Origin of the sequence: Actinoplanes sp. NPDC024001 (genome assembly GCF_040638955.1) — a bacterium.
In the GTDB taxonomy this organism is placed as follows: Bacteria; Actinomycetota; Actinomycetes; order Mycobacteriales; family Micromonosporaceae; genus Actinoplanes.
This window is the reverse complement of record NZ_JBEZZB010000024.1, coordinates 1-56,939: the sequence shown is the minus strand read 5'-3', so window position 1 is coordinate 56,939 and position 56,939 is coordinate 1. Positions and strand designations below refer to the sequence as shown.

Here is a 56,939-nt window from a genome sequence, read left to right as displayed (position 1 = left end):
GTCGTCCGGATCACCCAGCTGGCCCGGGCCGCCGGCATCCACCTGGTGCTGGCGACCCAGCGCCCGTCGGTCGACGTGGTCACCGGTCTGATCAAGGCGAACGTGCCGTCCCGCCTGGCCTTCGCCACCTCCTCGCTCGCCGACTCCCGGGTCATCCTGGACCAGCCGGGCGCCGAGAAGCTGCTCGGCCGCGGTGACGGGCTCTTCCTGCCGATGGGCGCGTCGAAGCCGACCCGCATCCAGGGCGCCTGGGTCGACGAGAAGGAGATCGCGGCGGTCGTCAAGTTCTGCAAGGACCAGCGCGAGCCGGAGTTCCGCGAGGGTGTCACCGAGGCGCCGCCCAGCAAGAAGAAGGAGATCGACGAGGAGATCGGCGACGATCTGCAGCTGCTGATCCAGGCCATCGAACTCGTGGTGACCAGCCAGTTCGGCTCGACCTCGATGCTGCAGCGCAAGCTGCGGGTGGGGTTCGCGAAGGCCGGCCGGCTGATGGACCTGATGGAGACCCGTGGCATCGTCGGCCCGTCCGAGGGCTCCAAGGCCCGCGACGTCCTGGTCAAGCCGGACGAGCTGGAGGAGGCGCTGGCCGCGCTCCGCGTCGACGACTGATCGATGAGTAAGGTATCGACTCCACGCGATACCTACTGATCGGACAGTGCATGAGGAAGACCCCATGGAAGATCGGGAGCCTGCTCGCGGTCGCGCTCTGCGTGGCCGCCCAGGGCGCGGTCCCGGCGGCGGCAGCGGCCGGAGACTTCCTGCTTCTCGGCGGTGATCAGAAGAACCACAAGATCTACGTGCTGGATCCGGCCGTCACCGACTGGAACAGCGCGAGCGCGGTGAAATGGGAGTGGGCGCCGACCACCGCCCGTGGCTTCTCGTCGACCGAGGCCTCCGGCTTCGTCGGCGGCAACGATTTCCGGCTGCGCAACACCGACGCCGGGCAGCGCATGGTCATCGTGGACGGCGCTGGGCTGCTCACGGTGATCGGTTACCCGTCCGGCAACCGGGTGTGGGCGCAGAAGAGCCCGGCCGCCGACAACCGGCACTCGGCCGAGCTGCTGCCCGACGGCAACGTCGCGGTGGCCGCCTCCACCGGCGGCTACGTGCGGGTCTACGCGGCCTCGCAGGGCGCCAACGCGACGGCGTACGCCCAGTTCGCTCTGGAGGGTGCGCACGCCACCCTGTGGGACCCGCAGATCAACCGGCTCTGGGTGGCCGGTGAGGACCGGCGCACCGACGCGAACGGCGCCGAGGTCATCTACAGCGTCCTCACCGCGCTGGAGGTCACCGGGCCGCCATCGGCGCCGAGCCTGCGCGAGGACCGTTCCCGCCGTCAGGAGCTGGGCACGCTCTGGGCCCACGACGTGTCGCACTACCACTACGACACGTCCAAGCTGTGGGTCACCACGAACGCCCGGACCTACCTCTACGACAAGAACACCAGGACGTTCGCGGCGGCCGGCGAGGCCTGGGACCGCAGGTTCGTCAAGGCGGTCGGCAACCAGCCGTCCGGCCAGGTCGTCCAGACCATGCCCGATGTGCAGAAGAACCCGCAGGGCGGCTGCTATCTCAACAACACCGCGAACCTGCGGAACTGGTGCACCGACACGGTCGACTTCTTCGGGCCGGACACCAGGCGCACCCGCACGAGCGCGGCCTTCTACAAGGTCCGGGTGATGAACCCGAACTACAGCGCGAACGACCAGAACCTGCGCGGCAAGCTCTGGGAGCGGACCCGGGCCGCCGACGGCACCTGGGCGGGCGCGGCCGCGCTGATCGACGGCAACCAGTCGATCAAACAGGTCGCGGCGACCCCGGCCGCCGACGGCCGGCTGCACGTGGTCACCCTGCTGCCGGACAGCGGCCTGTGGTTCCGGACCCGGGAGGCGAACGGCGACTGGGCCGACTCCGCCGTCAAGATCGACGACAACGGGGACATCGCCGACGTGGCGATCGCCGCCTCCCCGGACGGGACCCTGCACGTCTTCGGCCTCGTGCCGGGCAGCGGTGTCTGGTACCGCACGCGCAGCGCCGCCGGCGTGTGGGCCGGCTCGGCCACCAAGATCGACGAGAACGGGTCGATCTCCGACATCGCGGCGACGGTGAACCCGGCCCAGAAGACCGTGCACTTCCTCGGTCTGGTCCCGGGCAGCGGCATCTGGCACAAGACCCGCAGCGCTGCCGGCGCCTGGACCGGCGCCGAGAAGATCGACACCAACGGCGACCTCGCGGACATCGCGGCGGCCGCGCTGCCGGACGGCACCGTGCACTCGTTCGGCGTCACGGCGTGGGGCGGTGTCTACCACCGCACCCGGACCAGCGCCGGGGCGTGGCAGAGCTCGGTGCAGGTGCCGGCGGACGGCTCGGCCAACCGGGTGATCGACCTGGCCGCGACCGGCTGGCCGGCCACGAAGCTGGACCTGGTCACGGTCCGCGCCGGGTCGGGCCTGTGGGCGCAGACCAACACCGGTTCCGGGTGGCCGGCGGCGACCCGGTTCGAGGCCGATCCCAGCGCGCTGCGCGCCTATGCCGCGCATCTGACGGACGGCACGCTGCACGCCGGGCGGATCGCCGAGATCTCCTAAGCGACGGCGATCGGGGCCGGGAAGCTCTGCCGGAAGGTGAACGCCTCCGGCCCCGGCCCCTCGGCCGCCAGCAGCTCCAGGCGGGCCGCCCCTTCCGCGAAGCCGGGCAGGTGGCCCGCCGGGACCCACCACAGCACCAGCGGCGTCCGGGTGCTGTGCGGCTCGAACCACTCGCGGCGCCGGCGCAGGTAGTCGAGGTGCTCGCTCTGATACGCATACGCCCGCAGGTGCTCGACGGACTCCCAGACGGACAGCGTGTAGATCTCCAGCGGGTCGGCCGGCGCCGCGATGGTGCCGTCGCCGCCGTCACCGACCATCCGCCAGACGAAGCCGGGCGAGCGGTCGGCCAGCGCGTTCATCAGAGCCAGACCCTCGACGAACTCGGCCATCGAGGGGTCGTCCAGCGGGGCGCGGAGGCGGGCGAAGTTGATCTGCGCGAGGTGGAAGCCGGTCATGGCGCTCAGCTCACCAGCCCTCGACTCTAAAGTCAATCGGTTTTGTTTTTAGTAAGCGCTACGCAGCAGCGGCCGGGCGCCGGGTCCATCCGGGCGGTCCAGCCGGAGCCCTCGGTCAGCCCTTCGAGCAGGGCCAGGTTCATCCCGCAGACCAGCGGCGGGAACTGTTCGGCGAGGTGGTGGAACGGGCAGTTCCGCAGCTCGATCCGATCGGGGCCGGCGACCGGCGCGTAACCCCGCTCGGCGAGCATCTCGGCCGGATCCCGGGTCGCGTCGGCAAGGCCCTGCTCCCGGGCCACCTCGAAGAGGACCTGATCGGCGCCGCTGCGCTCGAGCGCCTCGGCCAGCAACTCGGCCGCGGTGCGGTAGGCGCGCGGCGGCACGCTCACCGCGTGCTCCGCCGCGGAGATCCGGTACAGCTTGGCGGGCCGGCCGGCGCCCGGACCGGTCCGGCCCGAGCGGCGGGCGTACGAGACCTCGAGCAGCCCCGAGTCCACCAGCTTGTCGAGGTGGAACGCGGCGAGCGTACGGCCGACGCCGAGCGCCTCGGCCACCTCGTCCCGCCCGACCGGGCCGGCCGTCGCGTCCGCCACCACCCGGTACGCGGCCCGCCGTACCCCGTCGGTCAGGGCGGACACGGTGGCGAGATCGTCCAGGTTGTCGGTCACCCGGCAATCGTATTGCCAACGTGACTTGGTGCTAGATTCCCGGCTGTCCGGAGGACGGCCGTCCCGTGGCCGCCCGGTAACCTGGGCGCGTGTCTGTAACGCCATCCCACCGCCGTGTCGCACTCCTCACTCTGGGCTGCGCCCGTAACGAGGTCGACTCGGAAGAGCTCGCCGCCCGTCTCGACGCCGGGGGCTGGGAGGTCTCCACCGACGCCGAGGGCGCCGACGTCGTCCTCGTGAACACCTGCGGCTTCGTCGAGAAAGCCAAGCAGGACTCGATCGACACCCTGCTCGCCGCCGCCGACACCGGGGCCAAGGTGGTCGCCGCCGGTTGCATGGCCGAGCGCTACGGCAAGGAGCTCGCCGAGAGCCTGCCCGAGGCCAACGCCGTGCTCGGCTTCGACGACTACACCGACATCGCCACCCGCCTCGACGGTGTGCTGGCCGGCGAGAGCTTCGACGCGCACACCCCCCGCGACCGGCGCGAGCTGCTGCCGATCACCCCGGTGCAGCGGCAGACCGCCAAGGTGGTCGTTCCCGGGCACGCGACCGTCGACGAGCACACCCCCGCCCACCTGCGCAAGGTGCTGCGCCGCCGGCTCGACAGCGGCCCGGTCGCCTCGCTGAAACTGGCCAGCGGCTGCGACCGGCGCTGCGCGTTCTGCGCGATCCCGGCCTTCCGCGGCTCGTTCGTCTCCCGCGACCCGCAGGAGCTGCTCGCCGAGGCCGAGTGGCTGGCCAAGTCCGGCGTCCGCGAGCTGGTGCTGGTCAGTGAGAACAGCACGTCCTACGGCAAGGACCTGGGCGACCCCCGCGCGCTGGAGAAACTGCTCCCGCAGCTGGCCGGGATCGACGGCATCGTCCGGGTCCGCGCCAGCTACCTGCAGCCCGCCGAGACGCGGCCCGGCCTGGTCGAGGCGATCGCCACCACGCCCGGCGTGGCGGCCTACTTCGACCTGTCGTTCCAGCACTCCAGCGAGCCGGTGCTGCGCCGGATGCGCCGGTTCGGCTCCACCGAGCGCTTCCTCGAGCTGCTCGACTCGGCCCGCAAGCTGGCCCCGTGGGCCGGGGCCCGGAGCAACTTCATCGTCGGTTTCCCCGGTGAGACGAAGCAGGACGTGGACGAGCTGGTCCGCTTCCTGACCGAGGCCCGGCTCGACGCCATCGGCGTCTTCGACTACAGCGACGAGGACGGCACCGAGGCGGCCGGCCTGACCGGCAAGGTCCGCGAGGACACCATCAAGCGGCGGTACGACCGGGTCGTCGCCCTCGCCGAGGAACTCTGCGCCCAGCGTGCCGAGGACCGGCTCGGCAGCACCGTCGAGGTGCTGGTCGACACGGTCGACGGCGACGAGGTCGAGGGCCGCGCCGAGCACCAGGCCCCCGAGGTGGACGGCTCCACCACGCTGGTCGCCGGCGAGCAGGGCGTCGACGTCTCCGCGCTGCGCCCCGGCGACCTGGTCCGCGCGAAGGTGACCGGTACCGAGGGTGTCGACCTGATCGCCGTACCGGTCGAGATGATCTCGGCCTCCCCGGTTCCGCGATGACCAACGAGCCGGCTCCGGTGCCCGCACCCCGCGTGGTGTCGCTCTACAACGCGGCCAACGCGTTGACCGTGGTCCGGATCGTGCTCATCCCGGTCTTCGTGACCTTCGTCGTCGTCTCCGAGATGACGAACCCGGACTGGCGGATCGCGGCGTGCCTGGCGTTCTGCGTGGCGTCGGCGACCGACTTCGTGGACGGCTGGATCGCCCGCCGGTGGCAGCTGGTCACGTCCTTCGGCAAGGTGGCCGACCCGATCGCCGACAAGGCCCTCACCGGCACGGCGCTGGTGCTGCTCTCGGCCTACGACCAGCTGCCCTGGTGGGTGACGATCGCGATCCTGGTCCGCGAGTGGGGCGTGACCGCACTGAGGTTCTGGGTGATCCGATACGGCATCATCCCGGCCTCCCGGGGTGGCAAGCTGAAGACCGGTCTGCAGACGGCCGCCATCGCCTGGTATTTGTGGCCGGTGCCGGAATCGGCGCAGATCGTCGGGGTATGCCTCATGGGCGCCGCGCTGGTCGTCACGGTCGTCACCGGCGCCGATTACGTGGTGCAGGCCCTCCGGCTGCGGAGGGCGGCGCGCAAGAGCTAGGAGGGGCCTGGGGTGGAGATGTCGGTGGCCGCCGCGGCGGCGGTGCACGTTCTGGTCGAGCGGCACGAGACGCTGGCGACGGCGGAGTCGCTCACCGGTGGTCTGGTCGCCGCGACCATCGTGGAGATCCCGGGAGTCAGCGCGGTGTTCCGGGGCGGACTGGTCGTCTACGCCACCGAGTTGAAGGGCACGCTCGCCGGCGTACCGAAGAAGTTGCTGGACGAACGTGGCCCGGTGGACGGGGATGTCGCGGCCGCGCTCGCGGCCGGCGTCCGGGAGCGCTGCGGCGCGGACTGGGGCGTGGCGACCACCGGTGTCGCGGGCCCGGAGCCGCAGGACGGCAAACCGGTCGGGCTGGTCTATGTGGCGGTTGCCGGCCCGTCCGGGACCGAGGTGCGCGAGTTGCAACTCGCCGGAAACCGGGAGGCCATCCGCACCGAAAGTGTGACGGCCGTCCTGCAATTGCTGACCGACTCTCTGCGCACCGCGGCCGCTCGGGTCTGAGCAGGGAATTCTTCCGGTCCCGCGCCGGTTGTCCGATACGGCCGCCGGCCGGTGAGTTCGGGAATTCGGCGGGGCGGGATGTCGGCGTCGCTCGCGCCAGGTACGGTTGCGGGAAGCCTCCGGCGTATGCCGGCGGCCCCGCCCGCAGGAGGAGGTGCCATGGTCCTGCTACGCCGCGTTATCGGCGACGCACTTCGTGCGCGCCGGCAGGGGCAGCACCGCACGCTGCGCGAGGTGTCGACGGCCGCGAACGTCAGCCTGGGGTATCTGTCCGAGATCGAGCGCGGACAAAAAGAGGCGTCCAGCGAGCTGCTCGCAGCGATCTGCGACGCGCTCGGCGCCCGGCTCTCCGAGTTGCTCAGTGAGGTCAGCAACACACTGGCGCTGGCGGAGAACATGGAGGGCGTGCTCGTCCCGGTCGATGAGTCCGCCACCAAGACGAGAGACGGCGACGTCTCGGTCTCGGTGCGCCAGGATTCGCCGCTGAAGACCACGCTGCGCACCACCCGCAAACAGCAGCGGGACATCGTCTACGCCGCTTGATATGAGCACGCGATCGCAGGGCCGTCCCTTCCGGGGCGGCCCTGCGCGCATGTCGCCGACCGGCTCAGGGGAGCGTAGCCTCGATGCCAGGGGAGACCCTGAGATCCCCCGTAGGTCACGTGACGCGGCTGGCGTCGGGCTGACACGATGGGTTTTCCGCGTCGCCGTCAAGTAACTCGAAACGGTGACGCGTCCGACGGAGCGACTTGAGGGGATACCGCGAGATGGCGAATCCGTTCGTCAAGGGCTGGAATTACATGATGGCGCTCTTCGGCGCGAAGATCGATGAGTACGCCGACCCGAAGGTCCAGATCCAGCAGGCCATCGAGGACGCCCAGCGGCAGCATCAGGCGCTCGTTCAGCAGGCCGCCGCCGTGATCGGCAATCAGCGGCAGCTCGAGATGAAGCTGTCCCGGCAGATGTCCGAGGTCGAGAAGCTGCAGGGGATGGCGCGTCAGGCGCTGGTCCTGGCCGACCGGGCGCGGGCCGGCGGCGACGAGGCCGAGGCCCAGAAATACGAGGCGACCGCGCAGACCCTGGCCACCCAGCTGGTGGCCGGCGAGCAGTCGATGGAGGACCTGAAGACCCTGCACGACCAGGCGCTCGGCGCCGCCGGGCAGGCGCGCAAGGCGGTCGAGAACAACGCGATGGTGCTGCAGCAGCGCATCGCCGAGCGGTCGCGTCTGCTCAGCCAGCTGGAGCAGGCCAAGATGCAGGAGACCGTGGCGAAATCGCTGGAGTCGATGTCGCAGCTGGCGGCGCCGGGCAACACCCCGTCGCTGGACCAGGTGCGCGACAAGATCGAGCAGCGCTACGCGAACGCGATGGGCCGTGCCGAGCTGGCCTCCAACTCGGTCGAGGGCCGCATGCTCGAGGTGCAGAAGTCCAGCCTGGACATGGCCGGCTCGTCCCGGCTCGAGCAGATCCGGGCCAGCATGGCCGGGGAGAAACTGGGCGGCGCCGCCGCGCAGCCCGCGGTCGAGCAGTCGGCGCCGCCGGCCGCCGACCCGGCGAGCGTGGCCCGTCTCGACGAGATCCGGGCCAGCATGAACCAGAAGCGCGGCGACACCACGGCCGCGGGCTGATCAACGCGTGACGAGGGGAGCGACGGTGGACGAGCGAGCCAGGTACTTCCGGCGGCTCAAGCGGCTGCGCGGGGCGGCGCGCCGGTGGAGTGTGCTCGGAGGCGGCCTGACCGCGGCGACCGCCGTCCTCACCCCCTATGCGGGGATCGGCATCGCCGACGCGGCGTGGGCGGCCGGCGCGGGCGCGTCGGCCGTGCTGGCCTGGTGGCGGTTCAGCGACCACCGGCAGCTCGCCGCAACGCCGGCCCCGCCGCCGGCGATCGCCACCCCCGGCCTGGCCGGCGCGCTGGAGAAGTTCCCGGCCGGCCGGACGGTGCTGCACGAGGTGCGCCGCCAGCGCACCCGGTTCGCCCTTCGCGGTTCGGTGATCGCCGACTCGTGGGACCGGCTGGACCGGGCCTCACAGACCATGTCCGGGCTCGCCGGCCGGCTGACCGGCGCCGGCGAGACCGCGGCCCTGGAGGCGGCGACTGCCGAGACCTGGCTGCGCGACCTGGGCCAGCGGGCGGCGAGTGTGGAGCGGGCCATCCCGCTCGGCCAGCCCGGCCAGAAAGACGCGCTGGTCCAGTCGCACGCCGCCCTGGCCGAGCAGTTCGACGAGGGTGTGACCGCCTTCGAGAGTCTGGTCGCCGCGGCCGCCAGCTATGTGGCGGAAGACGGCCACCCGGTCGCCGACACCCGCCACCCGGCCTATTTCAGCCTGATCGAGGCGACCGACCGGCTCCGCGGCATCGCCGAGGGCCTGGCCGAGCTGCGCGACAGCACCAGCCGTTTCCGCGCCGCGAGCTGACGTCACGCCGCCGCCGGCTCGGGCTGGCAGCGCGGGCACCAGTAGGTGATCCGTTCGCCCTGGTCGGCCTTGCGAATCGCGGTCCCGCAGCGGCGGCAGGGCTGGGCCCGGCGGCCGTAGACATAGCTGGTCTCCCCGCGGCGCAGTGACCCGGTGGTGGTCTGCGTCCACCGTCCCCGGTTGGAGGCGACCAGCTTCTGTGCGAGTTCGACGGTGCCGGTCAGGTCGGCCACGTCGGCGACCGGCGTCCACGGCCAGAGCCCGCGCAGGAAGAGCGTCTCCGCCTTGTAGAGGTTGCCCACCCCGGCCAGGTTCCGCTGGTCCAGCAGCGCCTCCGCGATGCTCACCGACGGGTGCGCGGTGATCCGGCGCACCGCCTCGGCCGGATCCCAGTCGGCGCCCAGCAGGTCCGGCCCGAGATGCCCGACGAGCCGGTCCTCCTCGGCGGTCGGCACCAGCATCACCTCGTGCAGGTGATAGCCGACGGCGACCGAGCGCGCGGTGCGCAGCACCACGCGGATCAGGTGCGCCGGCCGGGCGGTCCATCGCTCACCCGGTGCGTACGCCCGCCACGCCCCCTCCATCCGCAGGTGCGAGTGGAGGGTGTGCGGCGCCCGCCCGTCCCGGGTCAGGCGCAGCAGCAGATGCTTGCCGCGGCTGGCCGACTCGGCGACCGTCCAGCCGGTCAGATCGGTGGTGGCCAGGCGCGGCACCCGGAAGTCGGAGCCGGTCAGCACCTCCCCGGTGAGTGCTTTCTCCAGCACCCGGGCGGTGTTCCAGACGGTGTCCCCTTCCGGCATTCCACCATCCTGCCCTCAATCGCCCACCAGGGCGATCATCTCGCTCTCGCCGATCTCCCGGGCCGCCGCCGCGGCGGCTTCCTGATCAACACCCCGCAGGGCTGCCGCCAGCGCGGCAGCGACGGCCGGGTGGGCCGCGTCAGGATCGACCCCATGACGTACGGCGTGCCGCCGCACCGCCGCGACCAGCACCGCCGCCTCCTGCGGGCGCCCGGACAGCGCCAGCGCGTATCCGGCCGTGTGCAGGCAGGCCAGCGCGTTGCCGATGTCGTTCTCGCCGCGGAACAGGTGCAGCGACCGGCGCACCGAGGCGAGCGCCCGCTGCGGGTCGGCCGGGGCGGCGGCGTCACCGCTCAGGTGGGCCCGGGCCATCGCCAGCTCGCCCAGGGCGGCCGCCCACCGGCTGCCCTGCGCCAGCGACGCGGCGATCCCCTCGGCGAGCAGCCGGCGGCCCTCCGCGATCCGGCCCAGCCCGGCCACCGCGTGACCGAGGCAGATCGTCCCGGACGGCACGATCCAGTCCTCGCCGTACTTGCGGGCCGCCTCCATCGACTCCCGGGCCAGCCGCGCCGCGGCCGCGTAGTCGCCGGTCGCCTCGTGGAACAGTGAGTCGTAGTAGAGCGTCTGCGCGTGGACGATCCTTCCCTCCCGGTCGGCCGGGACGCCCAGCGCGGTGTAGGTCTTCTCCAGACAGGCCGCGGCGCCCGCCAGGTCGCCCGCGATGAACCGCAGGGTTCCGGCGGCCGACCAGGCGCGGGCCCGGTCGGCAGCCGGCGCCCCGGGCGCCCCGGTGAGCCCGGCGGTGAGCAGGCGCAGGCCCTCGGCGACGTGCCCGCCCCGGTACCAGAACCAGCCCAGCAGCCCGGCCGTCCGCAGCGCCGCCGGTGGGTCGGCCGCCAGGTCGTGCTCGATTGCGGTGCGCAGGTTGGGCAACTCCCGGTTCAGGGTGCGGATCGCGTGATTGGACCGCTCCCCGCTCAGCTCCGGAACCCAGCGGGCGACCAGCTCCCGCATCCCGGCGGCGTGGGCGGCCCGGCTGCCCGCCGGATCCGGGTCGTGCGTCCGGCAGTAGGCCCGGACCATCTCCAGCAGCCGGTAGCGGGCCGGGGTGACACCGGTGTCCGCGACCACCACCGAGCGGGCCACCAGGCCGGAGAGGGCGGCCAGCTCCGGCCCGGCCGCGGTCAGGGTGAAGCCGCCCTCGTACGGCCACAGCCGCAGCAGCAGCGCCCGGTCGCCGGGCGGCAGCAGGTCCACGCTCCAGGCGACCGCCGCCTCCAGGGTCTGGTGCGGGGTGAGCGCACCGCGCGGCACCGGACCGAGCTCGGGGAACCGGTCGCCCAGCAGCTCGCTCAGCTCGCCGAGGCTGAGCACCCGGGCCCGGGCGGCGGCCAGCTCCAGCGCGAGGGGGATGCCGTCCAGGGCGGTGGCGATCCGCGCCAGATGGCCGGACTCCTCCGGGGTGGGCCGCCACCCCGGGCGCACCGCCGAGATCCGGTCGGCGAGCAGCGCGATCGCGTCGGCGGACGGCAGCGGCGCGACCGGCAGCAGCCGTTCCCCGTCGACGCCGAGGGGTTCCCGGCTGGTGGCCAGGATCCGCACCCCGGGGCAGCGGGCGAGCAGTTGCAGGACCAGGTCGGCCACCGGCTCCACCAGGTGCTCGCAGTTGTCCAGCAGGAGCAGGCCGGACCGGTCGGCCAGCGCCGCGGTCACCGCCTCGGTGGTGGATCCGCGCAGTCCGAGCACCGAGGCGACGGCGAGGACGGGCACCGTGGCGTCGGCCAGGCGCACGAACCAGGCCCGGTCGCCGGCGTGCTCGACGGCCAGCCGGGTCTTGCCGGCCCCGCCCGGGCCGACCAGGGTCACCAGGCGGCTCGTGGACATCAGCTCGTCCAGCGTGCTCAGCTCGGCGGCACGGCCGAGGAAGGCGGTGAGCGGGCGGACGGCGGGCGCCGGCCGCGACGGCAGCAGCAGCCGGGGATCCTGGGCCAGCAGGCGGCTCTCCAGCTCCTGCAGGGCGGGGCCGGGGTCGATGCCGAGCTCGTCGGCGAGCAGGGCGCGGACCCGGCGCAGGGTGGCCAGCGCGTCGGCCTGCCGCCCACTGCGGTACTGGGCGAGGATCAGCAGCTCCCAGCGGCGTTCGCGGTAGGGCTCCGCCCGTACGCCCGCCTCGAGATCACTGACCGCGCCCGGCGCATCGCCGGTGGCGATCCGGGCGGCCGACCGCTCCTCGGCCGCGACCGCGCGCAGCGCGTCGAGCTGTGCCCGGGAGGGCGCGGCGAAATCCGGCAGGTCGGCGAAGGCCTCGCCGCGCCACATCGCCAGGGCCGTGTCGAAGGCGCGCAGCGCCTCGCCGGGCCGCTCGTCCGCGAGCAGATCGCGCCCGCGCTGCACGGCGGCCGCGAAGCGGGCCGCATCGGTCTCGGCCACCCGCAGCCGATAGCCGTCCTCGACCCGTTGCAAGGCGTCGCGCGCCCCGCCGAGGGAGCGCCGCAGGCGCGACACATAAGCCTGCAGGGAGACCGCCGGGCTGGCCGGTGGCGCGCCCGCCCAGAGCGCCTCGGCCAGGGTGTCCTCGCTGACCGGCCGGCCCTCCGCCGCGATCAGCGCGGTCACCAGCCGGCGCGGCAGCGGGCCGCCCAGGTCGACCGGGGAGCCGTCCGTCTCGACCTCGGTCGGCCCGAGCACCCTGCCGATCAGCACCGGCCGATCATAGAAGTGCAGGTGGCTTGCAGGCAGTCTGCAAGCCGACCCGGGCATCGTCGTCGCATGACGACGATCGACACGACCGAGCCGGTCGACACCTGGGAGATGGTGCTGGTGCACCGGGTCTTCCGCCGCGAGTTCCGCCTGCTGCCGGGTCTGGTCCGGGCCGTCGCGCCGGGCGACACCGCCCGTGCCGGGGCGATCGCCGACCACCTGAGCAACCTGGCCGGCGCGCTGCACCACCACCACACCGCCGAGGACGAGCTGCTCTGGCCCCAGCTGCTGAACCGGGCCGGGATGCACGCCGACCTGATCCACCGGATGGAGGCCCAGCACGACCGGCTGCACGAACCGCTGGCCCGCATCGGCGAGCTGAACCCCCGCTGGCGGGCCACGGCCGCGGCGGCCGACCGCGACGAACTGGCCGAGGTGATCGCGCAGGCTTCGGTCGCGCTGGACGAGCACCTCGCCGACGAAGAGGCCGAGATCCTGCCGCTGGTTTCGCGTTATCTGACCCACGCGGAATGGGACGCGCTGGGCAAACGCGGTCAGGAGAGCATTCCGAAGAACAAACTCGCCCTGGTCTTTCTCGGCTCGATCTTCGAAGAGGCCACCCCGGAGGAGAAGAAGCGGTTCCTGGCACAGTTGCCGCCGCCGATTCGGCTGGTGTGGCGGTTGTTCGGTGATCGGGTCTACCGAAAAGCGCGTGACCGGGTGCGCGTCGGCTGACACCCTGCGCGCATGGAACTGGACATCGCTCCGGTCGGTGACCGGTGGGAACTTCTCGACGAACTCGAGGGTCTCTGGCCGGAATTCATGACCAAGGATCCGACCTCGTCGCTCTACTACCTCCACTACGAGAAGTTCTGGCCGGACTTCGTGCTCGTCGCGGTGGATCGAGAGGACGGGCGAGCGGTGGCGGTGGCGCACTCGGTGCCGATCTCCTTCGCCGGGAGCATCGCCGACGGAATGCCCGAGACCGGCTGGGACTGGGTCGTTCGCACGGCCGTTCACGACCGGTTCTCCGGCACCTCGCCGACCATCGTGTCGGCCCTGGAGATCTCGATCCGCCGCGATCGGCGCGGCGGCGGCATCTCCGCGCGGATGCTCGCCGCGATGCGCGACAACGCGGCCCGGCACGGCTTCACCGATCTGGTGGCGCCGGTCCGGCCCAGTGCCAAGACAGCTCAGATCACCAAACCCATTGATGCGTACGCGTACGAGACGCGCGCTGACGGGCTGCCGGTCGATCCGTGGCTGCGGGTGCACGTCCGCGCTGGTGGGCGGATCGTCAACGTGGCGCACCAGAGCATGGTCATCACCGGGACGCTGGAGCAGTGGCGTTCCTGGACCGGCCTGCCGTTCACCGAGAACGGCCCGGTCGAGGTGCCGGGCGCCCTGACCCCGGTGCAGTGCGACGTCGCCCAGAACTCAGCCGTCTACGTCGAGCCAAATGTGTGGGTTCATCACCGTATCTGAATGCGCGAAGAAGCCTCCCGCCGAGGTGGTGGGAGGCTTCTTGCTGCCGGACTTCTACTACCTGACCCGGCTTTGCCGGGCCTTGCCGGGCTCGGTTTCGCCGGTGTGGCGGGCTCGGCATTGCCGGTTGCCGTGCTCCGCTTTGCCGGCCTCGCCGGGCTCGGCCTTGCCTGTCATTGCCGGGCCTTGCCGGGCTCGGGTTCGCCGGGCCTTACCGGGCGCAGCAACTGGTGGGCCTGGCCGGGCTCGGCTGCGCCGGGCTCACCGGATGAAGATCGGTAAGACCGGTTCACCGAGCAGGTAGAAGAAGAGCATCGCCGTTGCGGCAACAACGATGATCAGGCAGAGACGCAGAGTTTCCTGCCATCCGAAGATGGCGGTCCACACCACGTCGAGTGGTTCTGCTGGCACCCTAATCCCTCCCTCCGGGCAGAGTTGGATCTATTTCTCGGACGGCCGGCCAATCGACCGGCTGTCCATTTCGAGGATGCAAGAGGAATGTGCCGGTTGTATAGCGTCGCTCGCACTTCTGCAAAAAATGGCGAGTCATGCACGTGCATTTCGCTCGGACGGTACCTCTTTCTGGAATGTTTCCGCAGGTCGCGGTCGCATTACAGGAGCGATCAGAATTGTGCGCATTGCTCAATGAAAATCGCGGCGGTCGGTATGCACTGTCGCGAACTGCCGTTGGCGCCGGGGCGGCGGCGCGCCGCGACGCTCCGAACGCGGAGCCCGGATGGCTGCTGGCCGGTTCGCCGTGCCCTTGTTGCCGAGGGGCACCCTGTCCTGTGCGAACTGCCCAAGGCCATCAGTCGACCGGCATCCTGCCGGTCGACTGCCCGACGCGAGCGGCGAGCCGTTGTCGATCTGCGCGCGGCAACCAGCCATGTTGCAGAGTGATTCCAGCAAACTGTTATCGGCAAAGAGCAAACGCGGGGAAGAGGTCTTCTTGATCATTGATTTCTTGATCGCTGGGACCGCAAACAGAGTTCTCCGATAGTGCGTCATTCAAGACCACTCGGCAGAGTGAGAATTCCTTGCTCAATATGCAGCGCGCTGGTACGTTCGCAAGCCGCGGCTCTTGTGCGTGGGCTACCCTGTGCTGGGTTCGCGATTTTTTCCATGCGCGCCAGGCGCATTCAGCTTCACACACGGATCAGGGGATTAGCAATGGGGCCTCTTACTGCCCGTTGGCGCAAGAGCACACGGAGTGCTCAGGGTAATTGCGTCGAAGTTTCATACTCCAACGAAATGATCTTGGTTCGGGACACCAAAGCGCAGGGCGAGGGACCGACGCTCTCGTTCACTCGTGGCGAGTGGTCGGCGTTCGTCGCCGGCGTGCGCCAGGGAGAGTTCGAGCTGCCGCAGCGGTGACGTGCTGTCGGCCGGCCGTGCGAGCGGCCGGCCGGCCGATCAGATGTCGGCGATCGCCCTCTCCACCATCGCGATCGCGTCCTCGTTCTTCAGGGCGATCTGTTCGATGTTCCAGAAGGACTCCAGGTAGGCGGCCGTGGCCGGCATGTCATCCTTGATCAGCAGCTCACCCCGGAAGTCCTCGAGGTAGAGGACATCCTCGTTCTCGCCCGGCGACGGCAGCTCGAACAGCACATAAGCCCCGCGCATCATCTGATACAGCCCCGCCCCGAACGGGACGATCCAGATAGTCGCGTCGGGCTGTGTCAAGGCGTGCCGGATCCGCTCCAGTTGGCGACGCATCACGTCGGGGGTGCCCACCTGCCGGCGCAGGACGCTCTCGTCCATGGCAAGAAAGATCTTGGGCGCGTCCTCCCGCTGGCTGAGCCTTTCCTGCCGGTCCATTCGCAGGTCAACCAGGCTGTCGATCTGATCCAGCAGTTTCGGGTTCGGGTTGGAGATGGAGGGGGCCATCTGCGCCAGAGTGGCCCGCGCGTACTCCTCGGTCTGGAGCAAGCCGGGCACCACGACCGGCTCGAAGTTGCGGATGATCGAGGCGGCCGACTCGTAGCTGAGGAACCGTGACAGCTCCTGAGTGATGACGTCCTTGTAGGGAGCCCACCAGGCCGGCTCCTTCGCGGCCCGGGCCATGCCGATCAACTCGTCGATGCGGACCTGGTCGTCGATCTTGTAGAGCTGCAGAAGCACCTTCAGGTCGTTGATCGAGATGCCGACCGCGCCGGTCTCGATCCGGATCAGCTTGGACAGCGACCAATCCATCGCCGGCGCGACTTCTCGCTGCGAGAGTCCCGCAGCCTCACGTGCCTTGCGCAACTCGACACGCAGTCGTCTGCGCTGCACCATCGGGTCTCGGCTCGTAATCATCGCCGCAGCACCTCTAGTCGAAACGTCGTTCCGCCGGTCGCATCTGGTCGCGGTCCCGGCAAACGGTACGTCGAGTCCACAAAGAGCAGCATAGGTCACACGCGACGACGGGTCGAAAACGCGTAGAATCCGCCGCTCGGCGGACCGTTGCCTGGCCCGATCGGCCAAATCACCGCGACGAGGGCCACTTCGTCCGGGTCCGCCGGCGCCCAGCCGTCCGTTCGAGTCGAATGCCCATCGCTGACGCGGGTCGCGTAACGCTCCTGCAGGTCGGCATCGCTCACACGGTTCGCGCGGGTCGGGCATTGTTCGTGCGGGTCGCGTATCGCTCGTGCGGGTCGCGTATCGCTCGCGCGGGTCGGGCATCGCTCACACGGGTCACGTACCGCTCATGTGGGTCGACACCCACAACGGGCGGGTGGTGTTCCTACTCGCGGTTCAGCCGACTGCACATGTCGCACCGCGTACCGCGGTAGGCGGGCCGCCTACCGCCCACTTCCCATGCCGGGCCGCCCACCGCCCATGCCGGGCCGATTACCGCGTGGCGCCCGAAAGGCCCCGCCGGCGGAGAAGTCGTTGGTGTCGCTGGGGCCGACGGCGGACGGGCTGATTTGGTCAGCGGGCGGCGATGCGGACCAGGTCGCCCGGGCGGACTGAGAGGACGACGACCGCGCGGCCGTTGTTGACGGCGATGGCGACTCGGTCGGCTGAGTCGGCGAAGACCAGCAGCTCGCCCGCGTTGACGTCGGCGAACGTGGTGCCGCGCCTGGCTCGGACGCTGCCGTTGACCAGGAGTTCGGGGCCGAGGCCGGAGAGCATCGCGCCTTCCGCTGCCAGCTGGACGTTGCCGAAGCGGTCCACGGTGAGAACTTCGGCCTCGATCCAGCCGTCGCCGACGGTCACGGCCGGGTCGGGAAGGCGTACCAAAGTGGCCGGATCGATCGCGGGCCCGGCGTCGGCGGCCGCCGACCCGGCGGCCAGCCGGGCCGCGGCCGGGGCGAAGACGTCCCGTCCGTGGAAGGTGCGCGACACGTCGCCGAGCGTCCAGTCCTTGTTGCCCAGCTCATGAGCGGTTTCGACGCCGCCCAGCGCCTCCGCCGCCCAGATCAGCAGCCCGTTGTCCGGCCCCACCAGCAGGCCGCCGGGGGTGCTGAGCACCACGCCGCGCCGGGCCGTCCCCACTCCCGGGTCCACCACCGCGAGATGCACCGACGGCGGCAGGTAGGGCGCGGTCTGAGCCAGCACCGCGGCACCCCGGGCCACATCGGCCGGCGGCACGTGGTGAGTGATGTCGATCACTCGAACCTCGGGCGCGACGCGCGCGATCGAGCCATGGCAGGCCGCGACGAAACCGTCGAACGTGCCGTAATCGGTGGTGAAACTGATCCATCCATAACCGGCCATGGTGGCAAACGTTACTGCCTGTTGTTGACCGATGTGGGACGGGCGCGCCGCGCCGGCATGGCAGGGTTGATCCATGCGTCTCGTGATCTTCACCGAACCCCAGCAGGGCGCCAGCCACGACGACCTGCTGCGGGTCGCCAAGGCCGCCGAGGACGGCGGATACGACGGATTCTTCCGTTCCGACCACTACCTCAAAATGGGCGACGGGTCCGGGCTGCCCGGCCCGACCGACGCCTGGATCACGCTGGCCGCGCTGGCCGTTCAGACGTCCCGGATCCGGCTCGGCACGCTGGTCAGCTCGGCGACCTTCCGGCTGCCGGGCCCGCTGGCCATCGCGGTGGCCCAGGTCGACGCGATGAGTGGCGGCCGCATCGAGTTCGGCCTGGGTGGCGGCTGGTTCGAGGCGGAACACACCGCCTACGGCATCCCGTTCCCCGCGCTCGGCGAGCGCTTCGACCGGCTCGAGGAACAGCTCGAGATCATCACCGGTCTGTGGGCCACGCCGGAAGGCTCCACATACGGCTTCGACGGCAAGTACTACCAGGTCAGCGACTCGCCGGCCCTGCCGAAGCCGGTTCAGTCGCCGGTACCGGTCATCGTCGGCGGCCACGGCAAGAAGCGCACGCCGGCCTTGGCCGCCCGCTACGCCGCCGAGTTCAACGTCCCGTTCTCCAAGATCGAGGACATCCCCGCCCAGTACGACCGGGTCCGCGCCGCCAGTTCGGCCATCGGCCGCGCCGAGCCGCCGGCCTTCTCCGCCGCGGCGGTCCTCTGCGTGGGCCGGGACGATGCCGAGGTCCGGCGCCGGGCCGCGGCCATCGGTCGCGAGGTCGAGGAGATGCGAGCCAACGGAGGCATCGTCGGCACACCGGCCGAGGCCGTCGACACCATCGGCCGCTATGCGGAAGCCGGCGCGTCCCGCCTCTTCCTCCAGGTGCTCGACCTGAGCGACCTCGACCACGTCGACCTGGTCGCCTCCGAGGTGGCCGCGCAGCTCTGATCGCCTCCCCGCTGTAGCTCCCAAGCCGTCACGATGGTGGTCGCCTCCCGAGGGTGGCCACCATCGGCCGTTTCCCTCGCCCCCATCGTCTTCGTCCAGGCGGCCGTCGTCGGTCGCCGCGTCGGTGACCGAAGGCGGCCGGGATCAGTGCCTTGGCCGCCCGCATCGGTGACCGAAGGCGGCCGGGATCAGTGCCTTGGCCGCCCGCATCGGTGACCGAAGGCGGCCGCGATTAGTGCCTTGGCCGCCCGCATCGGCTGACCCCGGACGGCTCTTTGGCCATGCCACACGTGGGCCGTAGCCTTCACCCCCACCGTCTTTCCATCCGTGACGCTGATCAGGTGTGTTCAGGCACGCAGGCGGAGGCCGCGGGGGGTGGTGCGGAAACCGGCGGCGGTCAGCGCATCCCGCAGTGGTGACGCGTGGACCGATTCGCCGTCGGCGCGTTCCACCGACATCGCGCCGAGGGCTCCCGAGCGCACTGCTCCGGCCAGGCCGTGTGCGGCTTTCGTCAGCGCCTCGGAATCGTCGGTGAACGACAGCAGCGTCCGGCCGCCGCGCTCGACATAGAGCACCACCTCGCCGCCGACCAGGACCACCAGGGCTCCGGCCTTGCGTCCCGCTCGGTGGCCGGCCTTCGCTGTCGGCTCGCCGTCGCCGCTGTCCACGACCCGTTCCGGCCACGGCAGCGCCGCGCCATACGGGTTCGCCGGATCGGTGGCCGCCAGCACCACGGAACTGCCGGCCCGTTTCGCCAACTCGGCCGGTTCGGCGAGCGCACGCAGACGATCCACCGCGCCCGGCACGGCGAACTGCGCCGCCCCCAGCCCTTCGACGAAATAGCCCCGGCGGGCCGCGCCACGCTCCTCGAGCGCCGCCAGCACCGGATAGACCGCTGCGAATCCGCCGGTCACCCCCTCGGCCATGGCCGCACCCCTGGTGACCACACCATGCCGTTCCAGCAGCAGGTCGGCGACGGCGGCCGCGCGCCGGGTGGGATCGAGATCCCGCTCCGGCAGCCGGGACCAGCGCCCCGCCATGTTCAGCGGACCGGTGCGGGACGGCATATTGGGCCGGCCCGGTCGCCGATAGCGGGCGCGCGCCGGCGCCGCCTTCGCCCGGTGCGCGCCGCTCCCGCCGAGCAATGCCCGCAGCGGCGCGAACGTGTCGTTGGTCAGGTGCCCGGCCCAGACCAGATCCCACACCGCCGCGGCGAGCTCCGTGTCGTCGGTCGAACCGACCCGGTCGGAGAGCGACCGGAAGAACAGCGCCTGCCCGTCGCCGAGCGAATCCAGAATCGTCTGATGGAGCGGCGTCGCCGCGAACTCCTCATCCGGCGGCGGCAGCAGAAGCGGCGCGCTGTCCGCATAAGCCAGCGTCACCCAGCCGTCCCCACCGGTGATCGACCCGGAGCCGGCCCACAGCACCTCACCACTGCCGCACAACTCGTCGAGCAGAGGCGCGGCGTAATCGGCGACTCGTGCGGGCAGAACCAGCCGCTCCCACGCGGAGGCCGGGACCGCCACGCCCTGCACCTGCTCGATCGCCGCGGCGACCGCGTCCACTCCGCGCGCGTTGCCGCCCACCTGCTGCCACCGGGGCAGGAACGCGGCGAGAACCGCGGGCGGCACCGGCTCGATCTCCCGCCGCAGCGCGGCCAGAGACCGGCGCCGCAGCATGCGCAGCACCTCGGCGTCGCACCACTCGGTGCCCGCGCCGCCGGGGGAGAACTCGCCGGAGGTGACCCGCCCGGTTGCGCTCAGCCGTTTCAGCGCCTGCTCGACGACGAACACGCCGAGCCCGAAACGGGCCGCGCAGGTGGCTGCCGCGAACGGTCCGTGCGTTCGCGCATATCTCGCCACCAGATCGCCCAGCGGATCGGGGACCGGCTCCAGGTAGGCCTCCGGGATGCCGACCGGCAGCGCCACGCCGAGGGCGTCCCGGTAACGCCCGGTGTCCTCGACGCCGATCCACCGCTCCTCTCCGGCGACGCGGATCGCGACCGCACGCCGGGCGGCCTGCAGGCTCAGCACCCACTCCTCGGGAACACCGCGCTCGGCCAGCTCGGCGGCGGAGAGATCACCGAGAAGCCGGAGCAACTCGGCCGCGTCCTCCGCGTCCCTGGGGGCGCGCTGTGCCGTGCGCCATTGCAGCTGCGCCTCGGTCTCGGCGACGACCTGTGGATCGAGCAGCTCGCGCAGGTCGACGCGGCCCAGCAGCTCACCGAGCAGGGTGGAGTCGAGCGCCAGGGCGGCGGCCCTGCGCTCGGCGAGCGGAGCGTCTCCCTCGTACAGAAAAGCGCCCACGTAGCCGAAGAGCAGCGACCGGGCGAACGGCGACGGGCGCCCGGTCTCCGTCTCGACCAGCCGGACCTTGCGCCCGGAGATCTCCCGCATCAGGCCGGCCAGGCCGGGCACGTCGAAGACGTCCTGCAGGCACTCGCGGGCGGCCTCCAGAGTCACCGGGAAGTCGGCGAACTCCCGTGCCACGTCGAGCAGTTGCGCTGACCGTTGCCGCTGCTGCCAGAGCGGTTGACGACGCCGGGGATCGCGCCGGGGCAGCAGCAGCGATCGGGCGGCACACTCGCGGAACCGGGCGGCGAACAACGCCGAGGTGCCGACCGACTCCTCCACCAACTGGGCGATCTCCTCCGGGTCGAAGGTGACCAGATCCGCGCCGGGCGGCTCGTCAGCGGTGTCCGGGAGCCGGATCACGATGCCGTCGTCGGAGGGCATGACCTGGCCGTCCACCCCGTACCTCTCGGCGAGACGGCGACCGATCGCCAGCGCCCAGGGCGCGTTCACCCGAGCGCCGAGCACGCAGTGCACGGTCATCCGCCAGTCGCCGAGTTCGTCACGGAACCGCTCCACGACGATGGTGCGGTCGTCCGGCAGGTGGCGGGTCGCCTCGCGCTGCTCGCGCAGGTAGGCCACCAGATTGTCGGCGGCCCACTCGTCGAGCCCGGACTCGCGCAACGTCGCGGTGGCACGCTCGTCGCCGGCCCGGGTCAGCGCGCGCAGCCGGGCGCCGATGGCCCTGCCGAGCTCGATCGGGCGACCGGGGGAGTCACCTTTCCAGAACGGCATCCGGGCCGGTGCGCCCGGAGCGGGCGAGACCAGCACCCGGTCCGGAGTGATGTCCTCGATCCGCCAGGAGGTGGAGCCCAGGAGGAACACGTCGCCGACGCGAGACTCGTAAACCATTTCCTCGTCGAGCTCGCCCACCCGTGAAGCGCGCTCCGAGCCGGCCAGGAAGACACCGAAGGTGCCACGGTCCGGAATGGTGCCACCACTGGTCACGGCCAGGCGCTGGGCGCCGGGACGGCCGGTGAGCACGTCGGTGCCCCGGTCCCAGACCAGGCGCGGCCGCAGCTCGGCGAAGGCCGTCGACGGGTAGCGGCCGGAGAGCATGTCCAGCACCGCGTGCAGCGCGGAGTCGGGCAACTCGGCGAAGGGAGCGGCACGGCGGACCAGTGTGGCCAGCTCGTCGACCTGCCAGGCGTCGAGTGCCACCATCGCGACGATCTGCTGAGCCAGCACGTCGAGCGGGTTGCGGGGATAGCGCAACTCCTCGATTGCGCCCTCGCCCATCCGCTCCGCGACGACCGCGCAGGAGAGCAGGTCGCCGCGGTGTTTCGGGAAGACAACGCCACGCGACACCGCGCCGACCTGGTGACCGGCCCGGCCGATGCGCTGCAGGCCGGCGGCCACCGACGGCGGCGCTTCGATCTGCACGACCAGGTCGACCGCGCCCATGTCGATGCCCAGCTCCAGGCTCGAGGTGGCGACCACGGCGGGGAGCCGGCCGGACTTGAGCGCCTCCTCGATCTGTTTGCGCTCCTCACGCGAGACGCTGCCGTGGTGAGCGCGGGCGACCACCGGCGGGGCGCCTCTGGTGCCGCCCGCCTGCGCCATGATCTCGGCGGGCATCCGGGCGAAGGCCGGCGACGGCTGCCCAGCGCCCGGCCGGTCGCTGGCCGCCTGACCGTCGGCCTCCTGGCCCGCGGTCGCCTGATCAGCTCGCTCGTCGGCGAGCTCGTTGAGACGGGCGCAGAGGCGCTCGGAACCCCGCCGTGAGTTCGTGAAGACGATCGTCGACCGGTGAGCCTCGATGAGGTCGAGAACCCGCTCCTCGACCGCCGGCCAGATCGATGGCGTGTGCCGGCCCTGCCCGGGGTCATCACCGCCCGGCTCGGGCCCCTCGTCGAGGCGGGTCATGTCCTCCACCGGGACCTCGACCGCCACCTCGATCGTCTTGGCGCTGCGCGGCTGCACGATCTCGACGTCCTGCGCGCCACCGAGGAACCGTGCGGTCTCGTCGATCGGCCGGACCGTCGCGGACAGGCCGATGCGCTGTGCCGGACGCTCCAACAATGCGTCCAGCCGCTCCAGCGAAAGGGCGAGATGAGCGCCGCGTTTCGTGGCCGCGACCGCGTGCACCTCGTCGATGATCACCGTCTGGACACCGCGCAACGAGTCACGGGCGGCAGAGGTGAGCAGCAGGAACAGCGACTCCGGCGTGGTGATCAGGATGTCCGGCGGTGTGCGGGCGAAACCACGCCGCTCCTCCGCCGGGGTGTCTCCGGTGCGCATGCCGACCGTGATGTCGGGCGGCGGCAGGCCCAGGCGCCCTGCCGCCTGCCGAATGCCGGTCAGCGGTGCCCGCAGGTTGCGCTCCACGTCGACGGCCAGTGCCTTCAGCGGGCTCACATAGAGCACCCGGCAGCGCTGTCTGACCTGCTCGGGAACCGGCTCACGAGCGAGCTGGTCGAGGGACCAGAGGAACGCTGCCAGCGTCTTGCCGGAACCCGTGGGGGCCACCACCAGCGCATTTCGCCTCGCCCCGATCGCCCGCCAGGCGCCGGCCTGGGCAGCGGTGGGCGCGGCGAAGGCGGCCGTGAACCACTCCCGGGTGGCCGGGCCGAACTTCTCGAGCACCTCTCGCATGCCGTCCATCCTCTCTCGGGGGTACGACAGAAAACGGCGGCTCCGTACCCCGTACCCCTGCTTGATGCCCTGGGTGAGGTCGCGCTGAGCGCGACCGTGCCGGCTGGCGCTGGGGTACGCCGGTTCGAAGCCCTTTCGCGTCCCATCGGGACGCACGCGGCGACCGGGTGATCGTCGTTCCGTGGGCGGTCTGTGGCTGATTATCCTGATACCCGACGTGATGGGTGGGTGCCGATGGCGGTCAGGCAGATGCTCGTCGCAGGCCGGTACCGCCTTTTGGAGCCGGTCGGCGCCGGTGGAATGGGACGGGTCTGGCTGGCCCGCGATGAAATGCTGCACCGTGACGTGGCGATCAAGGAGATCGTTCCGCCCGACTGGATGACCGACGCCGAGAAGGACCGGCTGCGGGACCGGACGTTGCGTGAGGCGCGCAGCGCTGCCCGGCTCAATCATCCGCACGTCGTCCGGATCTACGACGTCGTGCAACACGAGGGCCAGTCCTGGATCGTCATGGAGTACATCGCGTCGCGATCGCTCCACCAGGTCCTCCAGGAGGAAGGCCCCTACGACCCGGCGGGTGCCGCACGCATCGGGCTCGCCGTCCTGGACGCGCTGGATGCGGCGCACCGTGCTGGAGTGCTGCACCGCGACGTGAAACCGCACAACGTGCTGATCGGCGTCGATGGCCAGGTGGTGCTGACCGATTTCGGGCTCGCCACGTTCGTTGACGACGGCACGGTCACCGCGCCGGGCCTGATCGTCGGCTCGCCGCAGTATGTCTCCCCGGAGCGTGCCCGGGACGGGGCATCCACGGTGGAATCGGATCTGTGGTCTCTCGGCGCCACGGTTTACGCAGCTGTCGAGGGCCGCTCGCCGTATGCGCGGGAGACCGCCATGGCGACGCTCGCCGCACTCGCCACCGAACCCCCGGACCCTCCGGTACGCGCCGGCCCGCTCACCTCCGTCCTGGAGGGACTTCTGCGGTACGACCCCAGCACCCGGCTCACCGCGAGAGAGGTCGAGAACCGGTTGCGTCTCATCGTGGCGATCGACCACCGGGAGGTTCCGCTCGTGCCGGGCCAGCGCGGCGTTCGGCAGCACCGTCCCGTCGAGACGCACCAGCCCGCGGACAGTGCCACCACGGACGATCTCGGCGGCGAGCCGCCATCGGTCGCTCCATCCGAGCAGACGACAGTTGCTCCGGCGCCCGAGACTCCGGCCGGGCCGGTGCTCCCGCTGACCTCGCCGGAAGGCGACCTCCCGCACCATTCGCCGCCGGAGGAGCCGGATTCTCGTCCGGACGATGCCGGCGAGGCGAGCACGACCCCACTCCATCAGGGAAGTCAAGCGCTGGTGCGCGTGATACCGCAGCCGAGCGCCGTTCTGGCCGGTCAGATCGTGGAACGCGCGGCGCACCCGGGGCGACGCCGGTCGTTGCGCAGCCTCGCCACCGCCCGGTACGCCGTGGTCGCCGGCGTGGCAATGCTCCTGATCGGCGGTAGCGTCTCGGCGGGTTACCTGGCACAGAACAGCCGGCCCCGCGCGCATGTGGTGCTTCCGCCCGCGCCCAGCGCGCCGGTGTCCGAACCGGTACGGACCGAACCGTCCCCATCCGGCCGCTCGCCCTCCGCCGCCTCGCCGTCCAGAGCCGCCAGTGCGTCTCCGTCCGCGCCCCTGCCGACCACCGGAGTCGCCGACCGTGGCGGGTTCGCGCCCGTCGCCTGTGACTCGCCGCCTCAACCCGGCGCCCGGGTCACCCCGAAGAAGGGCGCGGCGCGGGGTGTCAACGGCTGGACGCTGCTTGCCGGCTGGTCCTACTTCACCAACGGCTCGGGTTTCCACCTCGCCGTTCCGGACGGCTGGACCTACCGGCGGACCGGCGACACGTACTGCTTTCGCGATCCCCGAAGCTCCGTCGTGATGAGCCTCGACGCCGGACGTGACGCCGGCGCTGACCCGCTCCAGGCGTGCCATGCGGAAGACCTCCGTCTCAAGAGCCGTTCCACGGTGTCCGGGTACGCACTGATCTCCATCACGTCGGTGCCGTTGCTGTACAAGGCGGCCGACTGGGAGTTCCGCTATCGAGGGACGGACGGCGGTCCCAGACGTGCGAGCGTCCGCTGGTTCGCGGTCAACGGCAGGGCGTACGTCATCGGCTGGTCCACGCCCGAAGGGGTCTGGCCGGACCACCTGAGCAAGATGCAGATGGTCCGGAGCACCTTCTACGCGGATCGGGCCGGCCGGACCTCGACCGCGGAGGCGGACCGAGGTTGAAGCCGGCGGCCGGAACGGGCCGGTGGGCTGTCAGCCGGCGCTCGCCGTGGCGAGCTTGACGCCGAAACCGACGAAGAGAGCCCCCACGCCCGTGGTGGCGCCCGCCGCCAACCGGCGGCGTTCCCGGAACTGCCCGGCGAGGAAGCGCCCACCGAAGATCAGCGCCGACAGGTAGAGCACGCTGAAGAACTGCACCACCGTGCCGAGAACCAGGAACGACAGCGCCGGATGTGGGTAGCCCGGCTCGACGAACTGGATGAAGAAGGACACGAAGAACAGAATCGCCTTGGGATTGAGCAGGCTGATCACCGCGGCCCGGCGGAACGGGTGCCGCATCCCGGGCAGCTCGCCCATGTCCGGCGGTGCCGCCTCCGAACGGTGCCGCCATCGCTTCCACGCGCTGCGGATGATGTTGACACCGACCCAGGACAGATAGACGGCACCCGCGTATTTCAAGACCAGGAAGAGCGGGGGATAGGTGCCCAGCAACGAGGACACCCCGGTGGCCGAGAGGATCATGAGCACCGCGTCGCCGATGAAGACGCCGCACGCGGCCTGGTAGCCGGCTCGCACACCGCGCCGGGCGCCGACCGACAGCACGAAGATGGAATTCGGCCCCGGCAGCAGGATGATGGCGACCACACCGAGGACGTAGGTCCAGAAGTCGGTGATACCTAACACAAGCCCCTCCCCTCGGGCCGATGACGGATCCGCCTCATCCGGCAACCAATCTGTCCCGCAGCCGCCGTGCGGCCGCCGGCCACTCATCCGCCGTCATGGCGAACAGTACGGTGTCGCGCCAGGTGCCGTCGGGCCGCGGCCGCTGCCGGCGGATCAGCCCGTCGCGGGTGGCGCCCAGCCGGGCGATCGCCTGCTGGGACCGCTCGTTGCGAATGTCCGTGTACCAGAAGACCCGCTCGGCGCCGAGCACGTCGAAGGCACGCTCCAGCAGCATCAGTTTCGCCTCGGTGTTGACGCCCGTGCGCCACCACTTGCGGCCGACGAGGGTGTGCCCGATGCCGAGAGAGCGGTAGCCCGGGTCGATGTCGTGGTAGGTCGTCATGCCGATGACCGCCCCGCTGGCGGGGTCGATCTGAGCCCAGCCGGCCCGGCCTCCCAGCCACTGGCCGCGCAGCACGCCGGCGATGTCCTCGGCCATCTCTTCCGGGTTGCGTGGCCGTGGCGTGGGGATGTGCCGCCAGACCTCCTCGTCGTCCAGCGCCTCGAACAGGCCCTCCGCATGTGCCGGGACCAGCGGTTCGAGCCGCACGTGCCTGCCTTCCAGCACGACCGGCGTCTGCCACTCGGAAGGGTGGCCGGGAAGGTAGGCCGGGAGCGGCGCGGCAGTGCCCGGCTCGGGCAGCGGAGGCCCGGCCACCGTCCGCAACGGCAGGACGCCGGCCCAGTGCGGAAGGTCCAGGTCGGCCGGATCGTCCATGACGCCGCCGCTGCGCGCCCGCACCGACACCTCCGCGAGGGGCAGCGCCAGAACGGTCGTCTGGGCCAGCTCCTGACGGGTCGGCGGCCTGCTGTCGGCCGCCCGGCCGGAGCCGACCTTGTCGACCAGGGCGGTGAGCACGGTGCGCTTCTCGTCCTCACTGGTGACCGGCCGGGCGACACCCAGCGCCACCACCGAGCGGTAGTTGGCGCTGTGGTGGAACTGCGACCGCCCGAACACCAGACCGTCGAGCAGCGTGACGGTCACACAGACCGGCACGCCGTTGCCGCGAGCCGCCAACCCCAGCCGGCCGCCGGTCGAGCCGTGCAGGTAGAGCGTGTCGCCCACCCGGACATGAAGATTGGGCAGGACGCGAGGCTCGCCATCGACGACGAAGCCGACCGCGCAGTCATACGCCTCGTCCAGAATCGCGTGCGCCGTCTCCCGCTCGTAGTGCATCCGGTTGCGATTGCGCGTGGCAGTGGTGCGCTGGGTGGGGGTGTAGAGGTCGGTCATGGTGGCCTCCGCGAGGGCGATCTTCTTGCGTACGGCGCTGTACTAGTACAGAATCGAATCTGTGCCAGGACAGTATCAGGTCACGGGTGAGACCGCCGCCGAGATTTCGGCCAGCATCGAGTCGGGCATCGTCCACGGCGACTGGGTGTCCGGAGCCGCTCTTCCCTCGGTGCGAGCGCTGGCCGAAAGCCTGCATGTCAGCCCCGCGACGGTGGCCAAGGCGTATCAGGAGCTCCGGCAGCGCGGCGTGATCGAGACCGAGGGGCGGCGAGGGACCCGGGTGCGTGCCCGGCCCGCCTTGGCGGTGCCCCGGTCAGGGGCGCGGTTGCCGGCGCCGGCCGGTCTGCGCGATCTCTCCACGGGCGAGCCCGACATCCGGTTGCTGCCGCCGCTCGGTCCGTTGCTGGCAGTGGTGGCCGCCGAGACCGGCCCGCCGCAGGCTTACGCGACGGCGGTGACCATGCCGGAGTTGATCGAGGCGGCTCGCCCACGCCTGCTGGCCCAGGGCATTCCGGTGGAGGAAGCGACATTCGCCGTGACCGCGGGCGCCCTCGACTCGATCGAGCGGGTGCTGATCGCCCACCTGCGGCCCGGGGACGCGGTCGCCGTCGAAGACCCCGGCTGGGCGGGGCTGATCGACCTGATCGCCGCCCTGGGTATGCGAGTGCTGCCGTTCGCCGTGGATGCGGAGGGTCCGGACCCGGGTCAGCTCGCGGCCGCGTTGCAAGCCGGCGCGCGGGCCGTCGTCATCACCGTGCGGGCGCAGAATCCGACCGGCGCCGCGGTCAGCGCGGAGCGAGCCGCACGGCTTCGGGAGCTGCTTGCCGGCCACCCCGAGGTCGTGGTCATCGAGGATGATCACGCCGCCGAGCTGGCCGAGCAGGCGCCGCACTGCGTGGGCCCGGTCACCCGCTCGTGGGCATTCGTCCGATCCGCCTCGAAACCGTTCGGGCCGGATCTGCGTATCGCGGTGCTGGCCGGCGACGAGACCACCGTCGCCCGGGTGGTCGGCCGGATGCGCATCGGGATGGGCTGGGTGTCGACCACGCTGCAGCGGCTGCTCCTGCGGCTCTGGCAGGATCCCGGCGTCACCGCGCAGGTCGCCACCGCCGCTGAATCCTATGCGCGACGTCGCCGAGCTCTGCGCGACGAGCTACGAGCCTTCGGCATCCCAGCCACCGGAGACAGCGGCATCAACGTCTGGATCCCGGTGCCTGACGAGACCCTGGCGGTCGCGGCGATGCGTGACGCCGGATATGCCGTCGCGCCCGGCTCGATCTTCCGGGTTCGCTCCGAGTCTGCGATCCGCATCACCATCAGCGCGCTGGACGAGGCGGAGATCCCCGAGCTGGCGAGAGCGGTCGCCGCGGCCGTCCGGCCCTCGGCTGTCGCCGGCCCGATGCGATGACGGACTTGGCAGTCCACCGTGCGGGTTAGGCCGGGCGGCATGGAGATGGCCACTGCGGGTAGAACGGAGGGATGCCGAGGACCGAGGCGCCAATCGGAGCGCAGCAGTGGGTGCCGTCGCAGTCGCGAAGCATCGACGATCTGAAGTCGGCTGCCGCAGACTGCCAAGGCTGTGAGCTGTATCAGGACGCGACGCAGACCGTGTTCGGTCGCGGCGCGCCCCACGCAAAGATCGTCTTTGTAGGGGAGCAGCCTGGCGATGTTGAGGACCAGCGCGGTCTGCCATTCGTCGGCCCAGCCGGCCGGCTTCTGCGGGAGGCTGTCGACGACGCCGGCATCGACCCCGGCGATCTCTACATCACCAACGCGGTCAAGCACTTCCGTTTCGAGCTGCGGGGCCGGCGGCGGATCCACCAGAACCCGGGGCCCGCCCACATCACGGCCTGCCGGCCCTGGCTGGTGGCGGAGTTCGCCCAGCTGAAGCCGCAGGTGGTGGTCATCCTCGGTGCGACCGCGGGCCGGGCGCTGCTCGGGCCGTCGTTCCGGGTCACCAAGTCGCGGGGGCGGCTGATGCCCTGGCCGGGTTCCGCCGAGCACCCGGAGGACTTCCCCGTGGCCGAGATCCAGGCGCTCGCCACGATCCATCCGTCGGCGGTGTTGCGGGCGGATGATCGTGAGACGGCGTACCGCGGGCTGGTCGACGATCTGCGGGTGGCAGCCGGGGCGCTCGCCTGAGAGGTCGCCGGGGCCGCCGTGGGTAGGCTCGTAGCGTGCGGCTGACTGATTTCTGGGAGCGTCTCGAAACGACGTTCGGATCCGCCTATGCCCGCAGCATTGCGGCGGATCACACTTTCACGGATCTCGGTGGGCGGACCATCGACGAATCCATCGCTCAGGGTGTCGAGACGGCTACTATCTGGCGCGCTGTGGTGGCGGCGTACCCCGATCGGGTGCCTGCTCGCCTGCGTTGAGCCGCTTTTCGTACGCTTGTTCTGGCGTGTCGCTCGATCGTCGTACAGGTGTTCGGCTATTGTCCACAGCGGCTTGGCCATCCACAGCCCACGGTGGGGCGGAAGATTTTTGTCATACCCACCGCATACCGTGTCGGCCGTGGTGAACAAGAGCTCTTCGACGAAGACCGCGAAGTCGAATACAGGGGTGGCGGCAATGGTGGCAGGACCGGATCGGGAAAAGGCGCTCGAACTCGCGCTGGCACAGATCGACAAGCAGTTCGGCAAGGGCTCGGTGATGCGGCTCGGGGAGCGTCCGGTCGTGCAGACCGCCGTCATCCCGACCAGCTCCATCGCCCTCGACGTGGCGCTCGGCGTCGGCGGCCTGCCGCGTGGCCGCGTCATCGAGGTCTACGGGCCGGAGTCGAGCGGTAAGACCACGGTTGCGCTGCACGCCGTGGCCAACGCGCAGAAGGCCGGCGGTATCGCCGCCTTCATCGACGCGGAGCACGCGCTCGACCCGGAGTATGCACGGGCGCTCGGCGTCGACACCGACGCGCTGCTCGTCTCCCAGCCGGACACCGGTGAGCAGGCGCTCGAGATCGCGGACATGCTGATCCGCTCCGGTGCGCTCGACATCATCGTCATCGACTCGGTGGCCGCTCTCGTGCCGCGCGCCGAGATCGAGGGTGAGATGGGCGACAGCCACGTCGGTCTCCAGGCCCGGCTGATGAGCCAGGCGCTGCGGAAGATCACCGGCATCCTGAACAACTCCGGGACCACGGCGATCTTCATCAACCAGCTGCGCGAGAAGATCGGCGTCATGTTCGGCTCGCCGGAGACGACGACCGGTGGTCGCGCTCTGAAGTTCTACGCGTCCGTCCGTCTCGACGTCCGCCGGATCGAGAGCCTGAAGGACGGCACCGACGTCGTCGGTAACCGGACCCGGGTCAAGGTCGTCAAGAACAAGGTGGCCGCGCCGTTCAAGCAGGCCGAGTTCGACATCATGTATGGCAAGGGCATCTCGCGGGAGGGCTCGCTCATCGACGTCGGCGTCGAGCAGAGCATCATCCGCAAGTCCGGCGCTTGGTATACGTATGACGGCGACCAGCTCGGCCAGGGCAAGGAGAAGGCGCGGGAGTTCCTCAAGGAGAACCCCGACGTCGCCGCCGAGATCGAGAAGAAGATCCTGGAGAAGCTCGGCGTGGGGCAGACCACCGGTGACGCCGCGGGTGGCCCCGAGCTGCCGCCGGTCGACTTCTGATTCGGTAGGCCGCTGTGGCCGGACGACGTGGTGCACGGTCCGGGCGAGGATGGGATGCCATCCCGCCCCGGGCCGGTGCCGGAGAATCCGCGGACGCCGAGTCCGGTGGGTATCGCCGAGGTGGTGGGCGACGCTACGGGGCAGGACGGCGGCGTCCGTCAGCGGACGATGCGGGGCCGGATGCCGGCTTCGAGGATCCCGGCTCTGGTGATTCATCGGAAGCTGCCGAGCGGCGGCCGGCGAAGCCGCCGCAGAGTGAGGCCGAGCTGGCTCGGGAGATCTGCCTGCGCCAGCTGGCCGTCCGTCCGCGCACGCGTGCCGAACTGGCGAAGGTGCTGACTCGGAAGGAGATCTCCGAGGAAGTGATCGCTGAGGTCCTCGATCGCTATGACGAGGTCGGCATGATCGACGACGCGGCTTTCGCCCGTGCGTGGGTGTCGAGCCGGCACCACGGCCGAGGGTTGGCCCGGCGGGCACTCGCCAACGAGCTGCGCCAGCGCGGGGTGGATCCGGAGGTGGCCGTCGAGGCGCTGGAGTCCGTCGACGACGAGGCTGAGGCGGCGACCGCGCGCGCCCTGGTGGATCGCAAGCTGCGGACGGCCAACGGCGCCCCGGACGCGGTGTTCCGCCGGCTCGTCGCCATGCTGGCGCGCAAGGGCTACTCCGCCGGGGTCGCCATCCGCGCCGTGAAGGACGCGATGGCCGCCCGCGACGCGGAGGCGGCGGAGTTCGCCGACGCGATCGATGCCGACGCCCTGGCCGACCAGGCCGGAGACTCGCCGATCTGAAGCCTCACCGCGGCCGGAGACGGAGTAGTCGGCCGCGGTGGTAGCGCGGCCTGTCGGCTGCCGATCGAAGTCCGTTCGCCATGAGCATTCTGCTTCGGGGTCGTTCAGCGGCGGCATAGCCTCCGGGCGACCCGCTCGCCGGAGGCGCGGCCTCCGAGCAGACCGTCCGCGCGGGGCATGGCTTCCGAGGCGGGCCGCTCACGAGAGGGCAGCCTGTCGGCTCCCGAGTGCGCTTTTCGCTGTCGGTTCCCGAGCGGGTTGTCTGCTGCGCGCAGGGCGTGTCGGCTCCGGAGCGGGTTGTCTGCTGCGCGCAAGGCGTGTCGGTTCCCGGGCGGATCCTCTGCCGGGCGCATGACCTGCCGGCATCCGAGCGGGCCGTTGCGCTGGACACCTGGCTCGTCCGCTTTCCCGCGGTTCCGCTCGTCGACCACCCACCACCCCACCGCCGCGCGCGACCATCCCACCGCAGGCGAAACGGCGGCCTCCCCGGCCATTGGCGGCGCCGAGTAACCGCTCACCGATATAGTCCCGATGTGAGGATCTTTCCTCTTGTGGTCTTTCAGGGGAATCTTCCGCGGCGCCCACGTGGCCTCGCGGCGGACCCTCAGCGCCGTAACCCTCCGTGTTGCCGAGGCTTCCGAGGGCCGGACGGGCGATGATGAGATCTGAGATCGCGGTTCCGGTGAGTACTGAGGTCTAGGCGTCATCGGACGGTACGTCGGAAATATCCCGGCGAGATCGTGAGCTGGGCGTAAGCATGTCTGTGCCGTACGTCCTATCCGCTGCCGAATCATGAGTCCTTGACCGAAGCGGTGCTCGCGACCTAGCCTCGCGTTACACAAGGTTTGTTCGACCATCGTAAGCAACAGGCACAACATAGATCGCATTACATTACGGCATCACTTGGTCGGCCTCGGTCGTCCAGTTCGATGCCTCCGTCAGCCGCTGACCGCGCGGCAGGCGGCGCGACATACCGGCGGTCGACCCCACAACTCCACATACTCCGATCCGAGCAGCGAGCGGCCGACTCGCAAGCCGGAGGCACCCGCCACCGATCAGTGGGCGTGAATGCTCGTCGGGCGATGATCTCGCCCGACGCGTTCTTCATACCGCACCAGAGGGAGCGATGCTTCTCGGCTCGCGGCCGGCTGTGGCGTTGGCGAACGGTGATCCGCTCCGAGCGGCCCGCGACGATCCAGCGATGGCGACTCGCGAGGCGATCCAGCGGTGGTGACCCGCGAGGCGATCCAGCAATGGTGACCCGCGAGGCGATCCAGCAATGGTGACCCGCAAGGCCGTTCAGTGGCGGAGGTGAACCGCAAACGGTACGCATCCAGCGAACCAGCAGCGGTTGACCGACCGGCTCCGGCGAGGCGATCCGCGCAGGCCTCCGACCTGACCGGACGATCCGGCGACCCGCGAACGGCCGACAGGCCGCGCGTGGCCACCGGGCGACCGGAAGGGCAAGCCTAAAGGCCGGTTCTCGCAGGGCACTGGTTTCCGGACCGGCGGGACGACCCGGCAGGCAACACCAGCCAGCCGGCCGACCCACCGCAAGCACCGGTCACCCATAGAGCGGACGACGGGCGGCAGCACCGGTCATCCTCAAGATGGGCGACGGGCGCGTGCCATCCCCAACCGGCGGCAGGCGCAAGCCATGCCATCGGCACCGGACCCCGCCACCGTCAGCCACCACGCCACCCGGACTGCAGGCCCGGCCGGCCTCCTCAAGACTCCGCACCCCGCGGAGCAGAAGAGGCCCGACAACGAGCCGAGGAAGCCCAAGGCCAGGCAACGAAGGGCCAAGGGCGGCCGGCGAGGCCGCGCACCCAAGGCTGGCGGCAACGCTGAGGACACCCAACGCCGGCAGCCAAGGCCGAGGGCGCCCGAGGCTCAGCAGCGGCCTAAGGGTTCCAAGGCTCAGCAGCGGCCTAAGGGTTCCAAGGCCCAGCAGCCGAGGACGCCCGAAGCCCAGCAGCCGGGTTGAGGATTCCAAGGCCAGGCAGCCAAGGCGAAGGACCGCCCGAAGCCCACCACCAAGGCCAGGGAACCCAAAGCCCGACAGCCAACGGAAACCGGAGACTGGAACCTCGGGGAAGCCGAAGGCTGGAGCATGTAAGCCCGGGTCCGTTGCCGCCTGCGGTCATCTGCCTTTGGTCGGGCATCCCGCACAGAGGCCGTGCGCGTGCACACCGCGGCGGCGGCGAAGGGAGACGCGGCGAGATGACCCCCCAGGTCTGGGTGCTCATGGTTGCGACCATCGTGCTCGCCGTGTCCGTGATAGCCGGACTCTTCTTCGGCGCCAGAGCGCTGCGCAACCTGAACGCCGACCGCCTGGACGCCCAGGAGCGGCAGGATCAGGCTGTCGGTGACGCCCAAGCGAAGGTCGCCGACGCCAACGCCAAGGCCGCTTCGGTACGCGCCGAGGCCGCCGCAGCCAAAGCCGAGGCGAGTGCCGCCCGCGCCGAGGCCCGCCGGGTTCTGGAGGCCGCCCACGAGGAGGCCGACACGATCCTCGAACACGCCCACCGGCAGGCCGAGTCGGACGCCGAGCAGCTGCGCACCGCCGCCCGCCGTTCCGGGGAGCGGGAGATCGCGCTGCTCAACACCACGGTGAAGGAGCAGGCCGCCGAGGTGGAGCGCCGCGCCGCCCGGATCGACGAGCGGGAGCGGCTGCACGCCGAGGAGGTGGAGCGCCTCGTCGAGCGGGAGCGCCGGCTCGTCACGCTGGAGGCCGAGCTGGCGAAGCGGGAGTCCGCGCTGGCCGAGCGGGAGTCGAACCTCACCAGAACCGAGGAGGTGAAGCGCCGCGAGCTGGAGCGGATCGCCGGCCTCACCGCCGAGTCGGCGAAGAGCGAGCTGATCGAGGCGATCGAAGGGCAGGCGAAACGCGAGGCGGCGATCCTGGTCCGCGATATCGAGACCGAGGCGAAGAGCACCGCGGACACCCGGGCCCGGCACATCGTGGTCGACGCGATTCAGCGGATCGCCAGCGAGCAGACCGCGGAGAGCGTGGTCAGCGTCCTGCACCTGCCGAGCGACGAGATGAAGGGCCGGATCATCGGCCGGGAGGGCCGCAACATCCGGGCCTTCGAGTCCACCACCGGGGTGAACCTGATCATCGACGACACCCCGGAGGCGGTGCTGCTCTCCTGCTTCGACCCGGTTCGCCGGGAGGTGGGCCGCCTGACGCTGGAGAAGCTGGTCTTGGACGGCCGGATCCACCCGCACCGGATCGAGGAGGTCTTCGACAGCGCCAAGAACGAGGTGGAGATCCTCTGCGACCGGGCCGCCGAGGAGGCGCTGGTCGACGTCGGCATCACCAACCTTCATCCGGAGCTGATGAAGCTGCTGGGCCGGCTGCGCTACCGCACCAGCTACGGGCAGAACGTGCTGAAGCACCTGGTCGAGACCGCGCACATCGCCGGGATCATGGCCGCCGAGCTGGGTCTGGACGTGCCGACGATGAAGCGGGCCGCGTTCCTGCACGACATCGGCAAGGCGCTCACCCACGAGGTGGAGGGCAGCCACGCGTTGATCGGCGCGGATCTGGCCCGTAAGTACGGCGAGCACGAGGACGTGGTGCACGCTATCGAAGCGCATCACAACGAGGTGCCGCCGCAGACCATCGAGGCGGTGCTCACGCAGGCCGCGGACGCCTGCTCCGGCGGCCGCCCGGGTGCCCGGCGGGAGAGCCTGGAGGCGTACGTCAAGCGCCTGGAACGGATCGAGGAGATCGCCGGCGGCAAGACCGGCGTGGAGAAGGTCTTCGCCATGCAGGCGGGCCGGGAGATCCGGGTGATGGTGCGGCCGGACGACATCGACGACATCGGCGCCGCCGTGCTGGCCCGGGATGTGGCGAAGCAGATCGAGGAGGAGCTGACCTATCCGGGCCAGATCCGCGTCACGGTCGTACGTGAGTCCCGCGTCACGGAGCTGGCCCGGTAGTCCCGGTCAGAGGGTGGCGGTCGCTGCCTCGCCGGTGTCGGTCACCCCGGGTGCCGCGGTGGCGGCACGAGGTGCCCGTCCGCTGCGCCGGGTCCGTCGCTCCAGCCAGCCGGCCAGTGAGGTGAGCGCCGAGTTCACCACGATGAAGATCACGGCGACCACGATCGCGGCCTGCACCACGTTGCCGAAGTTCGCGGCGACGTTGTTGACGCCGTACTGGATGAGCTCGGGGTAGCTGATGATGTAGCCGAGCGCGGTGTCCTTGAGCAGGACCACGAGCTGGCTGACGATCACCGGCAGCATCGCCCGGGCCGCCTGCGGGACCAGGATCTCCTTCATCACCTGGCTCTTGCGCATGCCGATCGCATAACCGGCCTCGCTCTGCCCGGACGGCACCGACCGGATGCCGGCCCGGAACGCCTCGGCCAGCACCGACCCGTTGTAGAGGGTGAGGCCGATGACCAGCGCCCAGAAGATCGACATCGGCTGCTGGGTGATGAACGGGATGCCGAAGAAGGTGAAGAAGATCAGCAGCAGCAGCGGCACGGCGCGGAAGAACTCCACGACCGCCCCGGCCGGGTAGCTGATCCACCAGTGGTCGGAGAGCCGCCCGACGGCGAAGAGGATGCCGAAGATCAGCGAGAGCACCATGGCGACCGCCGCCGCGGCCAGCGTGTGCCCCAGGCCCGGCAGGATGTAGTCGGTCCAGGTGGAGCCCTCGAGGAACGGCTTCCAGAGGGCGGCCGCCCACTGGCCCTTCTCGTCGAACTTCACATAGATCCAGTACGCCAGCGCGAGCAGGCCGAGACCGAACACCACGGTGAGGACGGCGTTGCGCGTCTTGGCGCGGGGGCCCGGGTGGTCGTAGAGGACCACGTCGGTGTTGCCGCTCATCGCTTCACCGCCAGACGGTTGGCCAGCCAGCCGAAGGCGTAGCCGGTGGGGATCAGCACCGCCGCGAACGTGCCCGCGAAGATGAAGAAGATCAGGATGACCCGGTCACCGTTCGCGTTGATCAGTTCCTTCATGGCGTTCGAGGACTCCATGACGCCGATCGTGCCGACGATCGTGGCGTTCTTCGACAGGGCGATGAAGATGCTGCCCAGCGGCGCGATCACGGCGCGCCCGGCCTGCGGCAGCACGATGATCGTCAAGGTCTGGAAGAACGACATCCCGACGGCCCGGGCCGCTTCGGCCTGACCGGACGGCACCGTGTTGATGCCGGACCGGATCGCCTCGCACACGAAGGCGGCGGTGTAGACCGAGAGGCCGATGACGCCGAGCCAGAAGTTGTTCCACTCGATGCTGTCGCTGTAGGGCGCGAAGCCCAGCACCGCGAACAGGCCGAAGTAGCAGAAGAAAATGATCAGAGTGAGTGGCGTGTTCCGGAACACGTTCACCCAGGCCGCGCCGAAGCCGCGCAGCACCGGGACCGGCGAGACCCGCATGGCGGCCAAGAGCACGCCGAGCACCAGCGCGGCGACCGTGGAGGCCGCGGTGAGCTCGATGATCCAGACGAACCCGGCCCGATAGGCCGGATCGGAGAAGATGTCCATCGTCACCTTCGGCAACAGGTGAGCGGAGCCGGGGGAGTACCCCGGCCCCGCTCAGAGAACGACGATCAGGAGCAGTTGGTGAGCTTGGTGACGTCCAGCTCCGGCGCGGCGGTGCCGCTCTTGCCGAGGGTGTCGTCCCAGGCCTTCTTGTACGAGCCGTCCGTGGCCGCGGTCTTCAGGATCTCGTTGACCTTGTTGCAGCCCTCGGTGTCCGCCTTGGCCAGGCCGATGCCGTACGGCTCCTCGCTGAACGGCTTGCCGACCACCTTGAACTTGCCCGCGTACTGCTCCTGCGCGGCGTAGCCGGCGAGGATGATGTCGTCGGTGGTGACCGCGTCGACCTGACCGCCGGCCAGCGCCGTCACGCACTTGGAGTACGAGTCGAACTGCTGCAGCTGCGCGTCCTTGTAGTCGGTCTGGATGCGCTTGGCCGGGGTCGAGCCGCTCACCGAGCAGACCTTCTTACCGGCCAGCGACTCCGGCCCGGTGATCGTCGAGTTGACCGGCACCAGCAGGTCCTGGCCGGCGATGAAGTACGGCCCGCCGAAGTTGACCTTCTGCTTGCGCTCGTCGTTGATGGTGTACGTCGCCACCACCAGGTCGACCTGGTTCTGCTGGATGTACGGCTCGCGGTTGGCGGAGACCGTGGTCTTCCACTCGATACCGCTCTCCTCGACGCCGAGACCCTTGGCGATGATCTTGCCGATCTCAACGTCGAAGCCGGTGTACTCGCTGCCGGTCTGCAGGCCGAGGCCGGGCTGGTCGGCCTTGACGCCGATGACCAGCTTCTTGTCGTTCTGGGCCTTGCCGACGATGCCGGACGCGGTGTTGCCGCTGCCGGCGTCGTCCCCATCGCCGCCGCCGCATGCCGCCACGGCGAGCGCCATGGTCAGCGCGCCGAAGGTCGCTGCCAGTCGGGTGATGCGCATTTTTAACGCTCCTCGAAACAGGTTGTGATCAGTGCGTGAGGATTTTGGACAGGAAATCACGCGCTCGATCGCTCTTCGGGTTCGCGAAGAATTCGGCCGGCGCGGCCTGTTCGACCAGTTGACCGTCTGCCATGAACACGACACGGTTGGCCGCATGCCGGGCAAAGCCCATCTCATGGGTGACGACCACCATGGTCATGCCCTCCTTGGCCAGCGACGTCATCACGTCCAGCACCTCGCCGACCATCTCCGGGTCGAGGGCGCTGGTGGGCTCGTCGAAGAGCAGGGCCTTGGGCTGCATGGCGAGAGCGCGGGCGATAGCGACCCGCTGCTGCTGACCACCGGAGAGCTGAGCCGGGTACTTCTCGGCCTGGTTGGCGATGCCGACCCGGTCGAGCAGCGCCATCGCGCGGTCCCGGACCGCGGCCGGCTTCTCCTTGCGCACCTTGACCGGCCCCAGCATGACGTTCTGCAGGATGGTCTTGTGCGCGAACAGGTTGAACGACTGGAAGACCATGCCGACCTCGCTGCGCAGCCGGGCGAGGGCCCGGCCTTCCGCGGGCAGCGCCTGTCCGTCGAAGGTGATCGTGCCGGAGTCGATCGGCTCCAGCCGGTTGATGGCGCGGCACAGCGTGGACTTGCCGGACCCGGAGGGTCCGATCACGACCACGACCTCGCCGCGCGCGACAGACAGGTCGACGTCCTGCAGCACGTGCAGTGGCCCGAACCACTTGTTGACCTTCTCAAGGACGATGAGAGCCTCGTCTGCCACCCCGGTCCATCCACTCGTTGTCGGTTCACTCGAATGGACCCACCCTATGGGGCGGTCAGTATCGGATCGTGTCGAGAATGGTCACGGAGCGGTAACACAGCAGGTGCGCGGCGGATGAGGTGGAACACCATGATGGGTATGGCGGCAGACGGCCTCTGGAATTGGAGTGTGGCCGCGCGGCTCGACCCCGACCTGGTAAGAGGGGCGTTGGCCGGTGCGCTGGAGCACCCTGTGCACGATCTGGTGCCGGGTGACGCCCTGCTCTGCGACGTCTACCACGTTGGTGGTGATTTTCCGACAATTGTGGACGTCTACCTCGCTCCGTCCGAGGTCGCCGAGGAGACCATCGCGAGCGCGGTGGCGGTCCGGCTGCGTGCCGCGGTCCTGCTCCCCGACGACACCCTCGACCCTTCGAGGTACGTGCTCGCGGAGCCCGACGGGACATTACGGCCGGTGCACGTCGACGAGCGGGAGACCGACGACGGACCCGAGCGCCGGAAAGTCCGTCCCTGCACGGGGTGCGAGCCGGGGTGTGCCCGTTCGCGGTTCAAACCCACCCCGACGCCGGAGCGGCCCGCCGCGGCGTAACGGGTAGCCTGGTCAATTGCCATGACTACCGAGATGCAGGGCGCCCCCCGCACGTACGACGTGCGCACCTACGGCTGCCAGATGAACGTGCACGACAGCGAGCGGATCTCCGGCCTGATGGAGGACGCCGGCTATGTGCGCGCCGCTGATGCGGACGCGGCGGACGTCGTGGTCTTCAACACCTGCGCGGTCCGGGAGAATGCCGACAACCGGCTCTACGGCAACCTCGGCCACCTGCGCCCGACGAAGCTGAAGAATCCGGGCATGCAGATCGCCGTCGGCGGGTGCCTCGCGCAGAAGGACAAGGGCGACATCGTCAAGAAGGCGCCCTGGGTCGACGTGGTCTTCGGCACCCACAACATCGGCTCGCTGCCGGTGCTGCTGGAGCGCGCCCGGCACAACGAGGAGGCGCAGGTCGAGATCCTCGAGTCGCTCGAGGTCTTCCCCTCCACGCTGCCGACCAAGCGCGAGTCCACCTACGCCGGCTGGGTCTCCATCTCGGTGGGCTGCAACAACACCTGCACGTTCTGCATCGTCCCGTCGCTGCGCGGCAAGGAGAAGGACCGCCGCCCCGGCGACATCCTCGCCGAGGTGCGCGCGCTGGTCGCCGAGGGTGTGCTCGAGGTCACCCTGCTCGGCCAGAACGTGAACTCCTACGGCGTCGAGTTCGGCGACCGCCTCGCCTTCGGCAAGCTGCTGCGCGCCACCGGCGAGGTCGAGGGCCTGGAGCGGGTCCGCTTCACCAGCCCGCACCCGAAAGACTTCACCGACGACGTGATCGCCGCGATGGCCGAGACGCCGAACGTCTGCCATTCGCTGCACATGCCGCTGCAGTCCGGCTCCGACCGGGTGCTCAAGGCCATGCGCCGCAGTTACCGCCAGGAGAAATACCTCGGCATCATCGAGAAGGTCCGGGCCGCCATGCCGGACGCCGCGATCACCACCGACATCATCGTCGGCTTCCCCGGCGAGACCGAGGAAGATTTCGAGCAGACCCTCGAGGTGGTCCGCCAGGCGCGTTTCTCCAGCGCCTTCACCTTCCAGTACTCGATTCGTCCCGGCACCCCGGCCGCCACCATGGCGGATCAGGTCCCCAAGGCGGTCGTGCAGGACCGTTACCACCGCCTCATCGCCACCCTCGAGGACATCACCTGGGCCGAGAACAAGAAGCTCGTCGGTGAGAAGGTCGAGGTCCTGGTCGCGGTCGGCGAGGGCCGCAAGGACGAGCGCACCGGCCGGTTGAGCGGCCGCGCCCGCGACGGCCGGCTGGTGCACTTCGCCACCGGCGGCCTCACCCCGCGCCCCGGCGACATCATCGAGACCGTGGTCACCTACGCCGCGCCGCACCACCTCAACGCCGACGGCGACCCGCTCAGCCACCGCCGCACCCGCGCCGGCGACGCCTTCGAGGCCGGCCGCACCCCCAAGCTTCAGGGCGTCTCCCTCGGCCTGCCCACCCTCGGCGTGCCGGCTCCGCTCCCACCCGCCGAGGGCTGCGCCCTCTGAAACCCCCAGCCGGTCCCGCCGGTCTTCCCGCTTCCGCTCTTTCGAGGTACGCGCTACCGAAGCGCCCGTGGCTACCCCGCGATCACCAGCCCGCTCCCGGCTCCAGCGCGACCGCCGGGCGTGAGCACGGGGTCGCGCCCCAGGGCGCCGGAAGCGGCGGACCGAAGCTGATCGAGCAGGGCCGCGGTGGCCGGCGGATCCGGCAGTTCGCCGGCGACGGCCAGTGAGATGCGGCGCCGCGCGCCCGGCAGCGTGACGACCCGGACCCGCGGGTCCCGGTGCGCGGCGAGCGCCAGCGCGGGCAGGGTGGTCACGCCCATCCCGGCCGCGACCAGGGCCTGCACCGCCACGTAGTCGTCGGTGGTGAACCGGATGTCCGGCGTGAACCCGTCCGCGGCGCAGGCGCTCAGCAGCCGGGCCCGGCACCGCTCGCACCCACCGATCCACGGCCGGTCCCGGTGGTCGGTGAGCCGGTCACCGGCCCACCCGGCCGGCGCCACGAGACTCGCCGGCTCGTCGAACAGCGGCTCCAGCCGCAGCCCACCGGGTGCGACGCGGCTCACCGAATCGTGTTCCGCCGCATCCGTGCCGGCATCCCCGGCCGCATCGCTGTCCAGGTGATCGAAGACGACGGCCACCTCCACCTCGCCGCTGCGCAGCAACCGCAGCGCCTCGGGTGGCTCCGCCTCGGTGAACCGCAGATCGACCCCGGGGTGCGCGGCCACGAACCCGGCCGCCGCCACCGGCACGAAGGTCCCGAGCGCCGACGGGAACGCCGCCAGCCGCACCCGGCCGCTGCGCAACCCGGTCAACTCCGCCAGCTCCGTCTCGGCCGCCGCGAGCCGCCCCAGGATCTCCTCCGCCCGGTCCGCGAGCAGCCGCCCCGCCTCGGGTGAGCCGCACGCCCCGCCCCACCCGCTGCAGCAGCCGGCTGCCGGTCTCCGCCTCCAGCCGGGCCAGGTGGTGGCTCACCGACGGCTGCGCGTAGTGCAGGGCCCGGGCCGCAGCGGTGACCGACCCGTGCCGCGCCACGGCGACCAGCACGGTGAGCCGAGTGACGTCCAGCATCCGGCCAACCTATCAGCGCGGTCTATTGGTCAACGAGAACTTTGACATTGGACCTATGCTTCAGGGCGCGACACGATCGGCACATGACGCCGACTCTCGCCGACATGCGTGCCGCCCGATCCCTGATCCAGCGGTTCCTGCCGCCCACCCCGATGTGGTCCTACCCTCTTCTGGACCGGGAGGCCGGCGCCTCCGTGCTGGTGAAGCACGAGAACACCCAACCGGTCGGCGCTTTCAAGGTGCGCGGCGGTCTGACCCTGCTCGCCGGCCTTGACGCCGCCGAGCGCGAGCGCGGCACGGTCACCTACTCCACCGGCAACCACGCCCAGTCGCTGGCCTATGCCGGGCAGGTCTTCGGCGTCAAGTGCACGGTCGTCATGCCGGCCGGCACACCGCGGGCCAAGGCCGCCGCGGTCGAGTCCTGGGGCGCCCAGGCGCTCCTGACCGGCGAATCTCTCGAGGCGGCCGAGCGGCACGCCCGGCAACTCGCCGCTGAGACCGGCGCGCGCCTGGTCAGCCCCGGCGACACCCCGGAGTTGCTGGCCGGCGTCGGCACCCTCTACCTGGAGGTTCTGGAAGCCCGGCCGGACCTGGACGCGATCATCGTGCCGGTCGGCAGCGGCACCGGAGCAGCAGCCGCCGCCCTTGTGGCCGCCGAGCTGGCACCGACTTGCGCGGTCTATGCCGTCCAGTCCGCGGCCTCACCCGCCGCCCACGACTCCTGGCGTGCCGGGCGGATCGTCGAGCGCCCCAACCGCACTGCCGTCGCCGGTCTCGCCACCGGCCGCGGTTACGCCCTGCCGCAGCAGATCATGCGGGATCGGCTGACCGACTTCCTGCTGGTCAGCGACGATCAGGTCACCGAGGCCCGCCGGTTGCTGGCCGTCGCGGCGCACACGCTGGCCGAGGGTGCCGGCGCGGCCGCCCTCGCGGGTGTGCTGAGCCGCCCCGACCTGTTCGCCGGCCGCCGGATCGCCGTCGTGTGCACGGGCGGCAACGCCGACCTCACCGAGCTCGCCACGCTGTCCCGGTCATAGCCGACACGCCTCTGATCATCCCGCCGGTGGCGGGATCCGACCCGAGGGCCGGCGGACGTCGACCGCTTGCAGGCGATCGAGCGTCTCGACCGTTATCTGGTCCCGGATGCGGGCCACCACGGACTGCCATTGCCGGGTCAGGCCAGGTCGCTGGTCCAGCGCCGCCCAGACCGGCAGCAACTGGTCGGGCACGTGAGCGGCCGGCATCCAGAGGTGCAGCAGATGCTCCAGCAGAGGCTGCAGCCGGCTCACCCGCTCGGCGCGGCTGTGGTCGTGAGTGAGCGCCGCCTCCACGACGGACAGCACCGTCGTGAGCAGCCAGTCGTGCAGGGCCAGATCTTCGCAGAGCACCTCGACGGACCTCAGGTCCGTGACCGGCATCCGCAGCTCGATGGTGCGGAGTTCCTCGGATATCAGGGTGAAAGTGCCTTCCGGCTCGTCCAGGGCCTGGTCCAGCTGGGCGGTCCACCGCAGTCGTGTGCGCGAAGCTCGCAGGGGTGGTGCGTGGTCAATCAGCTGGGCCCGCTGCACGGTGTCCACCATCCGGGTGGTGATCGCACCGAGTTCGAGGCTCTTCGGGGTGCTGGTGCCGTTGACCACGCCGAGGGCGACGTCCTTCAGGTCCAGCTTCCCGATCGCCTCCAGCTGTCCGGGCTGGTTCAAATAGTGCGACCAGGGCAGTCGGGTGGGATTGCCGGCCGGTACCACTTGCACGCAGGCGGAGCCCTGGACCGCGTGGCCACCGACGATCGCCACGCGGGCCAGCACGGTGCCCACGCCGCGCGTCTGCCTCCCGGATACGGTCGGCAACATGCAGTCGACGCCTTCCAGCTGGTCCGACGAGGAAGTGCGCCCGATGGGACGCTCCACCGTCCGGACCCGCTCGTCCACCGCGGAGGCGATCAGTTTCTCGGTTGCGCGCCGGGACAGCGCGGTGGAGTTCTGCAGGAGACCGGTCTGCACCTCGCCGAATGCCAACATGGGTCCTCCGCGGACATGTCCTGGATCCATCAGGACGCTCGGGCAGAGCCCGGCGAACACCGGTGAACCGACTTTCGAGGTGGATGCACCTCAACGGCCGGTGGTGGGCGACCAATCGTTGATGAAGGCGTAGTCGATGCGATCAAGGATCCCGGGTGGGAGCTGAATGCCCTCGAGGGAGGCCCGCCCGTTCAGATCCTCCAGGACCAGCGGATCGAGTTCGACCTGGTGCAGCACCGTGCGGGCGGCCATCTCCACTTCCATGAAGCGGGTCGGCAGGATCGAGAAGCTGCGGTACGCGCAGAACGGATTCTTGGTGGCGGTCAGCTTGATCACGGGTGGCAGCTCGGACCAGTCGCTCGGAAATTCGTCCCGCAACGGCACCGGCTTGGTGAGTTGCTTCTCCTCCGGCCGGAGCAGGCCCAACCGGAGGAGTTGCCACACGGCAGCGAGGAAGGAGCACGACCACAGGCTGTCCCGGATCTGCACGTCCATGAAGATGGAGTGCCGATTGGCCGCGCTCTGCTCCGGGCTGTGCCAGCTCTGGTCCGCCATGGCCGGCTCGAGTGAGGGATCGAACGAGCGGCGTCCGTTGGCCAGCCAGCCGCTCTCTTTGACCGGTGGCCGGCTCCCGTTGGCGCCGGGCAGGGGCTCCGGCACGATGCGGTCGAACACCTGCCGCGCGAGCTGGGCCGTCCCGAACTCGGCGCAGCTGGACTCGCGCGCGATGTAGTCGATGGCCAGCCCGCTCTTGCTGGCCGCATCGACCACCTTCTTGATGATCACGCGGGGTTCGTCGAGCCGGCTGAAGTAGTCGTCGATCAGGAAGCAGGTGCTGATGCGCGGTGACGTCGTGCCCCAGCGGCCCATGGACTCGACGGACTTGACCCAGTAGGAGACGCTCCTGAAGTACTCCGCGAGCCGGCTCTCGCTCTCCGGAACCTGCAGATCCTCCATGTAGAGATGGCCGAGCTCGATCGACACGTGCGAGAGCCCCACGGACTGAGGCGCCCGGTCGGCCGCCGTCTCCCGATAGACGATCCGTCTGCTGTGCGAGGGCACGGTCATAAGGTCTCCCAGGCGGAGTCATCGACGAGCCGGCTCGCCAACGAATCGAAGGCATCGCGCGTCTGTGCGTTCGCGATACCGGCCACCACATCCGTGTCGGTCAGCAACTGCTCCTGCCACTGCAGCATGGGATCCAGCGGTACGGTCCCCAGCACCATGCTTCTGCCGACCTGATGGTCCCCCGCCAGCCGATTGAGCCGCTTGTTGCATTCGTCCAGCCAGGCGCCCTGCCGAGCAGTCAGACCGCTCTTGGCCGAAGGCGCCGGGTCGGCCACCGCGGTGCGAACGTACCGGAGGTTCGCGGCGAATCCGGCTCTGTCGTGGCCCGCCTTCTCGGCGGTGGCGAGGAGGCCACAAGGCCCGTTCACGAGGCCGCCGGCCGCTACCACGTGCTGGCGGGTCCAGCGGTGGAAGACCAGCCACCGGCTCGTCACGTTGCGCATCTCCGGTCGGCTGGTTGCCTGCAGCACCATTTCGACGGCCAGGTTCCGCCCCGCGCTGAGGTCGACCATGCAGAGGCCGAACTCCTCATTGAGCCGGAGGAACAGCCGGAGCATCTGCTCCACGAGGTCGCCGCGCTGCGGGAAGTCACCACTGCCGACGTCACCCGGGAGCAGGACCAACCGCCCGGCGCCGGCCCCCGCCTCTCGGATCGCGTGCCGGCCGGTCGCGGCCCAGACGTCGATGCGCTCCGGTTCCCCCACCTCCTTCAGCAGATACCGATGGAGGCCGGATCCGCTGTGGGTGCCGTTCTCGACCTCCTCGATGCCGAAGATGGCGCCCGCGGTGGGTGAACCGAAATCGAAGTCGAGGTAGCAGACGTCATTGCCGTGCAGAGCACTGCGGTAGAGCAGGTTGGCGACGGTCACCGACCGGCCGGTGCCGCCCTTGTCCGACGCGGCGAAGACGAACATCAGAACGCCGTGCCGTCGTTCCGGCGGGCGGTGTCGAGCCCGTCCAGTTCCAGCAGGATCCGGTTGGCGAGGGCGGCCGCCGCTCCCGGCCGGGAGCGCGCGACGGACCGCGCTCGTTCGAGTGTCGCCCGGATATCGATCAAGACGTCCCTCACCTCGCGGCTCGCCTCGGCGGATCCCCTCATGAGCTCCACGTCATACAGATGCTCCGCCTCGAACAGGAGGTCCAGAGCCTGAATGACGAGCCGCTCGTTGACGAGGGGCTCCTCGCTCACCAGGTTAGCCGTGCTGACGAGTCCCGCCACCACCCGCACGGTGTGGTACCACGAAGGTTCGTCGTACACCGTGGGACCGGCGAACAGGTTGGCTGGTTGATCCCACAGTGCCCGGTGCCTGCCGGAAAGCCGGCGCTGGGCGAGATGGTCCCACACCCCGTCGGCCAGGCGGAGCAGCCGGGCGCGCTCCTCGACATCGCTCAACAGGCCCGCTATGGCGACGGAGCGCTGGAGCAGCAGGGACGCGAACTCGGTCGTCATCCACACCGCCTTGGCCGGATCCGATGAGCCGGTGTCGCTGCCCTCCAGGACGATCCGCAGGCCGGGCTCGTGCAGCAGCAGCCCGGAGTCGCCGGGACGATGCTGCCGGGTCACCCGGCCCTCGTTCGCCAGGTCGGCGAGCACCGCGCCGATCCGGGCCAGGCGGGTGTCCGCGCCGCGCCGCCGGACCAGGTCCTTCACGACCATCGAGGTCACCAGGAGGGTGTGGTACTCGTTGCGGATGCCGTCAGTGGTCTGCCAGGGCGGGTCTTCGAGCGGCCAGCGCAGCCCGTTGCCGAACGTCGCCACCGTCGCCCAATAGGTGAGGGTCAGGTCCCAGCGCAGTTGAAGGGCACGGGCCAGGCGCTGCTGCTCCTCATCGAGCAGGCCCAGGACGCGGGTCCGCTCGGAGAAGAGGTCCTCTATGGCGTCGACAGCCACCACGGTGAAGTAGAGGTACGGTCTGTTCTCCGCGACGCCGCTCGGCTGGAGGCCGATGTCTCGTAGCTCATCCGCCTCCTCGTCGCCGGATGACTTGCGCTCCAGCTCCACCTCGGGCGCGTCCTTGACGACGCCCCAGGACCAGCCGCACTCGAAGAGCGTGACGGAGCTGTCGAGCTCCTGTGTCTGCCCGGAGCCGATCAGAACCTCACCGAAGGAGGCGATGGTCTCCTGCAGAATCGTGCGGAACTCGCTGACGACCGCCTTGCCCGGCCGCTGATCGGTGTTGATGGTCCGGACCAGGGCCTGCCCGGCCTCGTCGTCCAGGGTGAAGACGTGCGTGGAGAAGCTCCGCAGTAGACCGACCATCGCCGCGGTGAGCCGGGTTCCGGCCAGCCTCTCCAGCTTGCGCAACTCCTCGCGGGTCGCCTGGCGGCTGACCGACTGCCGGAAGATGCGGACGAAACCGATGGTGGCGAGCGACAGCGTCACCGAGATCGCGAAGGAGTCCACGATGTCGCGGCCGCTTTGCTGGTCGTCGAGTCCGGCGTCCTGCTCGGCCCGGTAATAACTGCCGCCGGAGAAGATCGGACGGCCGTCCGCCTCGTCGACGTACCGGGTGAAGTAGTCGGTAGCGATCCGGATCAGATTGAGCGGGATCGTCTTCTCGTCACCCAGCGGCCGGAGCGCCTCGATCATGGCGTCGGCCGTGGTGTCCGGCCGGTCCAGGGCGAACGACGTCACCCGGGTGGCCGGCAGCAGGATGCAGAGCAACTGCTCGGCGTCGCTGATGGAGTTCGATCCGTCGCGGCCGCCCCAGTGCCATCGGCCGTCGCGCCAGGAGCTCTGAACCGTCGCTCTCCAGATTTCCAGCAGATGTTGCCGCGGTTCGATCCTCACCAGCACACCACCATCCCGGTTCCGGCCGACCCATCCATGATGTGTCACCGGTCAATGGCTGTGCGCTGCCGACGTACCCCGAAAGCAGTAAAGGCGGCGGGCCTGGGGCCCGCCGCCTCGATGCTCAGATCAACCGCTCAGTTGGCCTGCTCGGCCAGCGAGAGGAACTGTCGCTTGGAGGCCAGCGCCTGCTCGGCCTCCTTGATCCGCCGGTTGTCGCCGGCCGCCTGGGCGCGGGCCAGCTTCTCCTCGGCCTCGGCGACCTGCTCGCGCATCTGGCGCAGCAGCGGGTTGTCCTGCGGGCTGGTCTTGCGCCAGGCCGAGTCCATCGCCACCCGGATCCGCTCCTCGGCGGCCCGCCAGCGGCGGTCCAGCGAGGCGGCCGACTCGCGCGGCACCCGGCCGGCGTCGTGCCAGGCGGCCTGGGCGTCGCGCAGCTTGTTCTGCGCGCCGCGCGGGTCGGCGTCGACGTCGACGGCCTCGATCTCGGCCAGGATGGCCTGCTTCTTCTCCAGGTTGCCCTGGTACTCCGCGTCGCGGGCCGAGAAGACCTCGCTGCGGCGGGTGAAGAAGGCGTCCTGCGCGGCCCGGAAGCGTTCCCAGAGGCGCTGCTCGGCCTCCTTGGCGGCGCGCGGCGCCGCCTTCCACTCGGTCATCAGCTCCTTGAGCCGGTTGGCCGTGCTCGACCACTCGGTCGAGTCGGACAGGCTCTCCGCCTCCTTGACCAGCTCTTCCTTCGCCACCTGGGCCTGCTTGCGCTGGCCGTCGAGGGTGGCGAAGTGCGCACCGCGGCGGCGGGTGAAGCCGTCCCGGGCGGCGGCGAACCGCTTCCACAGCTCGCCGTCGGTCTTCTTGTCGACGCCGCGGATGGTCTTCCACTCGTCGAGGATCTCCTTGAGGCGGTCGCCGGCCGACTTCCAGCCGGTCGCCTCGGCGGCGATCTTCTCCGCCTCCTCGACCAGGGCGGTCTTGCGCGCCAGCGCCTCGGTGCGGGCCACCTCGCGAGCGGCGCGGGCTTCCCCGGCCTTCTCCTCGGCGAGGCCGGCGAGCCGCTCCAGGCGGGCGGCGAGACCGTCGATGTCGCCGACCACGTGGGCCTCGTCGAGCTGGGTACGGAGACGCTTCACACTGCTGAGCGAGTGGGCCGCGTCGGCCGCGCCGGACTTGAGGCGAGCCTCGACGAGGTCGACCTCGGTGACCAGGTCGTCGAATCGCCGGGCGAAGTGGGCCAGCCCCTCTTCCGGGGTGCCGGCCTGCCAGGAGCCGACCACCCGGTCGCCCTCGGCGGTCTTCACGTACACGGTGCCGTCGGCATCCACGCGCCCGAAGGCCGTCCAGTCGTTCATGAGCTCATCCTCGTTCTCCCCGGCGTCATCGAGCCCGGTCGGGCCCGTGGCCACCGCCACAGCGCAGTCGAATGCCAATCTTCCCACCGGCATTCTTTCTCGCGCATTGTCACAGGTCCAACCCGGTTAGGGGAAAGCTCCCGCCGACGACCGTGACACAACGGTGTCCTACGGTTGGTCGGTGCCGTTCCGGACAGGTCCTCGCGTGGTCACCGTCGTCGGCCCGACAGCGGCCGGCAAGTCCGCGCTGAGCATCGCACTCGCCCACGAGTGGGGTGGTGAGGTGGTCAACGCCGACTCGATGCAGCTCTACCGCGGGATGGACATCGGCACCGCCAAGCTGACCCCCGCCGAGCGCGAGGGCGTGCCGCACCATCTGCTGGACATCTGGGACGTGACCGAGCCGGCCGCCGTCGCCGAATATCAGCGGCTGGCCCGGGCGGCGATCGACGACATCCTCGCCCGGGGCCGGGTGCCGCTGCTGGTCGGTGGTTCCGGGCTCTATGTGCGGGCGGTCCTGGAGGACTTCGAGTTCCCCGGCACCGATCCGGCGGTCCGGGCCCGCCTGGAGGGCGAACTGTCCGATCTCGGTCCGGTGTCGCTGCACGAGCGTCTCCGTGAGCGCGACCCGGAGGCGGCCGCGAAGATCCTTCCCTCCAACGGCCGCCGGATCGTCCGCGCGCTGGAGGTGATCGAGCTGACCGGTCAGCCGTTCACCGCGGCGCTGCCCGACCCCAAGCCGGTCTACGACGCCCTGCAGATCGGTGTGGACCGGGACACCGCCGACCTCGACGAGCGGATCGCCCTGCGGGTCGACCTGATGTGGGCGGCCGGCCTGATCGAGGAGGTGCGCGGCCTGCACGGCATCCGGGACGGCCGGACCGCCTCCCGCGCCCTCGGCTACCAGCAGGCGCTGGCCCAGATCGACGGCCTGCTCACCGAGGAACAGGCCAGGGAGGACACGGTCCGCGGCACCCGCCGGTTCGTCCGCCGGCAGCGCTCCTGGTTCCGGCGCGACCCCTCGATCACCTGGCTGGACGCCGCCGCCCCCACGCTCGTGGCAGACGCTGTCGCGCTTGCGCGATGATGGGCCGGTGCGTTTTACCAAGGGCCATGGAACCGGCAACGACTTCGTCATCCTTCCCGACCCCGACGGTGAGCTGCAGCTGACACCCGAGCGGGTGGCGGAGCTCTGCGACCGCCGCCGGGGGATCGGCGGCGACGGCGTGCTGCGGGTGGTGCGCAGCGCCAAACACCCGGAGGCCGCCGGCCTGGCCGGCGAGGCCGAGTGGTTCATGGACTACTGGAACAGCGACGGCTCGCTCGCCGAGATGTGCGGCAACGGCGTCCGCGTCTTCACCCACTACCTGGTCAGCAACGGCCTCGCCACGCCCGGCCCTGCGGGCCTGCCGGTGGCGACCCGGGCCGGCATCATGGTCGCTCAGGTCCTCGACGGCGCCATCAGAGTGCGGATGACAACCCCTTCGGTGTACGCGGGAAGTACCGCCACCATCGGCGCCCTGACCATTCCCGGTGTGGCGGTGGACTGCGGCAACCCGCATCTGGTCTGCAACCTGCACGACGGGGTGGAGCTGGCCGGCCTCGACCTGCACCGGGCCCCCGGTCACGACCCCGCGGTCTTCCCGCACGGGGTGAACGTCGAGTTCGTCGAGCCCGCCGAGCCGGTCGACGGCGTCGACGGGCACGTCCGGATGCGGGTGCACGAGCGCGGCTCCGGCGAGACGCTGTCCTGTGGCACCGGGGCCCTCGCGGTCGGCGCGGTGGCGCTGCGCGACGCCGGTCTGACGGCCGGCTCGATCGCGGTGGACCTGCCCGGCGGCCGGCTGATCGTGACCCACGACGCCGACGGCGCGTGGTGGCTGGAGGGCCCGGCCGTGCTGGTCGCCGACGGTGAGGTGCGGTGATGCTGCATCGCGTCGCGCACCGCGGCTATTCCACGGTGGCCCCGGAGAACACGCTGCCCGCCTTCGCCGCCGCGCTGCGGGCCGGGGCCACGTTCGTCGAGTTCGACATCCGGGTGACCCGGGACGGCGTGCCCGTGGTGATCCACGACCGGACGGTGAACCGGACCACCTCCGGCGCCGGCCGGGTCTGGGACCTGACCGCCGAGGAGATCGCCGTGCTGGACGCCGGGTCCTGGTTCGGTCCCGGGTTCGCCGGGCTCCGGGTGCCGACCCTCGCCGAGACGCTGGATCTGCTGGCCGCCGGCCCGGCCGAGCTGCTGGTCGAGATCAAGCCGCCGGCCACGCTCGACGAGGTGAAGACGATCGTCGCCCAGCTCGCCGAGCGTGACCTGCTGGGCCGCTCGGTCATCCAGAGCTTCGACACCGATGTGATCCGCAAGGTCCGGGACATCGCTCCGGAGGTGCGCCGCGGGCTGCTGCTGTTCCGCTTCGACGCGGAGACCGTGCAGCTCTCCCGGGAGCTGGGCGTGGCCTACTGCAACCCGGACCTCGCGGACGTGCTGAGCGGCCCGGAGACGATGGCCGGTCTCGCCGAGGCGGGGGTGGGCGTGATGCCCTGGACGCCGAACGACATGGCGCAGTGGGGTCCGCTGGTCGACGCCGGCGTGGCCGGCCTGATCACCGACCACGTCGGCGAACTGACCGGCTGGTCGACCGCCCCGGCTGCCGCTCCGGCCGCGATCTTGTGAAATCGCCTCGCCGACTCCACAAGATCGCGGGGAGGGTGACCGGCGACCGCTAGAAGACGCCTTCGGGCGCCTGGTCGAGCTCGGACTCCGGGACGGCCGACGGGTTGGCCGGCGCCGGCACGCCCTTGACCACGGCGCGGATGGCGGCGGCCACGGCCGGCGTCACCCGCTGGTCGAAGACGCTCGGGATGATCACGGTGGGGTTGAGCTTGTCCTCGCCCACCACGTCCGCGATGGCCCGGGCCGCGGCGAGCGCCATCTCCTCGGTGAACTCCTCGGCGCTGACGTCGAGCATGCCGCGGAACACACCGGGGAACGCCAGCACGTTGTTGATCTGGTTCGGCTGGTCCGAGCGGCCGGTGGCGACCACCGCGGCGTGCTTGCGGGCCTCCCGCGGGTCGACCTCCGGGTCCGGGTTGGCCAGGGCGAACACGATCGCCTTGTCGGCCATCCGGGCGATGTCGTCGCCGGTGAGCAGGTTCGGCGCGCTGACGCCGATGAAGACGTCCGCCCCGGCGATCGCCCCGGGCAGGTCACCCGAGTAGTTCTCCCGGTTCGTGTGGTCGGCCAGCCACTGCCAGGTCTCCGACATCTCGGGCATCCCACGGTGCAGGGCGCCCTTCCGGTCGTACGCGATGATGTCGCCCACGCCCTGCCGCAGCAGAAGCTTCATGATCGCGGTGCCGGCGGCGCCGGCGCCGGAGACCACGACCTTGACGTCCTCCATGCGCTTGCCCACCACCCGCAGCGCGTTGGTCAGCGCGGCCAGCACGCAGATCGCGGTGCCGTGCTGGTCGTCGTGGAAGACCGGGATGTCCAGCAGCTCCCGCAGCCGCGCCTCGATCTCGAAGCACCGCGGCGCCGCGATGTCCTCCAGGTTGATCCCGCCGTAGGCCGGCGCGATCGCCTTGACGATGTTGACGATCTCGTCGGTGTCCTGGGTGTCGAGCACCACCGGCCAGGCGTCGACGCCGCCGAACCGCTTGAACAGCGCCGCCTTGCCCTCCATCACCGGCATCGCCGCGGCCGGCCCGATGTTGCCGAGGCCGAGCACCGCCGAGCCGTCGCTGACCACGGCCACGGTGTTGCGCTTGATGGTGAGGCGGCGGGCGTCGGCCGGGTTCTCGGCGATCGCCATGCAGACCCGGGCCACACCCGGCGTGTAGGCCCGCGACAGCTCGTCCCGGTTGCGCAGCGCGACCTTCGACGACACCTCGATCTTGCCGCCCAGGTGCAGCAGGAACGTCCGGTCGGAGACCTTGCGGACGTCCACGCCGTCCTGGTCCTCGAGCTGCTTGACGACCTGGTCGGCGTGCGCCGCGTCCGCGGTGTCACAGGTGAGGTCGACGAGCACGTGGGTGGGGTCGGAGTCCACCACGTCCAGTGCCGTCACGATCGCTCCGGCCTCGCCGACACAGGTGGTGAGACGGCCGATGGACGAGGCGTCCGCGGTAACGGCGATGCGAATCGTGATCGAGAATCCTGCGCTCGGCAGGCGGGTGGTCACCACGGTGTTCCCTCCGACGTTGGTGGGTGAGTATCCGCATTCTCGCTCTTAAGGAATAGTCGATTCGCTCGCGGTGGTTACTAGTGAGTTAGCCCAGTTATGTGGATGCGCCGCCCGACGAGACATGCCACGATCGGGCGGAGGAGGTCACTTTTGCGAAACACGTACCAGACACCCGTCCTTGACGAGCCGGATCTGACGACCGGCGAGCTCGAGCTCGAGGAGCGGCACTCGCTCAGGCGGGTGGCCGGTCTTTCCACCGAGCTGACCGACGTCACCGAGGTTGAGTACCGGCAGCTGCGACTCGAGCGAGTCGTGCTGGTCGGCGTCTGGACCGAGGGCAGTGTCGAAGAAGCAGACAATTCACTGACCGAGCTGGCGGCCCTCGCCGAGACGGCCGGGTCCCAGGTCCTGGAGGGCCTGATCCAGCGGCGCAGGCAGCCCGACGCTGCCACCTTCATCGGCCGCGGCAAGGTCGACGAGCTGCGCGACGTGGTCGTCGCCACCGGCGCCGACACCGTCATCTGTGACGGCGAGCTCTCCCCGTCCCAGCTGCGCAACCTGGAGCAGCAGGTCAAGGTCAAGGTGGTCGACCGGACCGCCCTGATCCTCGACATCTTCGCCCAGCACGCCAAGAGCCGTGAGGGCAAGGCGCAGGTCGAGCTGGCCCAGCTGCAATACCTTCTGCCGCGTCTGCGCGGTTGGGGTGAGTCGCTGTCCCGGCAGGGCGGTGGCGCGGGTGGCGGTGCGGGCGGCGGCGGTGTCGGGACCCGTGGTCCCGGTGAGACCAAGCTCGAGACCGACCGCCGGCGGATCAACACCCGCATCGCGAAACTGCGGCGCGAGATCAAGTCCATGAAGACGGTCCGGGAGACCAAGCGCTCCCGCCGTGCCGCCAGCGGGGTTCCGGCGGTGGCCATCGCCGGTTACACCAACGCGGGCAAGTCCAGCCTGCTCAACCGCCTGACCCAGGCGGGCGTGCTGGTCGAGGACGCGCTGTTCGCCACCCTCGACCCGACCACCCGGCGGACCGCCGCGGAGGACGGGCGGGTCTTCACCCTCTCCGACACGGTCGGGTTCGTCCGGCACCTGCCGCACCAGATCGTCGAGGCGTTCCGCTCGACGCTGGAGGAGGTGGCCCGGGCCGACCTGGTGGTGCACGTCGTCGACGGCGCGCACCCCGATCCGGAGGGTCAGGTCAGCGCGGTCCGCGAGGTGCTCGGTGAGGTCGGCGCCGACCGGATTCCCGAGCTGCTGGTGGTCAACAAGGTCGACGCCTCCGACGAGGAGACGATTCTTCGGCTCAAGCGGGCCTGGCCGGATGCCGTTTTCGTCTCCGCCCGCTCCGGGACGGGGATCGCGGAGCTGCACAAGGCGATCGCCGACCGGCTGCCCCGCCCCGCGGTCGACCTGACCGTCCTGGTGCCCTACGACCGGGGTGACCTGGTGGCCCGGGTGCACCGGTCCGGTCAGGTGATCCAGTCGCGTCATCTGGACGACGGCACCGAGCTGCACGTCCGGGTGGACGAGCGGCTGGCGGCCGAGCTCGACGAGTTCCGTCGCTGAGCATCGAGGGCTCTACCAGCGTTGATCCACACGTAATACCGGTACGGGACGCCGCATGCGACACTGTTCGGATGCGGCGTCTCGTGTTCCCGATCATCGTGGGTCTTGGCTTGGTGATGGTCGGTTCCTCCAGCGCGTCCGCCGATGACCCGACCCCGGCGGCGACGGTCAGCGCGAAGGCGACGCCCGGCAAGAAGCTCTGCAAGATCACCGACAAGCGGCTCACCGAGATCTCCGGTCTGGTGGCGACGAGCAAGGGTTACATCGTCGTCAACGACGGCACCGGCACCGACGAGAATCGGAAGATCTTCTTCCTCGATCGCGAGTGCGCAGTCGACAAGGAGCAGGAATACAGCGGGGAGGGCCCGTTCGACCCGGAGGACCTGGTTCTCTCGGCCGACGGCAAGACCCTCTGGATCGCCGACATCGGCGACAACGCGGTCCGCGACGCCGACCCTGATCCGCGCCCGACCATCGCGCTCTGGAGCATGCCGGTCAGCGGCGCCAAGAAGCCGACGCTGCACCGGCTGAGCTATCCCGACGGCGACGCCCACGACGCCGAGGCGCTGCTGTTCAACGGTGACGGCACGCCGCTCGTCGTGACCAAGGAGATCGGCAAGCCGGCCGGGGTCTACCAGCCGACCGGCCCGCTGAAGGCGCGCAACAGCGACGGCGTCCCGATGCGGAAGGTGGCGGAGCTCAACATCAACGCCACCGAGACGGCCGGCAACACCCTGGCCCGGATCGGCAACAAGACGATCACCGGCGGCGCGGTGGCGCCCGGCGGCACGAAGGTGGTGCTGCGGACCTACACCGACGCCCTGGAGTGGGACGTCACCGGTGGTGACGTGCTCGCCGCACTGAAGAACGAGCCGCGGACGACGGGCCTGCCCAACGAGCCGTTCGGCGAGGCGATTTCGTACAGCCCGGACGGCAAGTTGTTCCTCACCGTCTCCGACGCCAACGGCGTCGCCGAGACCGTGAACAACATCCGGGAGTACACCCCGGCCACCACCGTGGCCGCCGTCTCGGAGAAATCCGGCAAGGACGGCTCCGGCGACAAGTGGTACTCGAATCTCACCCTCGACGACGTCACCTACATGGTGGCCGGGGTCGGCGCGCTCGGCCTGATCCTGGTCGGGGCCGGCGTCTTCGGCATCGTGCGGTTCCGCCGGTCGCCGCAGGCTGCCGACGACTCCGAGCCGGGTGACGTCTCCACCGGGCTGAAGACCGACGACCCGGAGACCGAGCTGATCGGTGTCGGCGGTCTGCCGCAGCGGGCCGGCGCCTACGGTGGCGGTCGTCCCGGCCCCGGTTCGGGTGGTGGAGCCGGCCCGGTCTACGGCGGCGCCAAGTCGGGCCCGCCCTCCGGTGGCCCGCAGCGCGGCACCGGCGTCTACGGCGGTGCCGGCGGCGGCGCTCCCGCCGGCGGCCCGCAATATGGTCGGCCCGCCGGTGGTGGCCCCCAGCAGCAGCAACCCCGTGGTCCGCAGCAGCAGCCCCCGCGTGGTCCTCAGCAGCAGCCGCCGCGTGGCCCGCAGCAGCAGCCGGGCCGTGGCCAG

49 protein-coding genes and 1 pseudogene (1 of these 50 running past the window's edge) are annotated in these 56,939 nt (G+C 70.5%); 27 read left to right on the top strand and 23 right to left on the bottom strand.

Annotation, left to right across the window (positions count from 1 at the left end; translation table 11 throughout):
- A protein-coding gene (locus tag AB0F81_RS12350) for a DNA translocase FtsK 4TM domain-containing protein (RefSeq protein WP_360195193.1) crosses the window boundary here: on the top strand, window positions 1-609 show its end. It extends 1,884 nt beyond the left edge of the window; only the last 609 of its 2,493 coding nucleotides appear in the window; its start codon lies beyond the left edge, outside the window; the stop codon is at window positions 607-609.
- A gap of 50 nt (window positions 610-659) precedes the next feature.
- Window positions 660-2,588 (top strand): DUF6528 family protein, encoded by a 1,929-nt coding sequence (locus tag AB0F81_RS12345; RefSeq protein ID WP_360195190.1) that lies wholly within the window; start codon window positions 660-662, stop codon window positions 2,586-2,588.
- Here AB0F81_RS12345 and AB0F81_RS12340 read toward each other — a convergent pair.
- Window positions 2,585-3,043 carry a DUF3291 domain-containing protein gene (locus AB0F81_RS12340; RefSeq protein ID WP_360195187.1) on the bottom strand — a complete coding sequence of 153 codons (459 nt, stop codon included), beginning with the start codon at window positions 3,041-3,043 and terminating at the stop codon, window positions 2,585-2,587. The two genes, AB0F81_RS12345 and AB0F81_RS12340, sit on opposite strands and share 4 nt — an antisense overlap.
- 32 nt (window positions 3,044-3,075) lie before the next feature.
- Window positions 3,076-3,711: a transcriptional regulator gene (locus tag AB0F81_RS12335; RefSeq protein ID WP_360195183.1), complete on the bottom strand. Its 636-nt coding sequence runs from the start codon at window positions 3,709-3,711 to the stop codon at window positions 3,076-3,078.
- Between the two features lie 89 nt (window positions 3,712-3,800).
- On the opposite strand from AB0F81_RS12335, the gene rimO reads away from it, so the two are divergent.
- The 6 genes from rimO to AB0F81_RS12305 all read left to right on the top strand — a co-directional run bounded on the left by rimO (window position 3,801) and on the right by AB0F81_RS12305 (window position 8,770).
- The gene (gene rimO / locus AB0F81_RS12330) at window positions 3,801-5,258 is read left to right on the top strand and encodes a 30S ribosomal protein S12 methylthiotransferase RimO (protein ID WP_360195180.1); all 1,458 of its coding nucleotides are present in this window, start codon (window positions 3,801-3,803) and stop codon (window positions 5,256-5,258) included.
- Window positions 5,255-5,848 carry a CDP-diacylglycerol--glycerol-3-phosphate 3-phosphatidyltransferase gene (pgsA, locus tag AB0F81_RS12325; protein ID WP_360195177.1) on the top strand — a complete coding sequence of 198 codons (594 nt, stop codon included), beginning with the start codon at window positions 5,255-5,257 and terminating at the stop codon, window positions 5,846-5,848. The genes rimO and pgsA overlap by 4 nt, the downstream gene beginning before the upstream one ends.
- An 18-nt stretch (window positions 5,849-5,866) precedes the next feature.
- Window positions 5,867-6,352, top strand: a complete 486-nt coding sequence (locus AB0F81_RS12320; protein ID WP_360195256.1) for a CinA family protein — start codon at window positions 5,867-5,869, stop codon at window positions 6,350-6,352.
- A gap of 159 nt (window positions 6,353-6,511) precedes the next feature.
- Window positions 6,512-6,895, top strand: coding sequence for a helix-turn-helix transcriptional regulator (locus tag AB0F81_RS12315; RefSeq protein ID WP_360195175.1), 384 nt, complete (start codon window positions 6,512-6,514; stop codon window positions 6,893-6,895).
- 224 nt (window positions 6,896-7,119) lie between these two features.
- Window positions 7,120-7,980, top strand: coding sequence for a PspA/IM30 family protein (locus AB0F81_RS12310; RefSeq protein WP_360195172.1), 861 nt, complete (start codon window positions 7,120-7,122; stop codon window positions 7,978-7,980).
- A 25-nt stretch (window positions 7,981-8,005) separates the two neighbouring features.
- Window positions 8,006-8,770, top strand: coding sequence for a hypothetical protein (locus AB0F81_RS12305; protein WP_360195170.1), 765 nt, complete (start codon window positions 8,006-8,008; stop codon window positions 8,768-8,770).
- 2 nt (window positions 8,771-8,772) lie between these two features.
- Here AB0F81_RS12305 and AB0F81_RS12300 read toward each other — a convergent pair whose 3' ends face one another.
- Window positions 8,773-9,570, bottom strand: coding sequence for a DNA-formamidopyrimidine glycosylase family protein (locus AB0F81_RS12300; RefSeq protein ID WP_360195168.1), 798 nt, complete (start codon window positions 9,568-9,570; stop codon window positions 8,773-8,775).
- 15 nt (window positions 9,571-9,585) lie between these two features.
- Window positions 9,586-12,273: a BTAD domain-containing putative transcriptional regulator gene (locus AB0F81_RS12295; RefSeq protein ID WP_360195165.1), complete on the bottom strand. Its 2,688-nt coding sequence runs from the start codon at window positions 12,271-12,273 to the stop codon at window positions 9,586-9,588.
- A 66-nt stretch (window positions 12,274-12,339) separates the two neighbouring features.
- Here AB0F81_RS12295 and AB0F81_RS12290 point away from each other — a divergent pair, with 66 nt between their 5' ends.
- Both AB0F81_RS12290 and AB0F81_RS12285 read left to right on the top strand, forming a co-directional pair.
- Complete coding sequence (locus AB0F81_RS12290; protein WP_360195163.1) at window positions 12,340-13,005, top strand: hemerythrin domain-containing protein; 666 nt, start codon at window positions 12,340-12,342, stop codon at window positions 13,003-13,005.
- A gap of 12 nt (window positions 13,006-13,017) precedes the next feature.
- Window positions 13,018-13,755, top strand: a complete 738-nt coding sequence (locus tag AB0F81_RS12285) for an N-acetyltransferase (RefSeq protein WP_360195160.1) — start codon at window positions 13,018-13,020, stop codon at window positions 13,753-13,755.
- 261 nt (window positions 13,756-14,016) lie between these two features.
- Here the strand turns inward: AB0F81_RS12285 and AB0F81_RS12280 are convergent, their stop codons facing one another.
- Window positions 14,017-14,166: a hypothetical protein gene (locus tag AB0F81_RS12280; protein WP_360195157.1), complete on the bottom strand. Its 150-nt coding sequence runs from the start codon at window positions 14,164-14,166 to the stop codon at window positions 14,017-14,019.
- A gap of 231 nt (window positions 14,167-14,397) precedes the next feature.
- Entirely contained in the window at window positions 14,398-14,712 is a 315-nt protein-coding gene (locus AB0F81_RS12275; protein WP_360195155.1) for a hypothetical protein, read from the bottom strand.
- 165 nt (window positions 14,713-14,877) lie between these two features.
- Here AB0F81_RS12275 and AB0F81_RS12270 point away from each other — a divergent pair, with 165 nt between their 5' ends.
- A complete protein-coding gene (locus AB0F81_RS12270; protein ID WP_360195152.1) occupies window positions 14,878-15,129 on the top strand; it encodes a DUF397 domain-containing protein in 252 nt (83 codons plus the stop codon).
- Between the two features lie 39 nt (window positions 15,130-15,168).
- Here the strand turns inward: AB0F81_RS12270 and AB0F81_RS12265 are convergent, their stop codons facing one another.
- Entirely contained in the window at window positions 15,169-16,053 is an 885-nt protein-coding gene (locus AB0F81_RS12265; protein ID WP_360195149.1) for a helix-turn-helix transcriptional regulator, read from the bottom strand.
- 615 nt (window positions 16,054-16,668) lie between these two features.
- Complete coding sequence (locus AB0F81_RS12260) at window positions 16,669-17,457, bottom strand: SAM-dependent chlorinase/fluorinase (protein ID WP_360195146.1); 789 nt, start codon at window positions 17,455-17,457, stop codon at window positions 16,669-16,671.
- Window positions 17,458-17,530: 73 nt separating this feature from the next.
- On the opposite strand from AB0F81_RS12260, the gene AB0F81_RS12255 reads away from it, so the two are divergent.
- Window positions 17,531-18,457 carry an LLM class F420-dependent oxidoreductase gene (locus AB0F81_RS12255; RefSeq protein WP_360195143.1) on the top strand — a complete coding sequence of 309 codons (927 nt, stop codon included), beginning with the start codon at window positions 17,531-17,533 and terminating at the stop codon, window positions 18,455-18,457.
- 347 nt (window positions 18,458-18,804) lie between these two features.
- Here the strand turns inward: AB0F81_RS12255 and AB0F81_RS12250 are convergent, their stop codons facing one another.
- Window positions 18,805-23,412, bottom strand: coding sequence for an ATP-dependent helicase (locus AB0F81_RS12250; RefSeq protein WP_360195140.1), 4,608 nt, complete (start codon window positions 23,410-23,412; stop codon window positions 18,805-18,807).
- A 225-nt stretch (window positions 23,413-23,637) separates the two neighbouring features.
- Between AB0F81_RS12250 and AB0F81_RS12245 the strand changes: the two genes are divergently transcribed.
- Complete coding sequence (locus AB0F81_RS12245; RefSeq protein WP_360195137.1) at window positions 23,638-25,677, top strand: protein kinase; 2,040 nt, start codon at window positions 23,638-23,640, stop codon at window positions 25,675-25,677.
- Between the two features lie 30 nt (window positions 25,678-25,707).
- Here AB0F81_RS12245 and leuE read toward each other — a convergent pair whose 3' ends face one another.
- Together leuE and AB0F81_RS12235 are read right to left on the bottom strand one after the other, a co-directional pair.
- Window positions 25,708-26,358 carry a leucine efflux protein LeuE gene (gene leuE / locus AB0F81_RS12240; RefSeq protein ID WP_360195134.1) on the bottom strand — a complete coding sequence of 217 codons (651 nt, stop codon included), beginning with the start codon at window positions 26,356-26,358 and terminating at the stop codon, window positions 25,708-25,710.
- 34 nt (window positions 26,359-26,392) lie between these two features.
- The gene (locus tag AB0F81_RS12235) at window positions 26,393-27,631 is read right to left on the bottom strand and encodes a bifunctional pyridoxamine 5'-phosphate oxidase family protein/GNAT family N-acetyltransferase (RefSeq protein ID WP_360195131.1); all 1,239 of its coding nucleotides are present in this window, start codon (window positions 27,629-27,631) and stop codon (window positions 26,393-26,395) included.
- A 61-nt stretch (window positions 27,632-27,692) separates the two neighbouring features.
- Between AB0F81_RS12235 and AB0F81_RS12230 the strand changes: the two genes are divergently transcribed.
- From AB0F81_RS12230 to rny, 6 genes are all read left to right on the top strand, one after another.
- Entirely contained in the window at window positions 27,693-29,039 is a 1,347-nt protein-coding gene (locus AB0F81_RS12230) for an aminotransferase class I/II-fold pyridoxal phosphate-dependent enzyme (protein WP_360195128.1), read from the top strand.
- Between the two features lie 71 nt (window positions 29,040-29,110).
- Window positions 29,111-29,773, top strand: coding sequence for a UdgX family uracil-DNA binding protein (locus tag AB0F81_RS12225; RefSeq protein WP_360195125.1), 663 nt, complete (start codon window positions 29,111-29,113; stop codon window positions 29,771-29,773).
- Window positions 29,774-29,808: 35 nt separating this feature from the next.
- Window positions 29,809-30,009, top strand: coding sequence for a DUF3046 domain-containing protein (locus AB0F81_RS12220; protein ID WP_360195123.1), 201 nt, complete (start codon window positions 29,809-29,811; stop codon window positions 30,007-30,009).
- A 196-nt stretch (window positions 30,010-30,205) separates the two neighbouring features.
- Entirely contained in the window at window positions 30,206-31,252 is a 1,047-nt protein-coding gene (recA, locus tag AB0F81_RS12215; protein WP_360195253.1) for a recombinase RecA, read from the top strand.
- A 14-nt stretch (window positions 31,253-31,266) separates the two neighbouring features.
- Entirely contained in the window at window positions 31,267-32,040 is a 774-nt protein-coding gene (locus AB0F81_RS12210; RefSeq protein WP_360195121.1) for a regulatory protein RecX, read from the top strand.
- A 2,223-nt stretch (window positions 32,041-34,263) separates the two neighbouring features.
- Window positions 34,264-35,988 (top strand): ribonuclease Y, encoded by a 1,725-nt coding sequence (gene rny / locus AB0F81_RS12205; protein ID WP_360195118.1) that lies wholly within the window; start codon window positions 34,264-34,266, stop codon window positions 35,986-35,988.
- Between the two features lie 6 nt (window positions 35,989-35,994).
- Here the strand turns inward: rny and AB0F81_RS12200 are convergent, their stop codons facing one another.
- The 4 genes from AB0F81_RS12200 to AB0F81_RS12185 form a co-directional block, all read right to left on the bottom strand.
- Complete coding sequence (locus tag AB0F81_RS12200) at window positions 35,995-36,882, bottom strand: amino acid ABC transporter permease (RefSeq protein ID WP_360195115.1); 888 nt, start codon at window positions 36,880-36,882, stop codon at window positions 35,995-35,997.
- Window positions 36,879-37,544: an amino acid ABC transporter permease gene (locus AB0F81_RS12195; protein ID WP_360195112.1), complete on the bottom strand. Its 666-nt coding sequence runs from the start codon at window positions 37,542-37,544 to the stop codon at window positions 36,879-36,881. The genes AB0F81_RS12200 and AB0F81_RS12195 overlap by 4 nt, the downstream gene beginning before the upstream one ends.
- Before the next feature lie 65 nt (window positions 37,545-37,609).
- Window positions 37,610-38,473 carry a glutamate ABC transporter substrate-binding protein gene (locus AB0F81_RS12190; RefSeq protein ID WP_360195110.1) on the bottom strand — a complete coding sequence of 288 codons (864 nt, stop codon included), beginning with the start codon at window positions 38,471-38,473 and terminating at the stop codon, window positions 37,610-37,612.
- A 28-nt stretch (window positions 38,474-38,501) separates the two neighbouring features.
- Complete coding sequence (locus tag AB0F81_RS12185; RefSeq protein ID WP_360195108.1) at window positions 38,502-39,245, bottom strand: amino acid ABC transporter ATP-binding protein; 744 nt, start codon at window positions 39,243-39,245, stop codon at window positions 38,502-38,504.
- Window positions 39,246-39,383: 138 nt separating this feature from the next.
- Between AB0F81_RS12185 and AB0F81_RS12180 the strand changes: the two genes are divergently transcribed.
- Entirely contained in the window at window positions 39,384-39,833 is a 450-nt protein-coding gene (locus AB0F81_RS12180) for a hypothetical protein (protein ID WP_360195105.1), read from the top strand.
- A gap of 21 nt (window positions 39,834-39,854) precedes the next feature.
- Window positions 39,855-41,339 (top strand): tRNA (N6-isopentenyl adenosine(37)-C2)-methylthiotransferase MiaB, encoded by a 1,485-nt coding sequence (gene miaB / locus AB0F81_RS12175; RefSeq protein WP_360195103.1) that lies wholly within the window; start codon window positions 39,855-39,857, stop codon window positions 41,337-41,339.
- 71 nt (window positions 41,340-41,410) lie between these two features.
- On the opposite strand, the gene AB0F81_RS12170 is transcribed toward miaB, so the two are convergent.
- Entirely contained in the window at window positions 41,411-42,151 is a 741-nt protein-coding gene (locus tag AB0F81_RS12170; protein WP_360195100.1) for a LysR substrate-binding domain-containing protein, read from the bottom strand.
- 130 nt (window positions 42,152-42,281) lie between these two features.
- Window positions 42,282-42,407 (bottom strand): annotated as a pseudogene (locus AB0F81_RS12165) (LysR family transcriptional regulator); the annotation flags it as partial.
- A gap of 83 nt (window positions 42,408-42,490) precedes the next feature.
- Between AB0F81_RS12165 and AB0F81_RS12160 the strand changes: the two are divergent.
- Window positions 42,491-43,444, top strand: a complete 954-nt coding sequence (locus AB0F81_RS12160) for a pyridoxal-phosphate dependent enzyme (protein ID WP_360195097.1) — start codon at window positions 42,491-42,493, stop codon at window positions 43,442-43,444.
- A gap of 15 nt (window positions 43,445-43,459) precedes the next feature.
- Here the strand turns inward: AB0F81_RS12160 and AB0F81_RS12155 are convergent, their stop codons facing one another.
- The 5 genes from AB0F81_RS12155 to AB0F81_RS12135 form a co-directional block, all read right to left on the bottom strand.
- On the bottom strand, window positions 43,460-44,425 hold the full coding sequence (locus AB0F81_RS12155) for an SCO2521 family protein (protein ID WP_360195095.1): 966 nt from the start codon (window positions 44,423-44,425) through the stop codon (window positions 43,460-43,462).
- Window positions 44,426-44,515: 90 nt separating this feature from the next.
- Window positions 44,516-45,493, bottom strand: a complete 978-nt coding sequence (locus tag AB0F81_RS12150) for an SCO2522 family protein (RefSeq protein ID WP_360195092.1) — start codon at window positions 45,491-45,493, stop codon at window positions 44,516-44,518.
- The gene (locus AB0F81_RS12145; RefSeq protein WP_360195089.1) at window positions 45,490-46,407 is read right to left on the bottom strand and encodes an SCO2523 family variant P-loop protein; all 918 of its coding nucleotides are present in this window, start codon (window positions 46,405-46,407) and stop codon (window positions 45,490-45,492) included. The genes AB0F81_RS12150 and AB0F81_RS12145 overlap by 4 nt, the downstream gene beginning before the upstream one ends.
- On the bottom strand, window positions 46,407-48,284 hold the full coding sequence (locus AB0F81_RS12140) for an SCO2524 family protein (RefSeq protein WP_360195086.1): 1,878 nt from the start codon (window positions 48,282-48,284) through the stop codon (window positions 46,407-46,409). The genes AB0F81_RS12145 and AB0F81_RS12140 overlap by 1 nt, the downstream gene beginning before the upstream one ends.
- Before the next feature lie 137 nt (window positions 48,285-48,421).
- Window positions 48,422-49,630: a DUF349 domain-containing protein gene (locus AB0F81_RS12135; protein WP_360195084.1), complete on the bottom strand. Its 1,209-nt coding sequence runs from the start codon at window positions 49,628-49,630 to the stop codon at window positions 48,422-48,424.
- Between the two features lie 181 nt (window positions 49,631-49,811).
- On the opposite strand from AB0F81_RS12135, the gene miaA reads away from it, so the two are divergent.
- From miaA to AB0F81_RS12120, 3 genes are read left to right on the top strand one after another with little or no spacing between them, the layout of a single operon-like run.
- A complete protein-coding gene (miaA, locus tag AB0F81_RS12130) occupies window positions 49,812-50,717 on the top strand; it encodes a tRNA (adenosine(37)-N6)-dimethylallyltransferase MiaA (protein ID WP_360195081.1) in 906 nt (301 codons plus the stop codon).
- 7 nt (window positions 50,718-50,724) lie between these two features.
- The gene (dapF, locus tag AB0F81_RS12125) at window positions 50,725-51,555 is read left to right on the top strand and encodes a diaminopimelate epimerase (RefSeq protein ID WP_360195078.1); all 831 of its coding nucleotides are present in this window, start codon (window positions 50,725-50,727) and stop codon (window positions 51,553-51,555) included.
- The gene (locus AB0F81_RS12120; RefSeq protein ID WP_360195075.1) at window positions 51,555-52,304 is read left to right on the top strand and encodes a glycerophosphodiester phosphodiesterase family protein; all 750 of its coding nucleotides are present in this window, start codon (window positions 51,555-51,557) and stop codon (window positions 52,302-52,304) included. The genes dapF and AB0F81_RS12120 overlap by 1 nt, the downstream gene beginning before the upstream one ends.
- A gap of 49 nt (window positions 52,305-52,353) precedes the next feature.
- Here AB0F81_RS12120 and AB0F81_RS12115 read toward each other — a convergent pair whose 3' ends face one another.
- The gene (locus AB0F81_RS12115; protein WP_360195072.1) at window positions 52,354-53,814 is read right to left on the bottom strand and encodes an NAD-dependent malic enzyme; all 1,461 of its coding nucleotides are present in this window, start codon (window positions 53,812-53,814) and stop codon (window positions 52,354-52,356) included.
- Between the two features lie 150 nt (window positions 53,815-53,964).
- On the opposite strand from AB0F81_RS12115, the gene hflX reads away from it, so the two are divergent.
- Together hflX and AB0F81_RS12105 are read left to right on the top strand one after the other, a co-directional pair.
- Entirely contained in the window at window positions 53,965-55,377 is a 1,413-nt protein-coding gene (gene hflX, locus AB0F81_RS12110; protein WP_360195069.1) for a GTPase HflX, read from the top strand.
- A 71-nt stretch (window positions 55,378-55,448) separates the two neighbouring features.
- A partial coding sequence (locus tag AB0F81_RS12105) for a hypothetical protein (protein ID WP_360195066.1) occupies window positions 55,449-56,939 on the top strand: 1,491 nt, incomplete at its 3' end.

What these genes read in the sequence shown, in the direction of transcription:
- AB0F81_RS12345 (WP_360195190.1), top strand. Translation starts at nt 660, where the DNA reads ATGAGGAAGACCCCATGGAAGATCGGGAGCCTGCTCGCGGTCGCGCTC.
- AB0F81_RS12340 (WP_360195187.1), bottom strand. Translation starts at nt 3,043, where the DNA reads ATGACCGGCTTCCACCTCGCGCAGATCAACTTCGCCCGCCTCCGCGCC.
- pgsA (WP_360195177.1), top strand. Translation starts at nt 5,255, where the DNA reads ATGACCAACGAGCCGGCTCCGGTGCCCGCACCCCGCGTGGTGTCGCTC.
- AB0F81_RS12320 (WP_360195256.1), top strand. Translation starts at nt 5,867, where the DNA reads ATGTCGGTGGCCGCCGCGGCGGCGGTGCACGTTCTGGTCGAGCGGCAC.
- AB0F81_RS12315 (WP_360195175.1), top strand. Translation starts at nt 6,512, where the DNA reads ATGGTCCTGCTACGCCGCGTTATCGGCGACGCACTTCGTGCGCGCCGG.
- AB0F81_RS12310 (WP_360195172.1), top strand. Translation starts at nt 7,120, where the DNA reads ATGGCGAATCCGTTCGTCAAGGGCTGGAATTACATGATGGCGCTCTTC.
- AB0F81_RS12300 (WP_360195168.1), bottom strand. Translation starts at nt 9,570, where the DNA reads ATGCCGGAAGGGGACACCGTCTGGAACACCGCCCGGGTGCTGGAGAAA.
- AB0F81_RS12290 (WP_360195163.1), top strand. Translation starts at nt 12,340, where the DNA reads ATGACGACGATCGACACGACCGAGCCGGTCGACACCTGGGAGATGGTG.
- AB0F81_RS12285 (WP_360195160.1), top strand. Translation starts at nt 13,018, where the DNA reads ATGGAACTGGACATCGCTCCGGTCGGTGACCGGTGGGAACTTCTCGAC.
- AB0F81_RS12275 (WP_360195155.1), bottom strand. Translation starts at nt 14,712, where the DNA reads ATGATCAAGAAGACCTCTTCCCCGCGTTTGCTCTTTGCCGATAACAGT.
- AB0F81_RS12270 (WP_360195152.1), top strand. Translation starts at nt 14,878, where the DNA reads ATGCGCGCCAGGCGCATTCAGCTTCACACACGGATCAGGGGATTAGCA.
- AB0F81_RS12265 (WP_360195149.1), bottom strand. Translation starts at nt 16,053, where the DNA reads ATGATTACGAGCCGAGACCCGATGGTGCAGCGCAGACGACTGCGTGTC.
- AB0F81_RS12260 (WP_360195146.1), bottom strand. Translation starts at nt 17,457, where the DNA reads ATGGCCGGTTATGGATGGATCAGTTTCACCACCGATTACGGCACGTTC.
- AB0F81_RS12255 (WP_360195143.1), top strand. Translation starts at nt 17,531, where the DNA reads ATGCGTCTCGTGATCTTCACCGAACCCCAGCAGGGCGCCAGCCACGAC.
- AB0F81_RS12250 (WP_360195140.1), bottom strand. Translation starts at nt 23,412, where the DNA reads ATGGACGGCATGCGAGAGGTGCTCGAGAAGTTCGGCCCGGCCACCCGG.
- AB0F81_RS12245 (WP_360195137.1), top strand. Translation starts at nt 23,638, where the DNA reads ATGGCGGTCAGGCAGATGCTCGTCGCAGGCCGGTACCGCCTTTTGGAG.
- AB0F81_RS12235 (WP_360195131.1), bottom strand. Translation starts at nt 27,631, where the DNA reads ATGACCGACCTCTACACCCCCACCCAGCGCACCACTGCCACGCGCAAT.
- AB0F81_RS12225 (WP_360195125.1), top strand. Translation starts at nt 29,111, where the DNA reads ATGCCGAGGACCGAGGCGCCAATCGGAGCGCAGCAGTGGGTGCCGTCG.
- recA (WP_360195253.1), top strand. Translation starts at nt 30,206, where the DNA reads ATGGTGGCAGGACCGGATCGGGAAAAGGCGCTCGAACTCGCGCTGGCA.
- rny (WP_360195118.1), top strand. Translation starts at nt 34,264, where the DNA reads ATGACCCCCCAGGTCTGGGTGCTCATGGTTGCGACCATCGTGCTCGCC.
- AB0F81_RS12200 (WP_360195115.1), bottom strand. Translation starts at nt 36,882, where the DNA reads ATGAGCGGCAACACCGACGTGGTCCTCTACGACCACCCGGGCCCCCGC.
- AB0F81_RS12195 (WP_360195112.1), bottom strand. Translation starts at nt 37,544, where the DNA reads ATGGACATCTTCTCCGATCCGGCCTATCGGGCCGGGTTCGTCTGGATC.
- AB0F81_RS12190 (WP_360195110.1), bottom strand. Translation starts at nt 38,473, where the DNA reads ATGCGCATCACCCGACTGGCAGCGACCTTCGGCGCGCTGACCATGGCG.
- AB0F81_RS12180 (WP_360195105.1), top strand. Translation starts at nt 39,384, where the DNA reads ATGGCGGCAGACGGCCTCTGGAATTGGAGTGTGGCCGCGCGGCTCGAC.
- miaB (WP_360195103.1), top strand. Translation starts at nt 39,855, where the DNA reads ATGACTACCGAGATGCAGGGCGCCCCCCGCACGTACGACGTGCGCACC.
- AB0F81_RS12160 (WP_360195097.1), top strand. Translation starts at nt 42,491, where the DNA reads ATGACGCCGACTCTCGCCGACATGCGTGCCGCCCGATCCCTGATCCAG.
- AB0F81_RS12155 (WP_360195095.1), bottom strand. Translation starts at nt 44,425, where the DNA reads ATGTTGGCATTCGGCGAGGTGCAGACCGGTCTCCTGCAGAACTCCACC.
- AB0F81_RS12150 (WP_360195092.1), bottom strand. Translation starts at nt 45,493, where the DNA reads ATGACCGTGCCCTCGCACAGCAGACGGATCGTCTATCGGGAGACGGCG.
- AB0F81_RS12145 (WP_360195089.1), bottom strand. Translation starts at nt 46,407, where the DNA reads ATGTTCGTCTTCGCCGCGTCGGACAAGGGCGGCACCGGCCGGTCGGTG.
- AB0F81_RS12135 (WP_360195084.1), bottom strand. Translation starts at nt 49,630, where the DNA reads ATGAACGACTGGACGGCCTTCGGGCGCGTGGATGCCGACGGCACCGTG.
- AB0F81_RS12120 (WP_360195075.1), top strand. Translation starts at nt 51,555, where the DNA reads ATGCTGCATCGCGTCGCGCACCGCGGCTATTCCACGGTGGCCCCGGAG.